This is a genomic window from Kosakonia sp. S57 (assembly GCF_016516575.1).
Lineage (GTDB): Bacteria > Pseudomonadota > Gammaproteobacteria > Enterobacterales > Enterobacteriaceae > Kosakonia > Kosakonia cowanii.
Genome location: NZ_JACVUL010000024.1, coordinates 1 through 57,671, shown reverse-complemented (window position 1 = coordinate 57,671; position 57,671 = coordinate 1). Strand labels below are relative to the sequence as shown.

Below are 57,671 nucleotides of genomic sequence, written 5' to 3'. Positions count from 1 at the left end.
GTCAGGCCAACGGAGACGCTGCCGGCCGCCTGCGCGGCGCGGATATCGTTGCGTGAATCGCCAACGAAGAGCAACTCATGGGGTTGAATCGCCAGCTTGTCGCACACCAGCAGCAGCGGCTCCGGGTGCGGTTTCTTATTCACTACATCATCGCCACCGACGACAAAAGTGAAGTAGTGGGCGATCTCCAGCGCGTCCAGCAGCGGCGCGACAAACGGCGTCGGCTTGTTGGTCACCAGCGCCAGCGGCAGCCCTTTTTCGTGCAGCGCCGCGAGAGTCTGCGCCACGTCCGGGAACAGGAAGCTGCCCTCCTCCACGGTCTCTTCGTAGTAGCGGTTGAAGAGCTTGCGCAGCATGGCGATCTGCTCGGCCTGCGGCACATCGCCGGTATCAATATCGGGCTTGCCCTGCGAGGCGCGCTGAATGGCACGCTCCTGGCGGGCCCAGTTGAAGGCGCGCTCCATCAATACATCGGCACCGTTACCAATCCAGGTAATCACGCGCGCTTCGCCAGCCTGCGGCAGCTCAAGGGCATACAGCGCGCTGTCTACGGCGGCGGTAAGCCCCGGCGCGCTATCCACTAATGTGCCGTCGAGATCGAACGCGACACCCCGAATCGACTGCAATTTATCCATGACTTACCTTCGCCAGTTCGCTACGCATTTCATCAATAACCTGTTTGTAATCAGGCTGATTGAAGATCGCCGAGCCCGCCACGAACATATCTGCGCCGGCTGCCGCGATCTCGCCGATATTGCTCGCTTTCACGCCGCCATCCACTTCGAGACGGATATCAAGGCCGGACGCGTCAATGCGACGACGCACTTCACGCAGCTTGTCGAGCGTATGGGGAATGAAGGATTGACCGCCAAAACCGGGGTTAACGGACATCAGCAGGATCACATCCAGCTTATCCATAACGTGATCCAGATAGCTGAGCGGCGTCGCCGGGTTAAACACCAGCCCCGCTTTGCAGCCGTGCTCTTTGATCAGCTGCAGCGTGCGGTCGATATGTTCAGAAGCTTCAGGATGAAAGGTGATAATGCTTGCCCCGGCTTCGGCGAAGTCCGGCACCAGGCGGTCGACCGGTTTCACCATCAGGTGCACATCGATAGGCGCGGTAATGCCGTAGTTGCGCAGCGCTTTCAGCACCATCGGGCCGATGGTCAGGTTCGGTACGTAGTGGTTGTCCATCACGTCGAAATGGACAACGTCGCCGCCCGCGGCCAGTACGCTGGCGGTGTCTTCGCCCAGGCGAGCAAAATCAGCCGACAGAATCGAAGGGGCAATTAAATACTGTTTCATCCGCATCTCCTTGAGAAAGTAGGTTTCGGCAGGCGGCGGCGCGGTGAACGCAGGGTTAGCGAGGCGCGGGAGCCGGGCGATAGAGCGCCAGCAGCTCATCCACTTTTTTACGCGTCCCGCCATTACTGCTGATACTGCGTCGCACTTTCACCACGTGCAATTTTGCCTGACTGTACCATTCACGCGTCAGCAGCGTGTCATGGTTGGAAATCAATACCGGGATTCGGTTCTGCACCAGGCTCTCCGCAATCGCGGCAAGATGAGCCTGCTGCTCAAGGGTAAAGCTATTGGTATGGTACGCCGTAAAGTTGGCTGTCGCAGAGAGCGGCGCATAGGGCGGATCGCAATAGACCACCGAGTTCGCATCCGCGCGCGCCATACTCTCGGCGTAAGATTCGCAGTAAAAGAAGGCATTCTGCGCTTTTTCTGCAAAGTGGTACAACTCCGCTTCCGGGAAGTAGGGCTTTTTATAGCGCCCGAACGGTACGTTAAACTCCCCGCGCAGGTTGTAACGACACAGACCATTGTAGCCATGCCGGTTAAGGTATAAAAACAGCAGCGCGCGCCGGAACGGCTCCTGGCACTGGTTAAACTCCTGACGCAGCTGGTAATAGACTTCGGACTGGTTCACCGCAGGCACAAACAGCGCGCGCGCGTGATGAACATACTCATCAGGGCGCTCTTTAACGATGTTATAGAGGCTGATTAAGTCGCTGTTGATATCTGCAAGGATATAGCGGGAGTAGGAGGTGTTGAGAAACACCGAGCCCGCGCCAACGAAAGGCTCGATGAGGCACTCTCCCTTGGGCAAGTGCCTACCGATATCGTCGAGCAGGGGGTATTTTCCCCCTGCCCATTTTAGAAAAGCGCGATTCTTTTTCATGCTGACTGATTACTTACACTCTCTCCGGCTGTGGAGAAAGCTCCGACAGCATCCTGCGCTTTACACATTACTTAAGATCGGCCTGAACCTGATGCAGCGGCTTCGCCCACGGGTTTTTCGCCTGCACATCTGCTGGCAGCGCGGAAACGGCGCGTTTAGCATCATCTTTCGAGGCATAGACGCCGCTCACCAGCACGTACCACGGCTGACCGTTACGCGTTGTCTGGTAGACCACGAAGTTTTTCAGGTTCTCTTTCTTCGCCCACGCATTGAGGTTGTTGTAGTTCGATGAACTGCTCAGCTGCAGGGTGTAGTGGTTGCCCGGCGCCGACTTCAGCGCACCGACATTGCCGGTAGAGGCCGTGCCGCTGGCAGCAGGCGCGCTGCTTGCGCTCGCCGCCGGTGCCGTGGTTTTCGGCTGAGCCGGTGTAGATGCCGCCTTTGACGTTGACGGTGCTGCTGTCGAGGTTGTCGCAGGCGCTTTCACTGGCGCAGAAGCGGTGCTTTCCGTGCGCTTCGGCGGTTGAGCAACCGGGCGGGATTCCGCTTTCGGCTCGCTTTTCGCTACCGGCGTTTTGGCGGCTGGCTTCGGCTCAATCACCATCTGCTTGCGTTCGTTACGCGGCGCCGTCGTGCGGCTTTCACCGGACGCTGGCTGCTGCTGATTACGCACGGCGTTGGCATTATTGCTGCCATTACCGTTATGAATCGGTGCAACCGTTGCCGGTTCGGTCGGCAGCGTCGAGCTGGCCGCGCTATCAAGCTGCGTCTGGCTCTGCGGCTGCGACAGTGCGTTGTTGAGATCGCCCTGCACTTCAACGCGGTTTTGTCCTTCCGGCGTAGCCGACGGCTGGCCTTGCGACGGCGTCGAGGAGATCGGCGGCAGCGTCACATCCTGCTGAGCCGGCGCGGTGCCTGCGTTCTGTGCCTGAGACGGCGACGCGCCCGGTGCGGGCTGTGCGCCATTTGCCTGATCGGCAGCGTTGCCGCTGTTACCAGCAGTGTTATCCGTCGCGCCGAGATCGATATTTTTCTCGCCCGACGTGTTTTGTTCGTTGTTAGCAGGCGCGGGGGATTTCAGCGCAGAGCCAATGCCGATAATCAGCAGCAGTAACACAAGGATACCGACGCCCATCATCAGATACTGGCGGGAGGCTGGTTTCGCAGCGGCAGCGGCTTTCTTACGCTTACGCGGGCGACGCTCCTGCGGCTCCTCGTCCAGAGCGGCTTCATCTTCTTGATAGCTCTCCTCTTCGCGCTCATCACGCACCCGGCGCGAACGCGCAGGACGGCGATCGTCGGCATCAACATCAACCTCATCAAAGTTGATCTGCGGCTCATCGACACGCTCGGAAGATTGACGAGAACGACCAGTACGACGATCGCTGGGATCGGGTTTCAGCTCGTCTTCTGGTTTGAATTCATCCATTTAACACCCCACACAAAGGCGTATGCCACTGATGCATATCGCCCGAAGTTAAACGCCACGCAGCGCGTGAACAGACCTTTCTTATCGTTACGCCTGCTGGCAATCAGCAATAGCGCTAAGTACTACGTCGTGCGACACTCCGCCGCGAACTTCACTCTTCCCTATGGCCAGCGGAAGCACTAAACGCATCTCTCCCGCTAACACTTTTTTATCGCGCATCATGTGCGGCAGGTAAGCCTGCGCCGCCATTTCACGCGGCCCCTCAACGGGTAAACCGGCGCGTTTTAACAACGCTTTGATGCGCTGCGTATCTGCTGCGCTAAACTGCCCGAGGCGTTCTGACGCGTGTGCCGCCATCACCATCCCGGCAGCAACGGCTTCGCCGTGTAGCCAGTTACCGTAGCCCATCTCCGCCTCAATCGCATGGCCGAAGGTATGACCAAGATTGAGTAAAGCACGTAAGCCGTATTCGCGCTCATCGGCGGCAACGACTTCCGCTTTCAGTTCGCAGCAGCGGCGAATACAGTAAGCCAGCGCCGCGCCATCAAGGCGCAGCAGAGCGTCCATATTCTCTTCCAGCCAGCTAAAGAACGCGCCGTCGAGAATAATGCCGTATTTGATCACTTCCGCAAGACCAGAGGAGAGTTCACGGGCAGGAAGGGTTGCCAGGCAGTCGAGATCGACCACAACCGACGCGGGTTGATAGAACGCGCCAATCATGTTTTTGCCAAGGGGGTGGTTTACCGCCGTTTTACCGCCAACGGAGGAGTCAACCTGAGAAAGGAGCGTGGTCGGCACCTGGATAAAGCGCACGCCGCGCTGATAGCTGGCCGCAGCAAAACCGGTCAAATCGCCGATTACGCCGCCGCCGAGCGCGACCAGTGTGGTATCGCGCCCATGTGGTTTTTGCAACAGTGCGGTGAACACCGTGTCCATCACCGCCAGGCTTTTGTACTGCTCGCCGTCAGGCAGGATCACGCTATCGACATTAACGCCGGCCTGTTCCAGCACGCTACGTACCTTATCAAGGTAGAGCGGTGCCAGGGTTTCGTTGGTGACCAGCATAACCTGATCACCAGACTTCAGGGGCGCGAAGGAAGCTGGGTCGTTAAACAAACCAGCCGCGATGGTGATAGGGTAACTACGTTCCCCGAGAGTAACGGTGATCCTCTCCATGACGCGACATCCACCTTAGTTGCTTAAACCTACAGGCCGTCTATTAAGCCTGATTTAGTTGCTTTCCAGCATATGAATAATCTGGTTCGCCACCACTTTCGCGCTCTGATCGTCAGTACGGATGGTCACGTCGGCAATCTCTTCGTAGAGCGGATTGCGTTCGTCGGCCAGCGCTTCCAACACTTCACGCGGCGGCGCGTCCACCTGCAGCAGGGGACGTTTTTTATCACGTTGAGTACGTGCCAGTTGCTTCTCGATAGTGGTTTCCAAGTACACCACTACACCGCGGGCGGAGAGACGATTACGGGTTTCGCGGGATTTCACAGAGCCGCCGCCGGTCGCCAGAACGATGCCCTGCTTCTCCGTCAGCTCATTGATGATCTTTTCCTCGCGATCGCGGAAACCTTCTTCACCTTCAACATCGAAGACCCAGCCCACATCAGCTCCGGTTCGTTTCTCAATCTCTTGATCAGAATCGTAAAATTCCATATTGAGTTGTTGAGCTAACTGACGCCCAATAGTGCTTTTGCCGGCACCCATAGGCCCAACCAGAAAGATATTGCGTTTCTCTGCCATTTTTTCGGTACTACTAAGACTATTCGTTGATGATAAACCCGCTTCGCAAACGTGCGGCGTAGCAGGACATGAACTGAAACCTCATATGCGATAGTGCGAGAGTCAGATCGAAAATTATCTCAGTACTCCGGCTTGTTTGGCAACTGAATAAACACGTTATCCCTCTTACCGCCCTTTATTATTCGGAGACCGCTGACACTCAAATCGGTACTCCTTGTAAGCTAAATCATCTCCCACGTCAAACACCTGGGCCAAGTTACGGCGAAAAAGGGGCGTTACGGCAGATTTAATGTACCGCTGCCAGCCTGGGGGTAATAAAGACCACCAGTTCGCGGCGATCCCCCTCTTTTGCTTCCTGGCGAAACAGACGACCGAAGCCGGGAATAGCACCAAGGCCCGGAACCTGGGTTCTGCCATTACGCCTCTTTTGCGAGAAGATGCCACCCAATGCCAGCGTTTCACCGCTTTTCACCTCCACCACGGTTTCAATCTCCTGCTTATCAATCGCCAGCGCTTCGCCTCCGGCCTGCTGCAGTACCTGGCCGGGCATATTCTGGCTGATGCGCAGCTTCAGGCGCACCCGCCCGTCCGCCAGCACCGTGGGGGTCACCTCCATGCCCAGCACCGCCTCTTTAAACTCAACCGCCGTGTTGCCGCTCTCCCCATTCGCCACCTGGTAAGGGATTTCACTCCCCTGCTTGATGCTTGCGGGCTGGAGATGGGAAGCCAGCAGGCGCGGGCTGGCGATAATCTCCAGTTGCTGCTTCTGTTCAAGCGCGGAAAGCTCAAGCTCAAGAAGACGCGCATTAATACTGCCGATGTTAAAGCCGATGCGCGTTGTGGCGCTGGCAACGCTGTGATCTGCCGCCAGAGTGCTCACCTGCCCGCGCGTGGCGGCAGGCTCCTGCCCGAGCCCCCACTTCACGCCAAGCTCACGCAGGCTTTTTTCATTAATAGTGACGATCCAGGCCGCCAGTTCGACCTGCTCAACCGGCAGATCCATCTGCGCGATCCACTTTTCCAGCGCGGCGAGGCTCTCTTTATTATCCCGCACCAGTAAGCGGTTAAGGCGCGTATCAACGGTGATGGTCCCCTGGGCACTGATCAGCTTCTCTGCGGCTTTTGCCAGCTCGGCGGCATTCGCATAGTGCAGCACAATGCCGCGCGTCAGCGTCGGCGCGTTCTTTTTACGCCGCGCCTGTGCCGCCTCCCGCTCAGCCAGCTTCTGCTGCTGCCACGAGGCGGTATGCACCTGCCAGATAGCGCCCTGCTGACTCAGAATTAACCCTGCGCTGGCCGCGACGGTCTGCATCGCCTGTAGCCAGGGCACTTCCGTCAGGTTAAGGGAGACGACACCGCTCACCTCTGGCGGGATAACGATATTCTGTTTTTCCAGCGTCGCCAGCGCCTGCAGCACCTGCGCGACAGGCACCTCGTCAACGCTCATCGTCACCAGAGGCATAGCTCTGACAAAGGCCAGCGGCAGACTAAAGAGCATGACGCTCGCTATCCATTTTCTCATCCTGAGTTCCTTTTCGTTTCCAGCGCCATGTTGAGGGGGCGCACGCCTTCCCTGTTGCTATCTCTGTTTCATCTGTGTTGATGGCGGTAACGCGCCAGCCGGGTGAAAGCGTGTCGCCCACGCCTACCCGGTGCCAGCGTCCTGCCGCATCGCGGATGATGGCCAGCCGCTGCCCGCTTTCAATAACGCCGTGCAGTTGCCAGGCGCGGAGCTGTGCAAGCTGGCAGCGATCCGGTGGAGGCTGAAAAGGATCGCGCATACCGCATAGCACTGTAACGATCCCGAAGGTGAAAAGCAGGCGTTTAACCCTCATCGTCATGCTCCAGTTGCAGCGTAAAACGTAGCCCGCTTTCGCTGGCGGAGAGAGAAAATGCCGGGATCTGCATACCGCGCTCCGCCAGCAGTGAAAAGGTCTCCACAGCCTGCGGCCAGCGGCTTTCCAGCACCAGTTCACCGCCGCCCTGCATCGGCTGCCAGCGCAAGAGCTGCCGCGCCTGGCCGTGAAAGTCGAGCGGGCTAAAGCGGCGCACCTCCGTAACAGCGCTTTGCGCTTCCGGCAGCACCAGCGCGCGAAGCTTTCGCCACTCTGCCTGTAACTCCGGCTGGAGGGCGCTCTGCTGGCGGAGCGTAAGGCGTTGCGCATGATTCAGCGGGCGGATGGCGAACCAGCCGATAAGCAGAACACTGCTAAACATCGCGGCCAGCCAGCAGATCGCCCGCATGCGGGGCGAAAGCGCGAGCCAGACTTCAGGGTTTAGCGACATCGACCTGCTCCCGGCTCAGCTGGTAGGTAAATTGCCACAGCCCCTGACCGTCACGCGAAGTGCTCCCCATCGGCTGAAAGTGAAACCCCGCCAGCTTTTGCAATCGCGGCTCGAACTCGCCCAGGGCGTTGACGGCGCGCGCCAGGCCGTGAATTTCAAGCTGGTTCTGCCGCCAGCGCAGCTGCGTCAGCCAGGCGTTTTCCGGCAGCGCAGCCGCGAGCGTGAGTAGCGTTTGCCGCCAGGCGGCTGTTATCTGCCGCCGATGCGCTTTCTCCTGCGCCAGCTGCCACTGCTGTCGCCGCAGGCGAAGCGGCTCTTCTTGTGCATGTAATGCAGCCAGCAATAACCGATCCGCCGCCAGCCAGAGTGAACCGCTACGCCCGGCCTGCACGCGCTGCGTATGCCACAGCGCGCCGCTCAACGACAGGCTCACTACGCTTGCCACCGCGATTGCCGCCCAGAAGCGCAAACAGCGCCGCCGCTGCAGCTGTCGCCACGGCATAAAATTGACCGCAGGGCGCATCAGTACCCCCTGGCGATCGCCAGCCCCAACGCAACGGCATAGCGCTGGCTTGCATCCGGGAGCGGCGGCTGGCGCGACGGTACCGCGCTCCAGCAGTCAAACTCCCCCACACCTTCGCCGCACTGGATAATTTCATCCGGGGGAAGCGCGAGCAGTGCGCCAAGCTGCGCGACATTTCCCGCCTCTTCGCGCGCTCGCCGCCCCCAGCTCTCTTTTGTCGCCCACAACCACTGGCGCTCATCGCACCAGGCGAGACAGCGCACCGGTGCCGCTAGCGAGGGCAGCAAAGGTTGAAGGGCGCAGGCATCGGGTGTGATAGAGGAGAGGTGGAGTGAAAGCTGCTGTGCGATCTCCAGCAGCGCGGCGATATCCCGGTTCTGTGCGGCGGTCACGCCGTAGCTTCTGGCGGGCTCATCCTCGGTGAAGTCGAAGCAGAGATCGCTTTGCGCCATCTCCAGCTCGCGCGCCATCGCTTGTGAAACCCAGCCGGTGAGTGCAGGTTCACGCAGCGTCACCGCCGGGCGCGGCAACCTTCGCTGTAGGGTTTGCCCGGCGGGAAAGGCGATACGCGCGCAGTGGCGCTGCGGCAAAGCATGGCGCCATGGGCGCAGCGCAGCGAGCAACTGATCCGGTGCCTTAATCCGCCCCTGAACCACCGCGCCACTGGGGAGAGGAAGGTGCCACCAGCGGCGCAGCGCCCGCCCATAACGCCCGGCGGAAAGCGCCACGATAAAGACACCATCCTGTTGAATATGCACACCAATTTGCCAATGCCTGAATGTCATAAATTACGATCTCCTTATCGTCTCGCTGGCGGACGCTATATCAATGCTCAAGGCTTGCCTTTATACTACCGCGCGGTTGTTTATAAACTGCCCAAGTGACTCTAAATGGGAAATCTCCAGTGAAGTTCGTAAAGTATTTATTCATCCTTGCAGTCTTTTGCATTCTGTTGGGAGCAGGCTCGATTTACGGTCTGTACAAATATATTGAGCCGCAGCTACCTGACGTCGCCACACTGAAGGATGTCCGGCTGCAGATTCCAATGCAGGTCTATAGCGCCGACGGCGAGCTGATCGCGCAGTACGGTGAAAAGCGCCGTATCCCGTTGACGCTGGATCACATTCCGCCGGTAATGGTGAAAGCCTTTATCGCTACGGAAGATAGCCGCTTTTATGAGCATCACGGCGTTGACCCGGTAGGGATCTTCCGTGCGGCGAGCGTGGCGCTCTTCTCCGGCCACGCCTCGCAGGGCGCAAGTACCATTACGCAGCAGCTGGCGCGTAACTTCTTCTTAAGCCCGGAACGCACAATGATGCGTAAAATCAAAGAGGTGTTCCTGGCGATCCGCATTGAGCAGTTGCTGAGCAAAGACGAAATTCTTGAGCTCTACCTCAATAAAATTTATCTCGGTTACCGCGCTTACGGCGTGGGTGCGGCGGCGCAGGTCTACTTTGGTAAAAGCGTCGACCAGCTCACCTTAAGCGAAATCGCGGTGATTGCCGGGCTGCCGAAAGCACCCTCTACCTTTAACCCGCTCTACTCTCTCGAACGTGCTACCGCGCGCCGTAACGTAGTGCTGGCGCGTATGCAGAGCGAAGGGTATATCAGCGAGCAGCAGGCTGATGAAGCCCGTAGCGAAGCTATCGACGCCAATTACCATGCGCCGGAAATCGCCTTCTCTGCCCCTTATCTCTCCGAGATGGTGCGCCAGGAGATGGTGAGCCGCTACGGTGATAAAGCCTACGAAGATGGCTACCGCGTTTACACCACCGTGACGCGCAAAGTGCAGCAGGCCGCGCAGGATGCGGTGCGCAATAACGTGATGGATTACGACATGCGTCACGGCTATCGCGGGCCGTCGAACGTGCTGTGGAAAGTGGGCGAAGCGGCGTGGGAGAGTAAAAAGATCACGGACTCTCTGAAAACGCTGCCAACTTACGGACCGCTCTCGCCTGCCGTTGTCACCAGCGCAAACCCGCAAGAAGCAACCGCAATGCTGGCGGACGGTTCAACGGTCTCGCTGAAGATGGAAGGTGTGCGCTGGGCGCGCCCTTATCGCTCGGATACGCAGCAGGGCCCAACGCCGCGCAAAGTGACCGATGCCGTGCAGGTAGGTCAGCAGATTTGGGTTCGCCAGGTTGGCGACAGCTGGTGGCTGGGACAAGTCCCGGACGTCAACTCGGCGCTGGTGTCGATTAACCCGCATAACGGCGCGGTAATGGCGCTGGTAGGGGGTTTCGACTTCAACCAGAGCAAGTTCAACCGCGCCACACAAGCGCTGCGCCAGGTGGGCTCGAATATCAAACCGTTCCTGTATACCGCCGCGATGGATAAAGGCCTGACGCTGGCGAGTATCCTTAACGATGCGCCGATTTCGCGCTGGGATGCGGGCGCGGGCTCAGACTGGCGACCGAAGAACTCGCCGGATGAGTATGCCGGGCCGATCCGTCTGCGCCAGGGTCTGGGGCAGTCGAAGAACGTAGTAATGGTGCGCGCGATGCGTGCGATGGGCGTCGATTACGCGGCAGAATATCTCCAGCGTTTCGGTTTCCCGGCGCAGAACATTGTGCATACCGAATCTTTAGCGCTCGGCTCTGCCTCCTTTACTCCGCTGCAGGTCGCACGCGGGTATGCGGTGATGGCCAACGGCGGCTTCCTGGTTGACCCTTATTTCATCAGCAAAATCGAGAATGTTCAGGGCGATAAGCTTTTTGAAGCGCGTCCGAAGGTCGCCTGCGCCAATTGCGATATTCCGGTGATTTACGGCGAAACGCCGAAGTCAAACGTGCTGGAAAACAAAGATATGGAGAACGTCGCGACCTCGCAGGAGCAGCAAAACCCTGCCGTCCCGATGCCGCAGCTGGAGCAGGCAAACCAGGCGCTGGTTGAACGCACCGGCGCGGAGGAGTATGCGCCGCACGTCATCAGTACGCCGCTCTCCTTCCTGATTAAGAGCGCGCTGAACAGTAACGTCTTCGGCGAGCCGGGCTGGCAAGGTACTGGCTGGCGCGCGGGTCGCGATCTCAAGCGCAATGATATCGGCGGCAAAACCGGTACCACCAACAGCTCGAAAGATGCCTGGTTCTCAGGCTACGGTCCGGGCGTGGTGACATCGGTGTGGATTGGCTTTGACGATCATCGCCGCAACCTTGGCCGCACCAGTGCTTCCGGCGCGATTAAGGATCAGATCTCCGGTTATGAAGGCGGCGCGAAGAGCGCGCAGCCGGCGTGGGATGCTTATATGAAAGCGGTGCTGGAAGGCGTGCCGGAAGATCCGCTTACGCCGCCGCCGGGCGTGGTGACGGTCAATATTGACCGCAGCACCGGGCAGTTAGCCAACGGTGGTAGCAGCCGTCAGGAGTACTTTATCGAAGGAACGCAGCCGACTCAGCAGGCGGTTCATGAAGCGGGCACTACGCTTATCGATAATGGCGAGACGCACGAGCTGTTTTAGCGCAGCCACTGCACAGAGATATAAAAAAGGGCGCTTTCGCGCCCTTTTCTTTTTTTATTGCTTGCTGCGGTTAAAGCCGCCCCTGCCCTTTGAGCCACTCACGCACTAAGAAGAGCGCGCTGACATTGCGGGCTTCGTGAAAATCGGGGTCTTCAAGCAGATCCATCAGATGCTTTAACGGCCAGCGCACCTGCGGCAGCGGCTCAGGCTCATCGCCCGGCAGGGATTCCGGATAGAGATTTTCTGCCACCAGGATATTCATCTTGCTGGAGAAGTAGGAGGGTGCCATGCTCAGTTTTTTCAGAAAAGTGAGCTCGTTCGCACCAAATCCAACCTCTTCCTTTAGCTCCCGGTTAGCCGCTTCATATATACTTTCACCCTCGTCGATCAGGCCTTTGGAGAAGCCCAGCTCGTAGGATTCGGTCCCAACCGCATATTCACGAATCAGAATCAGGTGATCGTCGATGATCGGCACAATCATTACCGCTTCACGATTAGAGGGGCGCATGCGTTCATAGACCCGACGTACACCGTTGCTAAATTCCAGATCCACGCTTTCGACGTTAAAAAGCCGTGATGAAGCCACGGTTTTGACGTTGAGGATGGTGGGTTTTTGCAATGATTTGCTCATTATTATCGGTCTTTGCAGAGAAACTTTCGTTATTGTGCGACACTACGCACGCCCTGGGCAATCTCCTTTGCCGCTTATTTACATTCTTGCAACCTATCTGAAATCAATTCGCATTTTCACTAAAAAGTCAATAGCTTGAAATAAAACTAAGAATTTGCTGATATTCCCGCCAGGGGGCTTTTGCTATTCTTCCCAACGATGGTATGCGCTTAAAAATACTCAAGTTAATTTCTTGCTTATCGCGGCCAACCACATTAGATATTTACGGGAAGGGTGCAACTGACTACACCTGTTTGAAAAAGTAAGATGGGGAAAGCATGAGCACCATTTTGATTTTTTTAGCTGCTATGCTGGCCTGCGCATTCCTCGCCGGATGGATTTACAGGTACAGGTCGCAACGTCGATACCGACTGCCTTATTTACCGGCATTCTCCGGCGCGACGGCTCGCAAATTGACTCCAGAAGAGCGCGACGCCGTCGAACGCTACCTGGAATCGCTTTCCCGTACCCAAAATACCCCTGGCCCGACCGGCGCGACTGCCGCTCCTGTCCCGATTAAACTTACCGCACACAGTAATACGGTGCTGTTTGTCGCCCATCCCATCACGCGCTACGGCATCACTACCGACGCGCCGAATAAATGGCGCTACTACCTGGACTCCGTCGAGGTCCATCTCCCGCCATCATGGGAGCAATATATTAATGATGAGAATAATGTTGAGCTGATTCGCACCGACTCCATGCCGCTGGTGATTGCGCTTAATGGGCACACGCTTAGCGAATATATGTATGAAGAGCGCGGCAGCGAACTGCAGCATATTGGTTCAACCCATTCGGCTATCCGCGGTGAAGAGAGTGAACAGATTGAACTGCTCAATATTCGCCGCGAAAGCCCCTATGAACATACGCTGAACCGTCCGGACGGCATGCGCGAAGCATTGCTGATCTGCGCCTCATTCCTGATGTTCTTCTTCTGCCTCGCGTCGCCGGAAGTCTTTGTTCCGTGGATGGCGGGCGGCGGCGTGCTGCTGCTGGCGGCCGGATTGTGGGGGCTTTATGCGCCGCCGGCGAAAAACACGCTGCGCGAAATTCATTGCCTGCGCGGGACGCCAAAGCGCTGGGGGCTGTTCGGTGAAAATAATCAGGAGCAGATGAACAACATCTCGCTTGGTATTATCGATCTCATCTATCCAAAACACTGGCAGCCCTTTATTACCCGTGATTTAGGCCAGCAAACCGATATTGATATCTATCTCGATCGTCACGTCGTGCGCCAGGGGCGCTTTTTGTCACTGCATGACGAGGTAAAAAATTTCCCGCTTCAGCACTGGGTACGCAGCGCGGTGATCGCTCTCGGCTCGCTGGTGGTGCTGGCGATGCTGCTGATCTGGGTACCGCTGGATATGCCAATCAAATTCACCGTGTCGTGGATTAAAGGCGCGCAAACTGTTGAAGCCAGCAGCGTCAATCAGCTTGAATCCGCCGGTCTGCGTATCGGCGATACGCTGCGCATCAGCGGCACCGGGATGTGTAATATTCACACGCAGAGCAACTGGGCCTCGCGCCAGACGTCGCCGTTCACGCCGTTCGACTGCTCGCAGATTATCTGGAACAACGCCCCTCCCCTGCCGCTGCCGGAATCGGATATTGTGACCAAAGCCACCGCGCTGGCGCAGGCAGTCAGCCAACAGCTGCATCCGACCACGGAAGAGGATTCCCGCGTCAGCCCGGTGTTGCGCTCCGCTATTCAAAAATCCGGCATGGTTCTGCTGGATGATTTCGCTGATATCGTGCTGAAAACTCAGGAACTTTGCTCGGCTGAAGATGAGTGTCTGCGCCTGAAGAATGCGCTGGTAAACCTCGGCAACAGCAAGGATTGGGAGACGCTGACCAAACGCGCCAGCGAAGGCAAGCTTACCGGGGTGAACGTTCTGCTGCGCCCGGTGAGCGCAGAGTCCCTCGACAACCTCGTCACCACTTCGACCGCGCCGTTTATTATGCGTGAAACCACGCGCGCGGCGCAGGCGCTGAACAGCCCGGCTCCGGGCGGCTTCTTAATTGTCAGCGAAGAGGGTAATGAACTGGTCGATCAGCCGTGGCCGCCGATGGCGCTCTATGATTATCCGGCACAGGAGCAGTGGGCCGAGTTCCAGCGCCTGGCGCAGATGCTGATGCAGACGCCGTTCCACGCTGAGGGGATCATCACCAGCCTTGTGACCGATGCCAACGGCACCAAACATATCAGCCTGCACCGCATGCCGGATGCCGCAGGTCTATGGCGCTATGCCGCCACCACCCTGCTGCTGGCAGCAATGCTTTTATCCAGCATCTACAATGGCGTGCTGGCGCTGCGCCGCTATCAGCGTAACCGCACCCGTATCGAAGAGATTCAGCAGTACTACGAAAGCTGCCTGAACCCCCGCCTGATCCCCAGCGAAGATAGCCTCGGCTGATAACGATCTGCTGCGCGAGCTGTGTTAACCTTTCGCGCAGATTTTTCTCAGGCTGGAGCCCTTCTCATGCACATTGATATTGCCTGGCAGGACGTCGATACCGTTCTGCTGGACATGGACGGCACGCTACTCGATCTCGCCTTCGATAACTATTTCTGGCAACAGCTGGTGCCGCAAACCTACGGTGAGAAAGCGGGTTTAACGCCGCAAGAGGCACAAAGCGCTATTAGCCAGGCCTATCACGACGTGCAGCATACGCTAAACTGGTACTGTCTGGACTACTGGAGCGAACGGCTTGGGCTGGATATTTGCGCCATGACTACCCAGCAAGGGGCGCGCGCCGTACTGCGTGAAGATACGGTTCCGTTTCTTGAAGCGTTGAAAGAAAGCGGCAAGCGCCGCATTTTGCTGACTAACGCGCACCCGCATAACCTGGCGGTTAAGCTTGAACACACGGGTCTGGCGGCGCACCTTGATTTATTACTTTCCACCCATACATTTGGTTATCCGAAAGAGGATCAGCGCTTGTGGCAGGCTGTCGCCAGTCATACCGGCCTTGATCCCGCGCGGACGCTGTTCATTGATGACAGCGAGCCGATTCTCGATGCCGCCGCGACATTTGGTATTCGCTACTGTCTCGGCGTCGCCAATCCAGACTCCGGGTTGGCGGATAAGCGCTATTTGCGCCATCCGGCCATGAACGACTACCGCCGCTTACTTCCCTCGCTTCTAAAGGAGATGTAATGAAACAGCAGCCTGCGCAAGAGGTCCGCCTGGATAAATGGCTCTGGGCAGCGCGTTTTTATAAAACCCGCGCCTTTGCCCGCGAGATGATCGACGGCGGAAAGGTGCACTACAACGGGCAACGCAGCAAGCCGAGTAAAATCGTTGAGCTGAACGCTACCCTGACCCTGCGTCAGGGCAATGATGAGCGAACCGTGATCGTAAAAAGGATTACCGATCAGCGCCGTCCGGCAAGCGAAGCCGTTGAACTGTATGAAGAGACGGCAGAGAGCATTGAGAAGCGCGAAAAAATGGCGCAGGCCCGCAAGCTCAATGCGCTGACCATGCCGCACCCCGATCGCCGCCCGGATAAGAAGGAGCGCCGCGATCTGATGAAATTTAAATCCGGTGGCAGCGAGTAACGCGCACCCGCAAGAGAGAAAAACATGGCCAATCAAGACCAATTACACCGCTACCTTTTTGAAAACTATGCCGTGCGTGGCGAGCTGGTAACCGTCTCCAATACCTGGAAAGAGGTGCTGGAAAACCACAACTATCCCCTGCCGGTGAAAAACCTGCTCGGCGAGTTGCTGGTCGCCACCAGCCTGCTGACCGCAACGCTGAAGTTTGCCGGTGATATTACCGTGCAGGTGCAGGGCGATGGCCCGATGAGCCTTGCGGTGATCAACGGCAACAACCGTCAGCAGATGCGCGGCGTCGCACGCGTACAGGGCGAGATTGCAGATGATGCAAGCCTGAAAACGCTGGTGGGTAACGGTTATCTGGTGATTACCATTACGCCGGAAGAGGGCGAGCGCTATCAGGGTGTGGTGGGCCTCGAAGGCGAAACGCTGGCCGAATGCCTGGAAGATTACTTCCAGCGCTCTGAACAGCTGCCGACGCGCTTGTTCATTCGCACCGGTGATGTCGAAGGCCAACCAGCGGCAGGCGGTATGCTGCTGCAGGTGCTGCCAGCGCAGGATACCCAGGCGGAAGACTTTGAGCACCTGGCCGTGCTGACGGAAACCCTCAAAGCGGAAGAGCTCTTTACCCTGCCGGCGAATGAAGTGCTGTGGCGTCTCTATCATGAAGAAGAGGTCACCCTGTACGATCCGCAGGACGTTGAGTTCAAATGCACCTGCTCGCGCGAGCGTTGCGCTGGCGCGCTGAAAACCCTGCCGGATGAAGAAGTGGACAGCATCCTCGCCGAAGAGGGCGAAATCGATATGCACTGCGATTATTGTGGTAACCACTACCTCTTCAATGCGATGGATATTGCAGAGATCCGCAATAACGCCTCCCCTGCTGACCCCCAGGTTCATTGATAGCAGTTATTAATCGCCGCCTCCGGGCGGCGTTTTTGTCTCCCGGATCACGATTCCGTTAAAATCCTGCCTGTAAGTGTTACGTAATTCTCTTTCATGAAAGCGATTACAGTCACAAAGCAAAGGTTAAAAATGCCGTCCCGCGCCGTTTTAAGAACATTTCCCCGATGAATGTAATAAATTTTGGCATAATCCGTGCCGTTAAGTGACCTCAATCACAGCGTTTTCGTCAGACTGGGCTTTGAGCCAGGTAAATCTATGAACCTCGTCCCGGTTGCGGCAAAGAATCACCCCTACACTTTCAGGCAGTACATTTTGGCTAAGGAGCAGTGACATGCGTGTTAAGAGTTTAACCCCGCAAGATCTCAAGGCTTATGGAATCAACGATGTTCAGGATGTCGTTTACAACCCCGATTACGAAACGCTGTATCAAGAGGAACTTCGTCCGGACCTGGAAGGGTATGAGCGCGGCGTATTGACCACCTCCGGCGCGGTTGCCGTCGATACCGGCATCTTTACCGGCCGCTCGCCGAAGGATAAGTACATTGTTCGCGATGACACCACGCGCGACACCGTCTGGTGGTCTGATAAAGGCAAAGGCAAGAACGACAACAAACCGCTCTCGCCACAAGTGTGGCAGCATCTGAAAGGCCTCGTCACCGAACAGCTCTCCGGCAAGCGTCTCTTTATTGTCGATGCCTTCTGCGGCGCCAACCCGGACACCCGCCTCGCGGTGCGCTTTATTACGGAAGTGGCCTGGCAGGCGCATTTCGTCAAAAACATGTTTATTCGCCCGAGCGATGAAGAGCTGGCAGAGTTCACGCCAGACTTTATCGTGATGAACGGCGCGAAGTGCACCAACCCGCAGTGGAAAGAGCAGGGCCTCAACTCAGAGAACTTTGTTGCCTTCAACCTGACCGAACGTATCCAGCTGATTGGCGGGACGTGGTACGGCGGTGAGATGAAGAAAGGGATGTTCTCAATCATGAACTACCTGCTGCCGCTGCAGGGCATTGCCTCGATGCACTGCTCGGCAAACGTTGGCGAGAAAGGCGATGTTGCCGTCTTCTTTGGCCTCTCTGGCACCGGTAAAACTACCCTCTCCACCGATCCGAAGCGCCGTCTGATTGGCGATGATGAGCACGGCTGGGACGACGACGGCGTCTTCAACTTTGAAGGCGGCTGCTACGCGAAAACCATCCGTCTCTCTGAAGAGGCGGAGCCCGATATTTTCCATGCTATTCGCCGCGATGCGCTGCTGGAAAACGTCAGCGTACGCGCCGATGGCAGCATCGACTTTGACGATGCGTCGAAAACCGAGAACACCCGCGTCTCCTACCCGATTTACCATATCCAGAATATTGTTAAACCGGTCTCGAAAGCGGGTCACGCCACCAAAGTGATCTTCCTGACGGCGGATGCCTTCGGTGTGCTGCCACCGGTATCGCGTCTGACCGCCAGCCAGACGCAGTATCATTTCCTCTCCGGCTTTACCGCGAAGCTGGCCGGCACCGAGCGCGGTGTCACCGAGCCGACGCCAACCTTCTCCGCCTGCTTTGGCGCAGCTTTCCTGTCGCTGCACCCGACGCAATATGCGGAAGTGCTGGTAAAACGCATGCAGGCCTCCGGGGCGCAGGCCTACCTGGTGAATACCGGCTGGAACGGCACCGGCAAACGCATCTCCATTAAGGATACGCGTGCGATCATCGACGCCATTCTTAATGGTTCGCTGGACGATGCCGAAACCTTTACCCTGCCGATGTTTGACCTGGCGATCCCGACCTCGCTGCCGGGCGTTGAGAGCCGTATTCTCGATCCGCGCGGAACCTACGCGTCGCCGGAGCAGTGGCAGGAGAAAGCCACACAGCTGGCGAAACTCTTTATTGAGAACTTCGAGAAGTATACTGATACCCCTGCGGGTGCCGCGCTGGTCAGCGCCGGGCCGAAACTGTAATCCGCTTACGCAAGAGAGACAAAACCCGCCGAAAGGCGGGTTTTTTTATGGCAATGAATCGGTTAGCGCAGCACCCACAACTCGCGCGAACAGGCGGCTTTGCCTTCCGGACACCCTTTGCAACTGCCGGTCAGGCAACCACTCGCCTCCTCTTCAACACGCACCGCGCGCCCCATGGCTTCCAGCCGTGCCAGCATGGCGTCGATCAACGCTTTGGGCGTGTGCAGGGCGAGGCTGAGCTGGCTTGCCTCCATCCGCCCCTGCAACGCCAGCAGATCGCGTACCTCAATAAGCGATGCCATTACGCTTCTCCTTAATGACAGTCGCTTGCCGGGCTGTCACAGCAGCTGGCCACCGTTCTGCGCGTAGCCAACAGATTCACATTCACGCGGCTGCGCGCCCGGCGCAATACGCTAATCACCAGCACGTTAAACACCACTACCGCCAGGATGCAGGTCAGGCTGTAGAGCGGATGCTGATGGAAGGTGACGGTTTGATAAAAGAGCGTGGAGAGCGAGTAGGCAATATTCAGCCCCCACAGCACCGAGAAACCCATCCAGCCGCGGCTGGCTTCGCGAGCAATCGCGCCCATCGCCGTAATACATGGCACGTAGAGCAGGACAAAAATCAGGTAGCTGTAGGCCGCAGCCGCGCTGCCGAATTTCTGGCTCATCACCCCCATGGTGCCGGTCGCCATTTCGCCGTCGCCCTTGCTGGCTTCGATCGGGTTAGCAAGCACGCTCAGGCTGAAGGTCTCTTTGACGGAATTGACGGTCTCTTCCAGCGCGGCAATCAGTTCATCACTCAGGTTGAATGTCGCCGGATTAAAAGCCTCCTGCTCAATATTTTCCGCGGTGTAGAGCGTGTTGAGCGTGCCGACCACCACCTCTTTTGCCATCGCGCCGGTAACCAGCCCGACCGTGGCCTGCCAGTGATCGCCCTGCACGCCAATCGGCTCTAACAGCGGGGTAAAGACGCGGCTGATGGAGGCCAGCGCCGAGTCGTTGATGTTGTGCACCGTACGGCCATTCAGCGAGAAGCTGTTCATTGCGCTAAGGAAAATGCTGACGATGATGATCACTTTCCCGGCGCGAATAACAAAACCTTTCAGCCGCTGCCAGGTTTGCAGCAGCAGGCTTTTCAGATGCGGAACATGGTAGACCGGCAGCTCCATCACAAACGGCGACGCTTCACCGCGCAGCAGCGTGTATTTCAGCATCAGCCCGGTGAGGATTGCCATCACCACGCCCAGCAGATAGAGCGAGAAGACCGCCACCGCACCCTGCTGGCCGAAAAAGGCAGCGGCAAAGACAGCAAAAATCGCCAGCCGCGCGCCGCAGGACATAAACGGCGCCATCATGATGGTAATCAGCCGTTCACGCGGCGCATCAAGCGTACGCGCGCCCATCACCGACGGCACGTTACAACCGAAGCCGACAATCAGCGGTACAAAGGATTTGCCCGGCAGACCGAGCGATTGCATCAGGCGGTCCATCACAAACGCGGCGCGCGCCATATAACCGGAGTCCTCAAGAAAGGACATAAACAGGTACATCATCCCCAGTTGCGGCACCAGTGGCAGCACAGTATTCACACCGCCGCCCAGCCCCTGCGCGAGAAAGACCGTCAGCCACTCCGGGAAGTGCAGCGTATAGCCGAGCCACTGAATGCCGTGGATAAAGATCGCCACCGAACCGGCATCAAAAATGGGTGAGAACGCCCCGCCAATATTGATGGCGAAGAGGAACATCAGGTACATGACAAACAGGAAGATCGGTAAGCCGAGAAAGCGGTTGAGAATGATGCGGTCAACGGCGGCGGTGAAACGGCTTGGCTCGGCAGTCAGCGTATTGCTGACGGTATCGCAAATCGCGGCGATGGCCTGGTAACGCGCATCGGCAATATACAGCGCCGGATCGTCCATCTCCGCCTGCAAACGCGAAAGCGCGGCGTTAAGCTGGCTGTCGGAAATATCGGCATTGGCGCGGCTATAGATATCCCCTTCCAGCATTTGCAGCCCCATCCAGCGGCGCTGCTGCCAGGGAAGCGCGTCGTGCATCTGCCCGGCCAGCGTATCCGCCTCGCGCGCCAGCGGCAGCGCGTAGTGCACCAGTTCGACATTATCATTGGCGCGGTGGCGATCGATGCCGAGTTTCAGCGCTTCAATCCCGCGCCCGCGCGTGGAGACCAGCGGGATCACCGGGCAGCCAAGGCGGCTGGCCAGCGCATCGATATCAATGCGCAGTTTCTGCTTTTCGGCGATATCCAGCATGTTGAGGGCGATAATGCACGGCACGCCAAGCTCCAGCAGCTGCAACGTCAGGTAGAGGTTACGCTCGAGGTTGGAGGCATCCACTACGTTTATCAGCAGATCGGCATCGCCGTTCAGAATGTAGTGGCAGGCAATCTGCTCATCGAGAGAGGTTTGCGCGGAGATGGTGGTTAGCGAGTAAGTGCCGGGCAGATCAACCAGCGTGACCTGGTGGTCGGTAGTGGTAAAGAGCCCCTCTTTGCGTTCAACGGTGACCCCGGCCCAGTTGCCGACGCGCTGGCGCGCACCGGTTAACTGATTGAATAACGTTGTCTTGCCTGAATTGGGGTTGCCAATTAAGCCAATGGTCATTTTTTTCATTTTATTTCGCACCCCGCGAAAACGTTGCGATTAACGTGAAACCACTTCTAATTTGAGAAAGGCGAGATCTTTTTTTCTTAACACTAAATTAACGCGGCGCGTTTCGATATGCACCGGATCGCCCAGAGGGGCAACGCGAACAACATTAAAAGAGGAGCCGGGCAACATGCCGAGGGATAAAAGTTTCTGCCGCCATGCCGGGCTTATTTCTGGCGAGAAACCGAGAATTTTCCACGCGCTATCAGGAGAGAATTGCATAGAGCCTACTTATCTTTTCTGCGAGTCAATATCACTCATGCGTCGTTGAGACGTACCGTTGGTCATCAAAGAGAGAAGGAGTGAACCTGTGGCTGCGATGATAATGAGAATGGTTTCTATCAGCAATCCAAAGCGTGCGCTTCCGGCGGGGATAATTAAAAAGTTACGCTCTTTTTGATGTAGAACAATATTTGCCACCTCGGAATTTTCGGGAACTAATAGTGGCAAGAGAGTCAGAATAATAAGAATAAATTTATATTTAGCAGCCCGGTTTAATAACACATCGAAATATAATAAATGACGTCAATATTAGCTCAACACCTAACGGCGCACGGAATAGCTTAAATTCCCTCACTATTTTTTTCAGAGAAAAATAAAACCCTAAGCGCAACGGAAAAAATAAGCAGCGGGCGAGAAAAAGCCCTCTTCAGGTGAAGAGGGCTTTTCTATTAGCGTTTCTTACCCATCGCTGCCGCCAGCGCATCCATCATCGCGCTGTTGCCAGCAGGCTGCGTCTCGCGACCGCGCGGTGCTTTCGCTGGACGGGCGGCGTTGCGGTTGCCGTTATCACGGTCATTACCGTTGCCACCGCGGCGCGGCGCGCTTTCGCCCGGCTGCTCATTGAGACGCATAGTCAGCGCGATACGTTTGCGTGGCAGATCGACTTCCAGCACTTTCACCTTCACGATATCGCCCGCTTTCACTACCGTATGTGGATCTTCAACGAACTTATCCGCCAGCGAAGAGATATGCACCAGCCCATCCTGGTGGACGCCGATATCGACGAACGCGCCGAAGTTGGTGACGTTTGTCACCGCCCCTTCCAGCACCATGCCCGGCTGGAGATCGTTGAGGGTCTCAACGCCTTCCGCAAAGGTCGCAGTTTTGAACTCCGGGCGCGGATCGCGGCCCGGCTTCTCCAGCTCTTTGATGATGTCGGTCACCGTCGGCACGCCGAACTGCTCATCGGTAAACTCGGACGCTTTCAGCTTGCGCAGCTCGGTGCTGTTGCCCATCAGATCGCGCAGAGATTGCTCAGTCGCTGCCAGAATGCGCTCCACCACCGGGTAGGTTTCCGGGTGAACGGTAGAGGCATCAAGCGGGTTATCGCCGTGGTTGATACGCAAAAAGCCCGCACACTGCTCAAAGGCTTTCGGCCCAAGGCGGCTCACTTTTAACAGCTGCTGGCGGTTCTGGAACTGACCGTTTTCATCGCGCCAGGCAACAATGTTCTGCGCCATCATGCGGGTTAACCCGGCCACGCGCGTTAGCAGCGGCACGGAGGCGGTATTGAGGTCAACGCCGACGGCGTTCACGCAATCTTCCACCACCGCATCGAGTTTACGCGCCAGCTGGCTCTGGCTGACGTCATGCTGATACTGGCCGACGCCGATAGATTTCGGGTCGATCTTCACCAGCTCAGCCAGCGGATCCTGTAAACGACGGGCAATCGACACCGCGCCGCGCAGGGAGACATCCAGATCCGGGAACTCCAGCGCCGCCAGCTCAGAGGCGGAGTAAACCGACGCCCCCGCTTCGCTGACAATCACCTTCTGCGCCGTCACTTTCGGGAACTGTTTCTGCACATCAAGGAAGAAGCGCTCGGTTTCGCGTGAGGCGGTGCCGTTACCAATCGCCACCAGCTCAACGTTATGCTTTTCGCATAGCGCTGCCACGGCCACCGCCGCTTTTGCCGCCTGCCCGGTGTGTGGGTAGATGGTGTCGGTAGCGACCAGTTTGCCGGTGCCATCGACCACCGCCACTTTGACGCCGGTACGTAAACCAGGATCGAGACCCATGGTAGCGCGCAGGCCAGCTGGCGCGGCCATCAGCAGATCGTGCAGGTTGCGGGCGAAGACGTTGATCGCCTCATCTTCTGCACGCTCACGCACGGTGCCCATCAGCTCCGTTTCCAGATGCATCAGCACTTTGATGCGCCAGGTCCAGCTCACCACGCCTTTACGCCAGCTGTCCGCCGGAGCGTTATTCAGGCGCAGGCCAAGGTGGTCGATAATAATCTGCTCGCCGTGGCTCTCTTTTGGCGGCTCATCGAACTGCGGATCGGCGTTCAGCGAAAGTTGCAGGATGCCTTCGTTACGCCCGCGGAACATCGCCAGCGCACGGTGAGAAGGGACGGTGGAGAGCGGTTCATGATGATCAAAATAGTCGCGGAACTTCGCGCCCTCCTCCTCTTTCCCGGCGACAACCGTCGAGACGAGATGGGCGTTCTTCCACAAGTAGTTACGCACTTTCGCCAGCAGCGCGGCATCTTCCGCGAAGCGCTCCATCAGGATGTAACGCGCGCCGTCGAGAGCCGCTTTGCTGTCGGCAACGCCTTTGTCGGCATCCACAAAGGTGGCAGCCAGCGCTTCAGGATCCTGCGACGGATCGTTCCACAGCGAGTCGGCCAGCGGTTCGAGACCCGCTTCAATAGCGATCTGCCCGCGCGTGCGGCGTTTCGGTTTGTAGGGAAGATAGAGATCTTCGAGTTCAGTTTTGCTCAGGGTGCCGTTAATCGCCTGCGCCAGTTCATCGCTCAGTTTGCCCTGCTCGCCGATCGATTTCAGGATCGCCTGGCGGCGCTCTTCCAGCTCGCGCAGGTAGCCGAGACGGGTTTCAAGTTGACGCAGCTGCGTGTCGTCCAGACCGCCGGTCACCTCTTTACGGTAACGCGCGATAAACGGGACAGTGTTGCCTTCATCAAGCAGGCGAACGGCGGATTCCACCTGTTCGGTTCGTGCCTTAAGTTCACCCGCAATAATGCGGCAGAGCGAATCATTCATCATGTCTTTCATCATCTTCTGAACAAAAAATCAGGGGACAGTTATACGGACTGACACAGCAAAATGCCAGCCATCGGCGGGCGCTCTCAGACTCATCCGGGCACTTATTTCACGTAGACAATCTCGTTGACGTACCAGGTCGCTTCACCACCCGGTGTCTGCACCACCGCCACATCGCCGACCTCTTTTTTCAGCAGCGCGCGGGCCATCGGCGAATCGATAGAGATGTAATCTTTGCGGCCGAAAATTTCGTCGTAGCCGACGATGCGAAAACGCAAGGTGTCGCCATCGTCGTTTTCAATCTCCACCCAGGCACCAAAAAAGACCTTTCCTTCCTGTTGCGGTGAATAATCGACGATTTTTAAATTTTCGAGGCATTTTGTCAGGTAGCGCACGCGACGATCGATTTCGCGCAGGCGTTTTTTGTTGTATTGATAATCAGCGTTTTCGCTGCGGTCGCCGAGGCTTGCCGCCCAGGTGACCTTTTTTGTCACTTCCGGGCGCTCCTGACGCCAGAGAAAATCGAGTTCCTGCTTCAGTTTGTCGTAACCTTCACGGGTAATCAGGGGCGTTTTCATTGATCGGCCTTATTAATGTCTTCGCTGCACTTTACAAACGGAACGCGGTAAGGTGCTGATTAATCATGCTTTATGTGATGCAATATGCATATAAGCTGCTGTTAAATATGCTTTGTAACAATTTCGACTAGAATGTATACCAGATTTCGCTGGTCGTTAACGCGCACTTTTTTAGAATACGGAAACATTATTGTCGGAACCTTTGGGAGTAAAAACAATGCAAGAGAATTATAAGATTCTGGTCGTGGATGACGATATGCGTCTGCGCGCATTGCTCGAGCGTTACCTTACTGAGCAGGGCTTCCAGGTTCGTAGCGTGGCTAACGCGGAACAAATGGATCGTTTGTTAACCCGCGAATCCTTCCATCTGATGGTGCTGGATCTGATGCTGCCGGGCGAAGATGGTCTCTCTATCTGCCGCCGTCTGCGCAGCCAGAGCAACCCGATGCCGATCATTATGGTGACGGCAAAAGGCGAAGAGGTTGACCGCATTGTCGGGCTGGAGATCGGTGCCGACGACTATATTCCCAAACCCTTCAACCCGCGTGAGCTGCTGGCACGTATCCGTGCGGTGCTGCGTCGCCAGGCTAATGAACTGCCGGGTGCCCCCTCGCAGGAAGAAGCAGTTATCGCCTTTGGTAAGTTCAAACTGAACCTCGGCACCCGCGAAATGTTCCGCGAAGATGAGCCGATGCCGTTAACCAGCGGTGAGTTTGCGGTGCTGAAAGCGCTGGTCAGCCACCCGCGCGAGCCGCTGTCGCGCGATAAGCTGATGAACCTGGCGCGCGGTCGTGAATACTCAGCGATGGAGCGCTCCATCGACGTGCAGATCTCCCGCCTGCGCCGTATGGTGGAAGAGGATCCGGCGCATCCGCGTTATATTCAGACCGTCTGGGGCCTGGGCTACGTATTTGTACCGGACGGCGCTAAAGCATGATGCGAGTGCGTTTCTCGCCGCGAAGTTCCTTTGCCCGCACGCTGCTGCTCATCGTCACTTTGCTGTTCGTCAGCCTGGTGACGACGTACCTGGTGGTACTGAATTTCGCCATTTTGCCAAGCCTTCAGCAGTTCAATAAGGTTCTCGCCTACGAAGTTCGTATGCTGATGACCGATAAACTGCAACTGGAGGATGGCACGCAGCTGGTGGTGCCCCCGGCATTTCGCCGCGAGATCTATCGCGAATTAGGCATTTCTCTCTACTCCAACGAGGCGGCGGAAGATGCCGGCCTGCGTTGGGCGCAGCACTATGAGTTTCTGAGCCAGCAGATGGCGCAGCAGCTCGGCGGCCCGACCGAGGTACGCGTTGAGGTGAACAAAAGCTCGCCGGTGGTGTGGCTGAAAACCTGGCTGTCGCCCAATATTTGGGTGCGCGTACCGCTCACGGAAATTCATCAGGGCGATTTCTCCCCGCTCTTTCGCTATACGCTGGCGATTATGCTGTTGGCTATCGGCGGCGCGTGGCTCTTTATCCGTATTCAGAACCGACCCCTTGTTGACCTTGAACATGCCGCCCTGAAAGTGGGGAAAGGGCAGATCCCGCCGCCGCTGCGGGAGTATGGCGCATCGGAGGTGCGCTCGGTGACCCGCGCCTTTAACCAGATGGCAGCGGGCGTCAAACAGCTGGCAGATGACCGCACGCTGCTGATGGCAGGGGTCAGCCACGATCTGCGCACGCCGTTAACGCGTATTCGTCTGGCAACGGAGATGATGGGTGAAGAGGATGGCTATCTGGCTGAATCCATCAACAAAGATATCGAAGAGTGCAACGCGATTATCGAGCAGTTTATCGACTACCTGCGCACCGGCCAGGAGATGCCGATGGAAGCGGCGGATCTTAACGCCGTGCTCGGGGAAGTGATTGCGGCGGAAAGTGGCTACGAACGTGAAATCGACACCGGTCTGCAAGAAGGTGAAATCATCGTGCGCATGCATCCGCTCTCGATTAAACGCGCGGTCGCCAATATGGTGGTCAACGCAGCGCGCTACGGCAATGGCTGGATCAAAGTCAGCAGCGGCACAGAGCTGAACCGCGCCTGGTTCCAGGTGGAAGATGATGGTCCGGGCATCAAACCGGAGCAGCGCGAGCACCTTTTCCAGCCGTTTGTACGCGGCGACAGCGCTCGCAGCACCAGCGGCACCGGTTTAGGCCTGGCGATTGTGCAGCGTATTGTTGATAACCATAACGGGCTACTGGAGCTGGGCACCAGCGAGCGCGGCGGGCTCTGCATTCGCGCCTGGCTGCCGATCCCGGTCGTTCGCCAGAACGGACAGCTCAAAGAGGTGTAAACCTGTAGCGCTTTGCCCGGCAGGCAAAGCGCTTTTCCCCTTCTATAACTTCGCTTTCAACGCCAGTAACGCGTCGCAAAAGGCTTGAGGGTGCGACACAAACGGTGCATGCGCCGCTTTCGGGAAGATAATCGACTCGCTTGCGGGCCACATCTCATCCAGCAGCGGCACAATCTTACGCGGCACCAGTCCATCAAGATGACCATACAGACGCAAAAACGGCAGCGACAGGTTTTGTAATTCCTCGCGCAGATCGACCGTCTTCAAAATCTCCAGCCCGCCGTTCAGCACCTCTGTCGACGGCATATCCAGCGATAAGACGGCGCTTTTCAGCAGGCGCGCATCCTGACGCGCGGTGTCGCTGCCCATGGTTTGCAGCGCCAGAAAACGCTCAACAGTGCGCTGAAAATCCTCGCTAAGCTGATGCTGAAAACCGGCCAGCACTTCAGGCTTAATCCCCGGCCACGCGTCACGCGCGCTGAAACAGGGCGAGGAGGCGACGGTAACCAGCGCGCTTACCCGTTCCGGTGCCTGTAGCGCAACCTGGCTTGCCACCAGCCCGCCGAGGCTCCAGCCGAGCCATATCGCCTTTTCCGGTGCCTGCGCTAAAACGCACTGCGCCATCTGCGCCAGGGTCTGCGCGCCAAAACCGCGGCTACGTCCATATCCCGGAAGATCGACCAGGTGCAGCGTAAAGTGCGAACTGAGTTCCGCCGTAATGCAATCCCATACTTGTGCATTCAGTCCCCAGCCGTGCAGCAGCACAAGATGCGCATCTCCTTCGCCTTTGGTTTGCCACCAGATGTCACTCATCAGTTATCGTTCTCTTCTTTCACACAAGGAGGTGCCACATGCTAACAGTGCCGGGATTGTGCTGGCTATGCCTGATGCCATTAATGCTCAGCCACTGGGGCATCTGCTCGCGTTGTACGCGAAGCCTGCAAAGGCGCGAAAAAGTTTGCCCTTTGTGCGCTTTACCCGCCGCCTGCGAACGGCTTCCCTGTGGGCGCTGTTTACGCCGCGCGCCGCCCTGGCAGCGGCTGATTGCCGTTAGCCGCTATGCGCCGCCGCTCAGCCTGCTGGTACATCAGTTTAAATTCCATCCGCGCCCGGAGATGGCCCCCGCGCTGGCGCGCCTGCTGCTGCTGAAGGTACACAGTGCGCGGCGCATTAACGCTCTGCCGCCGCCGGATATGCTGGTGAGCGTGCCGCTGCACGGGCGTCGCCAGTGGCGAAGAGGGTTTAATCAGAGCGATCTGCTGTGCAGAAGCCTTTCGCGCTGGCTGCGCTGCCCTTACCCGCGCGCGGCGCTCAGGCGGCGGCGAGCGACGCCGGTTCAGCATCAGTTAGCGGCACGGCTACGTAAAAGGAACGTGAAAAATGCCTTCCGTCTTGAATTGCCGGTGGCGGGTCTCCATATCGTTGTTGTGGATGATGTCGTCACCACCGGCAGCACGGTCGCAGAGATCAGCCAGCTGCTTTTACGCAGCGGCGCAGCCACTGTTCAGGTCTGGTGCCTGTGTCGAACCTTGTAGACCCTCGATGATGGGCGTATTATAACCGAGTAAAATAGTCAACTATTAGGCCATTGCTATGATCCGTATTTCCGACGCTGCCCAAGCGCACTTTGTCAAACTGCTGGCGAATCAGGAAGAAGGGACACAAATCCGCGTATTTGTGATCAACCCAGGCACGCCAAACGCAGAGTGTGGTGTCTCTTACTGTCCGCCGGATGCGGTCGAAGCCACCGATACCGCGCTGAAATTTGAACAACTGGTTGCCTATGTCGATGAGCTGAGCGCGCCGTATCTGGAAGATGCGGAAATCGATTTTGTCACCGACCAGTTAGGTTCTCAGCTGACGCTGAAAGCCCCGAACGCCAAAATGCGTAAAGTCTCCGACGACGCCCCGCTGATGGAGCGCGTGGAGTATTTACTGCAATCGCAGATCAACCCGCAGCTCGCAGGCCACGGCGGTCGCGTTACGCTGATGGAGATCACTGATGAAGGCTACGCCATTCTGCAATTCGGCGGCGGCTGTAACGGGTGCTCTATGGTTGACGTAACCCTGAAAGAAGGCATCGAGAAGCAGCTGCTGAACGAGTTCCCGGAACTCGCCGGCGTGCGCGACCTCACCGAGCACCAGCGCGGCGAGCACTCCTACTACTAAGCCCTTCTGCGCTTTGAGTATATTGCCCGGTGGCGCTTCGCTTACCGGGCCTACTCCTTTATGTAAGCCCTGACGGGTTAACCTCTATCCGGTAAGCTGCTCCACCTATTCCCGTAGGCCGGATAAGGCGCAGCCGCCATCCGGCAATCAAACTGCGCCATACCATGAGCCTTTTCCTCCGACCCCGTAGGCCGGATAAGGCACAGCCGCCATCCGGCAATCAAACCGCTTCAACCCACAAGACTGCTCCCCCGCCCCGTAGGCCGGATAAGGCGCAGCCGCCATCCGGCAAATACCCCCGCTTTTGCTCAGCTGTTAGTATGACGAAGCTCTCACTTCTTACATTTTGATCCGCCGGGTGATTCTCTTTATCGGGATGTTACCCGTATCATCCCGACCGGCACCGACAAGATAAAAAACATCCGACTACAATTTTCAGCAATGGATGTAAGCCGAAACGGTGCCGCAGCGCGATTTCACCTTTTGAAAGCGGCTGCCCGAAAACACTGACGTTACCCATAACAAATTAAAGGCCAGGTAAATCATGCCATTAGTCATCGTTGCTATCGGTGTTGCTCTCCTACTGTTACTCATGATCCGTTTCAAAATGAACGGATTTATCGCTCTGATCCTCGTCGCGCTTGCCGTGGGGATGATGCAGGGCATGCCGCTGGATGCGGTGATTAAATCGATCAAAGCTGGTGTTGGCGGAACGCTGGGCAGTCTTGCGCTGATCATGGGCTTCGGTGCCATGCTGGGTAAGCTGCTGGCGGACTGCGGCGGCGCACAGCGCATTGCCACCACGCTGATTGAAAAATTTGGTCGCAAACATATCCAGTGGGCGATCGTGTTAACCGGTTTTACCGTCGGTTTCGCCCTCTTCTATGAAGTGGGTTTCGTGTTGCTGCTGCCGCTGGTCTTTACCGTTGCGGCTTCCGCGCGCATTCCCCTGCTCTATGTCGGCGTGCCGATGGCAGCGGCGCTCTCCGTGACGCACGGCTTCCTGCCGCCGCACCCGGGCCCAACCGCTATCGCCACCATTTTCCATGCTGATATGGGTAAAACCCTGCTCTACGGTACGCTGCTCGGCATTCCGACAGTGATCCTCGCTGGCCCGGTTTACGCTCGTTTCCTGAAAAATATCGATAAACCGATCCCGGAAGGGCTCTACAACTCAAAGACCTTTAGTGAAGAAGAGATGCCGGGCTTTGGCGTCAGCGTCTGGACATCGCTGGTGCCGGTGATCCTGATGGCGCTGCGCGCCGTGGCGGAGATGGTGCTGCCGAAAGGCCACGCGCTGCTGCCCTACGCTGAGTTCTTCGGCGATCCGGTGATGGCGACAATGATTGCGGTGCTGATTGCGGTCTTCACCTTTGGCCTCAATCGCGGCCGTTCGATGGACGATATCAACGACACGCTGACCAGCTCGATCAAAATCATCGCCATGATGCTGCTGATCATCGGCGGCGGCGGCGCGTTTAAGCAGGTGCTGGTCGACAGCGGCGTGGATAAGTACATCGCCTCAATGATGCATGCCACCAACCTCTCTCCGCTGTTTATGGCCTGGTCGATTGCCGCTGTGCTGCGTATTGCGCTCGGCTCCGCGACCGTTGCAGCGATTACTGCAGGTGGTATTGCGGCACCGCTGATCGCCACAACCGGCGTCAGCCCGGAGCTGATGGTGATTGCCGTTGGCTCAGGGAGCGTGATCTTCTCTCACGTTAACGATCCGGGTTTCTGGCTGTTTAAGGAGTATTTCAACCTGACCATCGGCGAAACCATGCGTTCGTGGTCCGCGCTGGAAACCATCATTTCAGTATGTGGCCTGGTGGGCTGCCTGCTGTTAGGCATGGTGGTCTGAGGCAGGAACTGCCGGATGGCGCTTCGCTTATCCGGCCTACAGGTTCGCTGTTACTGAAACGGCGTAGGCCGGATAAGGCGTAGCCGCCATCCGGCAACATGCCCGGCGCATCACGCGACCGGGCATTTTTTATTACCGTTTTCCGGCGGCCTTACGGCGACGATCGAGATCCTTAATCAGCCTGTTTACCGTCTCATCGGCAAACATCTCCTCCAGCGAAACCGCAAGCTTACGCCGCCAGTTTTGATACTGATCGCTGGTGCCGGGCACGTTAACCGGCGATGACATATCAAGCCAATCCTCCGGTTGCAGCCCCAGCAGAGCGCTGTTGCTGTCCGCAATATAGCGCTGCAAACCGCGGTTAAGGATCGACGACATCGGCATGCGTAACGCCTTTTTCCCCGCGCGCTGCGGCAAGCAGCCATGCTGATGCAGCGCCGTCAGCAGCCCCTGTTTGGCCTGCTCACGATCGTCATATAAACCGCTCAGCAGCTCCTCATCCGGATAGAGGCCCAACGTTTTGCCGAGGGTTAAATCGCCGCTCTCCCAGTAGCCGCGCAGGGTCGGCAGATCGTGGGTGGTGGCAACCGCCATCGACTGCGCTGGCCACGCTTCGGGAGCATGGAACACCTTATCGTCATTTTCGAAATAGAGCACTTTGTAGGAGTAAACGCCGCTGCGCCGTAGCTTGCCGACAATCTCCTGCGGAACAGTACCGAGATCTTCGCCAATTACCATGCACTGGTGACGGTGACTCTCAAGGGCGAGGATCGCCAGCAGATCGTCAACCGGATAGTGAACATAGGCCCCCTGATCCGCCGTTTCGCCATAGGGGATCCACCACAGGCGCAGCATCGACATCACATGATCGATACGCAACGCGCCGCAATTTTTCATATTTGCGCGCAGCAGATCGACAAACGGCGCATAGCCACGCGACTGCATGACGTGCGGATCCATCGGCGGTAAGCCCCAGTTTTGCCCCAGCGGCCCGAGAATATCCGGCGGTGCGCCAACGGAAGCTTTCAGGCAGTAAAGCTCACGATCGCACCATGTCTCTGCGCCGCCTTCCGCCACGCCAACCGCGAGGTCGCGATAGAGGCCAATCGGCATCTGGTAACCCTGGCTGGTTTGCCAGCACTCAGCGAACTGGGTAAACGCCAGCCACTGCAGCCAGAGGTAGAAATTGACCTCATCGGCATGCTGCTGGCAAAAGGCTTTCACCTCCGGGCTGTCGATGGATTGATAACCCTGCGGCCAGGCCGGCCAGCCCCAGCGCAGCGGATCTTCCTGCACCTGGAAAGCATGTAGCGCATCGAACGCCGCCTGCCAGTAGAGGCTGTCCCCCTCCTGCTCAACGAATGCGCGGAAGGCGGCGAACTGCTCATCCCCCTCGCCACGCTGGCTGAAACCTTGCCACGCCATGCGCAATGCCGTTAGCTTGAGCGCAGTGACCGCCGAATAGTCGACCCACTCGCTTTCGCGGGCAGCGCGCAGCGCCTTCTGGGTGGCGGCTTTTTTCCACCACGCCTGCGCCGCTTTGCTCTGGGCAAAATCCTCTACCGCGTTAACGTCGATATAGATAATGTTCAGCCAGCGGCGAGAGGACGGGCTATAAGGGCTGGCGCTCTCCGGGTAAGCGGGATAGAGCGCATGAATCGGGTTAAGCCCGATAAACGCGCCGCCGCGCTCGCCGACGCCTGTGAGCATCTGTTTCAGATCGCCGAAATCGCCGATCCCCCAGTTGTTTTCGGAGCGCAGCGTGTAGAGCTGCACGCAGGCACCCCACAATTTTTTACCGTCACGCAGCGCCTGCGGCTCATAACAGCGGGCGGGCGCGATAATCACCCGGCACGCCCACTGCTGCTTTTTCTGCGTCAGTGTCAGAGCGTGGTAGCCCAGCGCCAGGCCGCCCGGCAGCGGCAGATCGTCACCGCCGCTTACCTCGCCCTGGTAGGTTTTGCCCGCTTCGGTCGTCAGTTGCCACTGGTATTGCCCCTTGCCGGAGACCACCAGCCGCTTCTTTTTACCGTGAATAAACACCTGTACCGCCGGCACAGGTGCAGCATTTACCGTCGCCGGGACAGGGTGCATCGCATCCAGTAACCGCTGTTTGGTCTGCGCACTGATGGACTGCGGTTTACCGTGCGCATTGATGTAATTTGGGCTGATTCCTGCCGTCAGCGCGGCCTGTTCCAGACGTTTACTCTGCATTGCGCTTCCTTAACGTTTTGCCTGCCAGATGCGGGTCTGGTAATCGCGGATCGAGCGGTCAGAGCTAAACATGCCGCAGCGCGCGGTATTGAGGATCGCCGCACGCGTCCAGGCCTCCTGGTCGCGATAGAGCACATCAACCTGCTTTTGCGCCTCGACATAGGCGGCGAAATCCGCCATCACCAGGTAGGGATCGCCGCCCTGTTTGCCGATGCTGTGCAGCATCTGGTCGAAGGCGTGCTTATCGCCGCCGCTATATTTCCCGCTCTCCAGCTCTTTCAGCACCGCATCCAGCAGCTTATCTTTTTTACGCCACTTGACCGGGTCGTAACCTTTCGCTTTTAACGCCTTCACCTGCTCAACGGTGTGACCGAAGATAAAGATATTCTCTTCGCCCACCTGCTCAGCAATTTCAACGTTAGCGCCATCCAGTGTGCCGACCGTTAATGCGCCGTTGAGCGCCAGCTTCATGTTGCCGGTACCGGAAGCCTCTTTGCCCGCGGTTGAGATCTGCTCGGAGACATCCGCCGCCGGGATCAGTTTTTCCGCCGCCGAGACGCAATAATCCGGCAGGAACACCACTTTCAGCTGGTCGCCAATCGACGCATCGTTGTTAATTACGTCTGCCACTTTGTTGATAGCGTAGATGATATTCTTCGCCAGGTAGTAACCCGGCGCCGCTTTTGCACCAAACAGGAAGACGCGCGGCACGCGGTTCGCCTGCGGGTTTTCGCGGATCTCCTTATAGAGCGCAATGATATGCAGCAGGCCAAGGTGCTGGCGTTTGTACTCATGCAAGCGCTTGATCTGGATATCGAAAATCGCTTCAGGGTTGATCACAATACCGGTGCGCGCTTTGACAAATTCCGCCAGCCGCACTTTGTTTTGCCGCTTGATATCGCGATAGTGCTGGCGAAACGTCGCATCGTCGGCGTACTTCTCAAGATTGATCAACTGATCGAGATCGTTGGCCCACTCTTTTTTCAGCGTCTTATCAAGCAGCGCGGCCAGCAGCGGGTTGCACTGCTTGATCCAGCGGCGCGGCGTAATGCCGTTGGTGACGTTATGGAATTTGCCCGGCCACAGCTGGTGGTATTCCGGGAAGAGATCTTTCACCACCAGATCCGAGTGCAGCGCCGCCACGCCGTTAACGGCAAAGCCGCCGACCACGCAGAGGTTGGCCATGCGCACCTGTTTGTCATGCACCACCGCCAGTTTTGCCCACACCGCTTTATTACCCGGCCAGGTCTGCTCAACCTGCGCTTTAAAGCGCTCATTGATGCGTTTGATGATCTGCATATGGCGTGGCAGCAGCGCTTTCACCAGCGACTCATCCCAGCGCTCCAGCGCTTCCGGCATCAGCGTATGGTTGGTGTAAGCAAAAGTACGGCTGGTGATCGCCCAGGCGTCATCCCAGCTCAGCTGATGCTCATCAAGCAGCACGCGCAGCAGTTCAGGAATGGCGATGGTTGGGTGGGTATCATTCAGTTGGATCACTTCGTAATCCGGCAGTTGCGCCAGCTTGCGTCCGGCCAGGTGATGGCGGCGCAGAATATCTGCTACCGAGCAGGCGCACTGGAAATATTGCTGCATCAGACGCAGCTTCTTACCGGCCTGATGGTTGTCGTTCGGGTAGAGCACTTTAGTGAGCTTTTCAGCGTCGATACCCGTTTGCTCCGCGCGCAGGAAGTCGCCGTCGTTGAATTTGGTGAGGTTAAACGGATGCGCGTGAGTTGCCTGCCACAGACGCAGCGGCTGGGTAATGCCGTTGCGGTAGCCAATCACCGGCAGATCCCAGGCTTCGCCCACGAGGGTAAAGGCCGGTTGCCACTGCCCCTCTTTACTCACTTTGCCGCCAATGTTGACCTGCACATCCAGCTGTTCGTTGTGGCGGAACCATGGGTAGCTGCGGCGGTGCCAGTCGTCCGGCGCTTCATGTTGCTGACCGTCGACAAAGGACTGGCGAAATAGCCCGTACTGGTAGTTCAGGCCATACCCGGTGGCGGGCTGACCAACGGTCGCCATTGAGTCGAGGAAACAGGCCGCCAGACGCCCCAGGCCGCCGTTACCGAGCGCCGGATCGATCTCCTCTTCCAGCAGATCGGTCAGCTGGATATCGTGCGCCTGTAATACGTCGCCGACCGCCTCATACCAGCCGAGGTTAAGCAGGTTGTTGCCCGTCAGGCGACCGATCAAAAACTCCATCGAGATGTAGTTAACGTGGCGCTGCTCCTTCGCCGCTTTTGGCGCAGGTTGCGCCGCCAACAGTTCCGCCAGCGCGCCGCTCACCGCATGCCACCACTGGCGAGTTGTCATTTCCGTTGCAGAGTGAACCCCAAAACGCTGCCACTGGCGCGTCAGGGCCGCTTCAAATTGCGCTTTATCAAACGTTGGCTTTGTCATAAAAATCCGGGTCCTGTGTGAAGATAATCGACATTAGCGCTAGTGTGCAGATCTACGGGAATCACGTCCTCATCCTGGCGGGGATTAGACAGGGAGGAGTAGCGGGGATGAGCAAAAAAGTGTGATCGCCGCCACCTAAAATTTTTATCGCACGGTGAGCCGATAATGAAATGCCGTTTCGGTAATAAATTGTTTTACGCGCGCAGAGAACGCGGCGAAATAATATTTTATGCGCGGCGAGGTTACCGTTTCGCTAATTGCGCGTTGCTTTTACGCGACCTATTAATATGGCCTATTTTTCTGCGGAAATTTGCCCGTTTTTACGCTGCTGCCCGCCCTGCCTGAGCTGAATTTATTCGGCACCTAAATGGAACTGTGACATAGTGCAAATTCACAATCGTCAGATCCGGACATAACTTGCAATATTTCCTCATCTGTCCGAACGTATTGAGATTAATTACGAAGCACAAAAAAAATCGCATCTCAGTTCTCCCTCACAGTGAAGTGATAACTATGTTGATTCCGTCCAAATTAAGTCGCCCGGTTCGTCTCGACCATACGGTGGTGCGCGAACGTCTGCTGGCGAAACTTTCCGGCGCCAACAATTATCGGCTTGCGCTGGTAACCAGCCCTGCGGGCTACGGCAAGACTACCCTCGTATCGCAATGGGCGGCGGGGAAAAGCGATGTCGGCTGGTTCTCGCTCGATGAGGGAGATAATCAGCAGGAGCGCTTCGCCAGCTACTTTATCGCCGCAGTGCAGCAAGCGACCGGCGGGCATTGCGCCAGCAGCGAAGTGATGGCGCAAAAACGCCAGTACGCCAGCCTGCCTTCACTCTTCTCACAGCTGTTTGTTGAACTGACCGAATGGCAGCGCCCGCTCTACCTGGTGATTGATGATTACCATCTGATTACCAACCCGGTGATCCACGATGCGATGCGTTTCTTCCTGCGTCATCAGCCGGAAAACCTGACCCTGATTGTGCTCTCGCGTAACCTGCCGCAGTTGGGGATTGCCAACCTGCGCGTGCGCGAACAGCTGCTCGAAGTGGGTAGCCAACAGCTGGCCTTCACCCACCAGGAGGCAAAGCAGTTTTTTGACTGCCGCCTGAATGCGCCGATCGAAGCGGCTGAGAGCAGCCGGCTGTGTGATGATGTCGCCGGCTGGGCCACGGCGCTCCAGCTGATCGCCCTCTCCGCCCGGCAAAACCACAGCGCACCGCACCACTCCGCGCGCCGCCTCGCAGGCATTAACGCCAGTCATCTCTCCGATTATCTGGTCGATGAGGTGCTCGATAATGTCGATCCCGCCACCCGCCAGTTTCTGCTTAAAAGCGCTCTGCTACGCTCAATGAACGATGCGCTGATTGTGCGCGTCACCGGCGAAGAGAACGGGCAGATGCGGCTGGAGGAGATTGAGCGTCAGGGGCTTTTTTTACAGCGCATGGATGACTCCGGCGAATGGTTTAGCTACCACCCGCTGTTCGGCAATTTCCTGCGCCAGCGCTGCCAGTGGGAGCTGGCGACGGAGCTACCCAATATTCACCGCGCGGCAGCCGAGAGCTGGATGGCGCAAGGCTTCCCGAGCGAAGCGATCCACCACGCGCTGGCGGCGGGCGACGGCGTGATGCTGCGCGATATCCTGCTCAATCACGCGTGGGGGTTGTTTAACCACAGTGAGCTGAGCCTGCTGGAGGAGTCGCTGAAAGCCCTGCCGTGGGAGAGCCTGCTGGAGAACCCGCGGCTGGTGCTGCTGCAGGCGTGGCTGATGCAAAGTCAGCATCGCTACAGCGAAGTGAACACCCTGCTGGCACGCGCCGAGCAGGAGATGACGACCCAGATGGATGCCTCGCTGCATGGCGATTTCAACGCCCTGCGCGCCCAGGTGGCGATTAACGATGGCGATCCGGTAGAAGCGGAACGGCTGGCAATGGTGGCGCTCGATGAACTGCCGCTGGCTAACTACTACAGCCGGATTGTCGCCACGTCGGTGCATGGCGAAGTGCTGCACTGCAAAGGCGAGCTGGCCAATTCGCTGGCGGTGATGCAGCAAACCGAGCAGATGGCGCGCCGTCACGATGTCTGGCATTACGCGCTGTGGAGCCTGATCCAGCAGAGCGAAATCCTCTTTGCGCAGGGCTTTTTGCAGGCCGCGTGGGAGATGCAGGAGAAAGCTTTCACGCTTATCCGCGAGCAGCATCTTGAACAGCTGCCGATGCATGAATTTTTACTCCGCATTCGCGCCCAGCTTCTGTGGGCGTGGGCGCGGCTCGACGAAGCGGAAGCCGCCGCGCGTCAGGGCATGGAGGTGCTCTCTGCGCTGCAACCGCAGCAGCAGTTGCAGTGCCTGGCGCTGATTGTGCAGGTCTCGCTGGCACGTGGCGATCTGGATAACGCCCGCAGCCATCTGCACCGGCTGGAGAACCTGCTCGGCAACGGTCAGTATCACAGCGACTGGGTATCGAACGCCGATAAAGTGCGAATGATCTACTGGCAAATGACCGGGGACAAAAACGCCGCCGCGCAGTGGCTGCGCCAGACGCCGAAACCGGCCTTTGCCAATAACCACTTCCTGCAAAGCCAGTGGCGCAACATTGCCCGCGCGCAGATCCTGCTGGGGGATTTTGACCCGGCGGAGATGGTGCTTGAGGAGTTAAACGAAAACGCGCGCAGACTGCGCCTGATGAGCGATATCAACCGCAACCTGCTGCTGCTCAACCAGCTTTACTGGCACGCCGGGCGCAAAAACGATGCCCAGCGCGTGCTGCTTGAAGCGTTGCAACTCGCCAACCGCACCGGGTTTATCAGCCACTTTGTGATTGAGGGTGAACCGATGGCGCAACAGCTGCGCCAGCTCATTCAGCTCAACACGCTGCCGGAGCTGGATCAGCACCGCGCCCAGCGCATTCTGCGCGAAATCAATCAGCATCACCGGCATAAGTTCGCCCACTTTGATGAGAGCTTTGTCGAGCGCTTACTGACGCACCCGGAAGTACCGGAGCTGATCCGCACCAGCCCGCTGACCCAGCGTGAATGGCAGGTGCTGGGGCTTATCTATTCGGGGTACAGCAACGAGCAGATCGCCAGCGAACTGGCTGTCGCCGCGACGACCATCAAAACCCATATCCGCAACCTCTATCAGAAGCTGGGCGTCGCCCACCGTCAGGATGCGGTGCAGCACGCCCAGCGGCTGCTGAAAATCATGGGTTATGGGGTATAACGGCTAGCAGAGTTCCAGTTGCACATTGTTGTGGCTGATCACCTGCATCACGCCTGAGGGCGGCATCACATCGGTGTAGACCGCATCGACAAGGCTGATGCTGCCCATATTGACCATCGCATTACGGCCAAACTTCGAGTGATCCACCACCAGCATCACATGGCGCGAGTTCTCAATGATCGCGCGCTTGGTGCGCACTTCATGGTAGTCAAACTCCAGCAGCGAGCCGTCTGCATCGATGCCGCTGATGCCCAGGATGCCGAAATCGAGGCGGAACTGGGAGATAAAATCGAGGGTCGCTTCGCCGACGATACCGCCGTCGCGGCTGCGCAGTTCGCCGCCCGCCAGAATGACGCGGAAATCTGACTTCTTCATTAAGGTATTAGCGACGTTAAGGTTGTTGGTGACCACCCGCAGTTCGCTGTGGTCGAGCAGCGCATGGGCGACCGCTTCCGGCGTGGTGCCGATATCGATAAACAGCGTCGCGCCATTGGGGATCTGCTCGGCCACGCGGCGGGCAATACGCTCTTTTTCCGCCGCCAGCGTCGTTTTCCGGTCGTGCCACGAGGTGTTTTCAGAGCTGGAAGGCAGCGCCGCACCGCCGTGGTGACGCAAGATTTTGTTCTGATCGGCCAGATCGTTCAGATCGCGGCGAATGGTCTGCGGGCTGACGGAGAACTGTTCGACCAGCTCTTCGGTGCTGACATATCCCTGTTGTTTAACCAGCTCGATAATCGCGTCGTGACGCTGTGTCTGTTTCATCATGTGTCCCTGGATAATTATGTTCGTTTTCGCACATTCTGCGAGTCCACCAGCGCCATCGCCAGGCCAATAACAATCCCTGCCGTATGCGCGCCGCTGGCAATGGCGAAGCCGGTTAAGCCGAACCATTCCGCCACCATCAGTAACACCGTAAAGATAAACAGGCCGTTCGGCAGCGCTACCTTCGGTTGCGGGTCGCGTATGCCGCGCAGCCAGACATAACCGATCAGCGCGTAGACCACGCCGGAGAGACCGCCGAACCAGGGGCCGGTAAGCTGGTGCTGCACAAAACCGCTCAACAGCGCGCTAATCAGCGTGATCACTACCAGCTTGCCGCTGCCGAGCCGCTTCTCCACCGCGCCGCCAAGATACCACCACCAGAAGAGGTTAAAGAGGATGTGCAGCAGCGAAAAGTGCATGATCGCGTGGGTGAAATAGCGCCATGCTTCAAAGCGCAGGCTCTCATCCCACGGCCAGGCGAGCCACGCCATCACCACTTCATCGCCCATCACGTTCATCAGCAGGAAGACGATAATGCAGAGCACGGAGATAGCGATGGTTAGCGGTCCGCCGCGCTCGCGCAGGGCGGCGGAAAGAGGGAAACGGCGGTAGTGCAAACCGCTGTCGGTCTGGCCGGATTGCCAGCTTGCCGCCAGATAGCGCGGATCGGCGGGGTTTTCCAGAAAGCGCGCCAGCTCTGTGCGCACGCGTTCGGCCTGGCTTTCGTCCGCCAGCCAGATGTCGGTCTGCTCATGGTGCTGGATCGTCAGGATAACGCCCTGAGTCTGCATATAGTCGACAAACGCCTGGGCGACGCGGGGGTTAGCAAAAGAGGTAATCATCAACATGACGGGCGTCGCTTAGTCCATACAAAGAGAGACAGTATAGCGGAGAGTCGCGCTTCGCCTAAAGCGTGCCGTGCTCGACTTCTGCCGGGAAGTGGCGATGCCATGCATCGAAACCACCATCGACGCTGTAGACCTCTTCAAAGCCCTGCTGCAACAGATACTGCGCGGCACCTTTACTGCTGTTGCCGTGATAGCACATCACCATCACCGGCGTATCGAAATCGTTGTCGCGCATAAACGCGCCCAGCGTGTCGTTGGTGAGGTGAAACGCGCCCGGCGTATGGCCCATCGCGAAACTCTGCGGATCGCGGATATCGACCAGCACGGCCTGCTGCTGCTGCAATTTCTGGTGGGTCTCTTCGACATTAATACATTCAAACTGATCCATGGCGTTCTCTTTATTGACACGAATTATGGCTAGGCTGCGACAAGTGTACGTCGTGACCCCGGTGATGCGCCATTATGTTATGCATATCACTCTAAATTGTTTTTTTGATGTTACCAAAAGCGCGTTCCTTTGCTATTATGAGCGATATCGAACATTTTTGAGCTTTTACGAAAGTGCGTGAGGATAGCATGGAAACCAAAGATCTGATTGTGATAGGCGGGGGCATTAACGGTGCCGGTATCGCGGTTGACGCCGCAGGGCGTGGTTTATCCGTGCTCATGCTTGAGGCTCAGGATCTCGCCTGCGCGACCTCCAGCAACAGCTCTAAATTGATTCACGGTGGCCTGCGCTACCTTGAACACTACGAATTCCGCCTGGTGAGCGAAGCGCTTGCCGAACGTGAAGTGCTGCTGAAAATGGCACCGCATATCGCCTTCCCGATGCGTTTCCGCCTGCCGCACCGCCCTCACCTGCGCCCGGCTTGGATGATTCGCATTGGTCTGTTTATGTACGATCACCTGGGTAAACGCACCAGCCTGCCGGCGTCGAAAGGGTTGCGATTTGGCTCAGAATCGGTGCTGAAACCGGAAATCGTGCGCGGATTCGAATATTCCGACTGCTGGGTTGATGATGCGCGCATGGTGCTGGCGAATGCGCAGATGGTTGAGCGTAAAGGCGGGAAAGTAATGACCCGCACCCGTGCCACCAGCGCGCGTCGTGAAAACGGCCTGTGGGTGGTGGAAGCGGAAGATATCGATACCGGCGAAAAATTTAGCTGGAAAGCACGCGGTCTGGTGAATGCCACCGGCCCGTGGGTGAAAGAGTTCTTCGATGACGGCATGAAACTGCCTTCGCCATACGGCATTCGCCTGATCAAGGGCAGCCACATTGTGGTGCCGCGCGCCCATGCGCAGAAGCAGGCCTACATCCTGCAAAACGAAGATAAACGTATTGTCTTTGTGATCCCGTGGATGGATGAGTTCTCCATTATCGGTACCACCGACGTTGAGTACCACGGCGACCCGAAAAACGTGAAGATCGACGAAGACGAGATCAATTACCTGCTCAATGTCTACAACGATCACTTTAAGAAACAGCTGACGCGTGAGGATATTGCCTGGACCTACTCCGGCGTGCGCCCGCTCTGCGATGACGAATCCGATTCACCGCAGGCGATCACCCGTGATTACACGCTCGATATTCATGACGAGAACGGCAAAGCGCCTCTGCTCTCTGTCTTCGGCGGGAAACTCACCACCTATCGTAAGCTGGCGGAGCATGCGCTGGAAAAACTGACGCCGTACTACAAAGGCATCGGCCCGGCGTGGACCAAAGAGTGCGTTCTGCCCGGCGGCGATATCAACGGCGATCGCGAGGATTACGCAGCGAAACTGCGCCGTAAATACCCGTTCATTAGCGAATCGCTGGCGCGCCATTATGCCCGTACCTACGGTAGCAACAGTGAACTGATTCTGTCGGGTATCACCAGCCTGGATGGCATGGGCGAGCACTTCGGTCATGAACTGTATGAAGCCGAACTGCGTTACCTGGTGGAGCATGAGTGGGTGCGTCGCCTCGACGATGCCATCTGGCGTCGTACGAAACTTGGCATGTGGCTGAGTGAAGAGGAGCAGGCGCGTGTGGCTCAGTGGCTAACGCGCAATAACAAAGCGGAACTCTCTTTAGCTTCTTAAGCGTTAAGATAAAAACCCGGTGGCCTGAAACCACCGGGTTTTCTTTTGCCTTTAGCTCAGCAGCGTAAAGGCGATCATCCCGATAATCGCACCGGTGGTGCCGAGGATGGTTTCCATCATCGTCCAGGTCTTCAGGGTTTGCGCTTCTGTCGCGCCGGTAAAGCGACCATAGAGCCAGAAACCGGCATCATTCACATGGCTCACCACAATCGAACCACCCGCGATACAGATGGAGAGTGCCGCCATCTGCGCGCCGTTGAAGTGCAGCTGTTCAATAACCGGCATTACCAGACCAACCGCGGTCAGACAGGCGACTGTCGCGGAACCCTGGATAATGCGCACCGCCGCCGCCAGCACAAAGCAGGTCAAGGCGATAGGTAAGCCCATGCCGGTTAACGCTTCACCGAGCGCCGGGCCAACGCCGGAGTCCACCAGCACCTGTTTGAAGACGCCGCCAGCACCAATTACCAGCAGAATAATCCCCGCTGGCTGTAGCGCCTGGCCGCAAATCTCCATCACCCGATCTTTTTCCATCCCCTGACGTACTGCCAGACCGTAAATCGCTACCAGGCAGGCAACCAGAATGGCGGTAAAGGGGTGACCGATAAACTCCATCCACTGATAGAGCGTGCTGCCTTCAGCCACGAAGCGCGCAGCGATGGTTTTCATTCCCACCAGCACCAGCGGCAGCAGGATCAGCGCGAGGCTGAAGCCAAACGACGGCATTTTGCCTTCGCCGAGATGCGGCTCGCTAACATCGTCCGGAATATGCAATTCAACGTGGCGGCTAATAAAGTTGCCCCACAGCGGCCCGGCGACCAGCATGCCCGGGATCGCAGCGCAGAGGCCAATCAGGATCATCCAGCCAAAATCTGCATGCATCTGCGAGGCGAGCAGCATCGGCGCAGGCCCCGGCAGCAGAAATGCCGCCGCTGCCGCAACGCCTGCGAACAACGGGATAACCAGTTTGACCAGGTTGGTGCCGGTGTGGCGCGCCATCGAGAAGGCAACGCTTATCAGCAGGACAATCGCCACTTCGAAGAAGAGCGGCAGGGCGCAAATCAGCCCGGCGAGGCCAATCGCATAGTGCGCGCGGCTGTGCCCGAAGGAGTTAAGCATTTTGACGGCGATTTGGTCCACCGCACCGGTCTCATGCAGGATTTTGCCGAACATCGCGCCTAGTGCTACCACAATGGCGAGGAACCCGAGCGTACCGCCCATCCCCTTTTCCATGGTCTGCGCGATTTTCGTTAGCGGCATACCGGAGAAGAGCCCGGCACCAATCGACACCACCATCAGCGCAACGAAAGCGTGCATTCGCGCTTTCATCACTAAAAACAGCAGCAGTAAAACAGAACCGACTGCGGTTAATACCAGCGTTAATGTACTCACTGCTCACGGCCTTTGGTTATCACTTCAATGGTGCTGGCGACCACGCCATCAAGCGGTTGGTCAATGTTCACCACCAGCACATCGCGTTCATCTTCGCCCGGCTCCTGCAGCGTTTCGAACTGGGTGACCAGCATCTGCGTTTTGAAGAAGTGGCCTTTACGCGCTTTCAGGCGGCTTTCGATAACATCGAATTCGCCCTTCAGGTAGATAAAGGAGAGGTTAGGATTACCGGCGCGCAGCTGGTCGCGGTAGTGCTTTTTCAGCGCCGAGCAGACGATCAGCGACACTTTGTTGGTGCGCTGCATAGCGAAGGCAGCGTCGTTCAGCGCCTGCAACCACGGTTTGCGGTCGTCATCATTCAGCGGCTCGCCGGAGGCCATCTTGTTGATGTTGCTCCGCGGATGGAGAAAGTCGCCGTCGAGAAACGCGGCTTTAAGCTGATACGCGACTTCGCTGGCAACCGCTGATTTGCCGCTGCCTGAAACGCCCATCAGAACGAAAACATGGTGATCAAGGTTTGTTGTGCTCAAAGGGTAGCCCCCACGGGTGCAAGAGTGATTGTTACGGGTAACTGTTATCGGTAACATTGTCCTGCCGCGATCCCAGAGAAGCAATATCCACAGCGGTCAGAGATAAATAAGTGTGAGCTACTTCAAATTTGTCAGACTAAATAGATCCACCCGGTGACAAAGTGAAACCTAAATCTAACATCTTTGGCGTAACTGCTTCACCACGGATACGCGCCAGCAGCCGTTCCGCACCAATGCGCCCCATGCGCTCACGCGGCGTCAGCACGCTTGCCAGACGCGGCTCCATCACCTGACCAATGTCATGCCCGTGGAACCCGGCAATCGCCATATCTTGTGGGATCTTCAGCCCCAGACGCTGGCACTCAAACGCGGCGCCGACGGCAAGGTCATCGTTAGTACAGAAAATCCCATCAAGCTGCGGATACTCGCGGCGCGCCTGGCGCATTAACTCAATGCCGGCGGTATAAGAGGAGGATTGTTCCACCATCACACTGTACGGCGTCAGCCCCGCATCCAGCATCGCCTGCTCGTACCCCTTCTGTTTGATGATAGTACGTTCATCCAGACGTGCACCGAGATAGGCAACGCGACGATGGCCGCGCGCAAGAATGGCGGCGGTAATTTGCCGGGCAGCCTCGAAATTATCAAAGCCAACGGCGATATCGAGGCAGGGAGATTTGCTGTCCATCAATTCCACAACCGGAATGCCCGCCACTTCGATCATTTTCAACGTGCGCGGCGTGTGGGTGCGTTCGGTGAGGATCAGTCCATCGATGTTCCAGGAGAGCATCGACTCCAGCCGCTCCTCCTCCATTTCCGCTTTGTAGCCATAGTGCGCCAGCATGGTTTGATAACCGTGCGCATCGGTGACGCTTTCAATGCCGCGAAGCACTTCAGCGAATACCTGGTTCGTCAAAGAGGGGAGAAGCACGCCAATGGCGCGGCTGGTGGCGTTGGAGAGAATATCGGGTGCGCGGTTGGGGATATAACCCAGTTCATCAAGGACAGCGGCGATTTTGCCCCGTAAAGCGACGGAAACCTGTTCCGGGTTACGCAAAAAACGGCTGACCGTCATTTTGGTCACGCCTACGCGATCGGCCACATCCTGTAGTACGGGTCTTTTCTTTTTCATCGCCCTGATAATTTACGCAAAAGAGAGGGGTGCGCAGTTTATCACGGACAATGCGCAATCCTGCGGTCAAAAACCCCAGGATTGCGCGATTTATTTACGCCACATCACACCGGCGGCAGATCGAAGAGCAGGATTTCGCTATCGCTGTCGGCATGTACTGAGATCGCCTGCTCATCCCAGATAGCGAGGCCATCACTGGTGGTCGCTTTGGTGCCATTAATGGTGACTTCACCTTTCACGACCTGGATCCAGACGCGGCGTTCGGCGGCGATCTGATGTACAGACTGCTCATCTTTCAGCAGCGCCCAGCGGTAAAGCTCCATATCCTGATGCACTTTCAGCGAACCGTCGCGCGCATCCGGCGAAAGCACCAGCTGTTTGCCCTGCGTAGCGTCAAAGCGGCGCTGCTCGTAGCGCGGCTCGATACCGTTAGTTTCCGGAATGATCCAGATTTGATACAGGCGCAGACGATCGGTTTTGCTCGGGTTGTATTCAGAGTGGCGTACCCCGGTACCGGCGCTCATGATCTGGAATTCGCCCGCCGGAACCTGCTCTTTGTTACCCATGCTGTCCTGATGCTCTACCGCACCTTCCAGTACATAAGTCAGGATTTCCATATCTTTATGCGGATGGGTCCCGAAGCCCTGCCCCGCATCGATAACATCATCGTTAATCACGCGCAGCGCTGAAAAACCCATGAAGTTCGGATCGTAATAGTTAGCAAACGAGAAGGTGTGCCAGGAGTCCAGCCAGCCATGGTTAGCGTGTCCGCGGTCATTTGCTTTGCGTAAGAAAATCATCTTGTTTACCCCGTCTGTTTTCGATGAGGTAAGTGTGGACGCAATCATTGCCCAATCATAGAGGGTGAAAATTGACTCCTCTGTTCAAAAAAAGTGAACAAGCGCAGAGGAGCCATTCAGCCTTATTTGGCGAGGGTTATCGTGGCAGGTGATGCCTGCTCAAACGCGCGTTCCAGCAGCTCAAGGTTGGTAAGAACGTCAGTTTCCTTGACGTAATTTTCCGCGCCGTTCGTCAGCGTTTCATAGAGCGTATCGTAGACGCGCCCGTAGTCGCCAGGCTCGGGCGTAATCTCTTCACGCACCGTTTCGCCCGCCTCGTTGACATACTCCAGAATGCCCACGCTGTCATCTGCGGCAAAGCCCGTATCGCCCGGCATGATATTCGCCTTCAGGCTGGTCTCCTGCTGATCGACGCCATATTTAACGAATGAGCCTTTACGACCATGGACGATAAATTTCGGGTAATCGATTTTGACCAGATGGCTGGTTTTCACAATCGCTTTCAGATCGCCATAGAAGAGTTGTGTTTCAAACGTATCGTCAGGATTGGCTTTATTGCGCAGGCTGCGAATGTCGTACGCGGCATGATCCGGGCGGCCAAACAGCGAGATAATCTGATCCATGGTGTGCACGCCGAGGCCATAAAACGAGCCATCCTGCGGCAGACCCGGCTTGCTTTCCGCTTGTGGGCGGTAGTAGTCAAAATGACTTTCGATCTCGACGATTTCACCCAGTTTGCCGCTCTCAATCACCTTTTTGGTGGTGAGGAAGCAGGAGTCGAAACGGCGATTCTGATACGGCGTCACCGTCAGGCCTTTGCTTTTCGCCAGCTCAAATAGCGTGATCGCTTCAGCCATGGTCGGCGTGAAAGGCTTCTCGACCAGCACGTTTTTACCCGCTTCCAGCGCGCGTTTTGCATAGTCGAAATGGCTATCAGCATGGGTACAGACGATCACCAGTTTGACCTGCGGATCGTTAAGCACTTCGTCCAGATCGCTGGTGAAGTGGATGTGCTGATAGTCGGGATGTTGCTCCTCTGGCTTCGGATGGCGGCGGAAGATGTGCGCCACGTGCCAGCTGGCTTTACGGTTGAGAACATAAGGCAGGTGATAACGGGTGGTGCTTTTACCAAATCCAATAAATGCGCAATGTAGAGTCATCGTGTCGTCCTTTGCAGAATATCTCTCTTTACCTTAGACCAGGCGCGGCGAGAGCTAAAACCAGAAGCTTCTATTTATCGATTATTGTTATGTTTTTAAGCCATTTATAAATTCCGATTTTTCTTCCGCGCTCTTGATCGCCACCCCTAATTCCCGCATAAAACACGCGGCAATATCCTTTTGCCCCTTTCATAAGTCAGAAGCACCCACCACGCAGGGAGTTGCGCGCAATACAGCATGGATAAGCACTACTGGTATTTAAATCTCGCTCTTGCTTTTTGGGCCTTCGCGCTGGGGAGCTGGTGCATTGACGCACGGCTCTGGGCACTGGTTGCGGCATCGCTAACGCTTCTCGGCTTCTTCTTACACTTTGTACAACATCAGGTTAACGCTATGTTTGGTAAAGAGAAAACCCCAAAAACGCCCCCACTACAACCGATTGCAGCCTCACTGATTAACGAAAAAGAGGCGCTGCGCGATGAGAAGCAGAACACGGTTGTTGCCAGCGGCACCAACTTTGTCGGCAACATTACCTCGAACGGGCAAGTGCATATTTACGGCACGCTTACCGGCAATATCGAAGCAAAAGACAACATTATCCGCATCATGCGCAACGGCGTGGTTGAAGGTAACCTCTCCTGTCGCGAGCTGTTTATTGATGGCACGGTGAACGGCGAGTGCAGCAGCGAAACGCTGAATATCGAAGAGAATGGCAACATCAACGGCACGCTGACCTACAGCGCGTTGACCATCAAGAAAGGCGGCACCTTCTCAGGCCAGGCAAAACTCACTGCGCCGATCGCAAAATTAAGCGTTGAGAAAGAGAAGAAGCGAGCCGCTGAATAGCAGGTAAAAAAAAAGCCAGCACCCGGCTGGCTAAGAAATACTGGAAGCAATGTGAGCAATGTCGTGCTTTCAGGATTACCGTACGGTTTCCCTGAACGCATGGCAATAATAATCATTATCATTCGCACTTGTCTACCCCCTGTGACAAAAAATGGCAGTTGACGCTTCGCCTGAAAGACCGGAATGTGAAAGCGAACCCAACCAACAGGAGAAGCAGGATGAGCGAGATAGTGATACGCCACGCTGAAATGCACGATGTCGAACCGTTACGACAGATTTACGCGCAGCCCGAGGTGTATCAAAACCTACTCCAGCTACCTCATCCCTCTTCCGACCACTGGCATAAACGCCTGACGCCGCAGCCGGGCCGCCGGGATCTGATTGCCACGCTTGATGAGCGGATAGCGGGCCATCTCGGTTTAATGGTCGAGCAGAACCCGCGTCGCAGCCACGTCGCCAGCTTTGGCATTATGGTTGCGCCGCAGTTTCAAAACCGCGGCGTCGCCAGCACGTTAATCAACGAGATGGTGCAATTGTGCGATAACTGGCTGCGCATCGACCGCATTGAGTTGTCGGTTTTCGCCGATAACGCACCCGCGCTGGCGGTCTACCGTAAGTTTGGTTTTGAAGTGGAAGGCACGGCGAAGCGTCATGCGCTGCGTAACGGCGAGTATGTCGATTCGTACTATATGGCGCGAATGAAGGGCTAAAAGATCCCTCTCCCGGTCGGGAGAGGGAAATTTCTTTAATATCCTGCGGTTAAATCATCTACTGAACGCGGATCGGACGCACCATACAGCGTGCCATCCGGCCCAACCATAATGCTCTGCGTACTGCCCATTGAGGCTTTCACCGCAACTTTCTGCCCCTTCTGCTCCAGCAGTTTCAGGGTGTCAGGGCTGAAGCCCTTCTCTACGCGCAGTTCGTCCGGCAACCACTGATGATGGAACCGTGGCGCATTGGTCGCTTCGGCAACGTTCATTCCATAATCGATGGTGTTCACTACCATTTGCAGCACGGTAGTGATAATGCGGCTGCCGCCAGGGCTACCGGTGACCAGCCAGGTTTTACCATCTTTCAACACAATAGTTGGCGACATGGATGAGAGCGGACGCTTGCCGGGCCCGATAGCATTCGCATCGCCGCCCACCAGGCCATAAACATTTGGCACGCCCGGTTTGGCGGAGAAGTCATCCATCTCGTTGTTCATCAGAATACCGGTATTACCGGCCACAATGCCGCTGCCAAACACGGTATTCAGCGTATAGGTCACCGCAACGGCATTCCCCTCTTTATCCACCACCGAGAAGTGTGTGGTCTGGTTACTCTCATAAGGTTCCAGCTTGCCAGGGCGGATCTGGCTGGAGGGGCGCGCTTTATTGACATCAATCTGTTCAGCAATCGATTTGGCGTACGCTTTGCTGGTTAGCGCCTGCCACGGCACTTTGACAAAATCGGGGTCGCCGAGGTATTCAGAGCGGTCGGCGTAGGCATATTTTTCCGCTTCCGCCATTACCTGCATCGCATCGGCGCTGCCGAAGCCATATTTCGCCAGGTCGAAATTCTCCAGGATGTTGAGGATCTGAATGATATGGATCCCGCCAGAGGATGGCGGCGGCATGGAGTAGACCTGATAACCGCGGTAGTCGCCGCTCACCGGCGTACGCTCAACGGCTTTATAATTTGCCAGATCCTCTTTGGTAATCAGCCCGCCGTTTTTGCTCATCTCCTGGGCGATCTGCTCTGCCGTTGTGCCTTTATAGAAACCATCCGGCCCCTTTTCAGCAATCAGCTCAAGGCTCTTCGCGAGGTTGGCTTGCACCAGCTTGTCGCCCTTCTTCAGCGGCTGGCCCTCTTTCCAGAAGATCGCCTTGCTGGTGTCGTGGTTCGGCAGCACTTCACTGCCGTAGGTTTTGAGATCGTCCGCCAGCGCATCGTTAACCGTGAAGCCCTGCTTCGCCAGTTTGATGGCAGGCTGCACCACCTTTTTCAGCGGCAGCGAGCCGTACTTCTCCAGCGCCAGCGAGAAGCCGGCGACCGTGCCGGGCGTACCGGAAGCGAGATGGGAGGTCAGGGATTTTTTGCTGTCCGGGTTGCCCTGTTCATCAAGGAACATATCGCGCGTAGCGGCTGCGGGCGCCATTTCGCGGAAATCGATCGCCGTGACCTTGCCCTCTTTGGTGCGGATCATCATAAACCCGCCACCGCCGAGGTTGCCCGCCTGCGGATGGGTCACCGCCAGCGCATAACCTACCGCGACCGCCGCATCGACCGCATTACCGCCCTCTTTGAGGATCTCCACACCCACGCGGGTCGCGGCCTCATCCACCGAAGCCACCATCCCCTGATGGGCTACTACCGGATGAAAGACATCGGCTTCTACCCCATACGAAACGGGGGCTGGCGCGGGTGCCTGAGCAGGCGGCGGCGCAGCGCCGACACTGAAACATGCTCCCGCCGTCAGCGCGGCGATTGCCGCCCAACGCGCAAACTGCTGTTTGATCATCGTCGTTCTCCACAAAGAAGGGCTACAGTTCCCGCTTAAGTCTGGTTCACAATACGCAAAAAATCATGGTCATGCAGGAATGCGACTAAACTTAGGGGCAGGCCTCAACGGGAGGAGATGAGAATGAAACGCCTTGTGATTGTGGCAGCACTGCTGCCGTTTACCGCTTTCGCACAGCCGCTTAACCCGACAAATAACCCGAATCAACCGGGATATGTCGTGCCAAGCCAGCAGCGTATGCAGACGCAAATGCTCAATCAGCAACAGCAGCAGCAAGGATTACTGAAACAGCAGCAGCAGACGCAGAGCCGCCAGCAGCAACAGAACCTGCAAATGCAGATGAACGATAACTCACAGCGAATAAGGCAGGCTCAGCCGGGGGAGCTCGACCCCGCCCACCAGCAAGTGCTCCCCAACAGCAACGGCGGGATGTTAAGCCAGGGCAGCAGTAGCGGTGGCGGGATGCTCAGCCAGCCGGGTAGTAACGACGCAGGAGCGTTAAGCCAGAGCGGCAGTAACGGTGGCGAAATGCTAAACCAGGGAAGCAGTAACGGCGGCGGGATGCTTCATCCGCAAAACAGCGCCAGTGGTTCGACCCTGCAGCAGCCGCATATGCTGCCGCAGACCCAAACGCAAAGTGGCGGCATGCTGCACAGCACACCGCAAACCACTACGCCTTAAGCGCCAAAGTGGGGCCCGATAGCGTCAATATTATCCGTACAGATGCAATCGACGCCCCACGCCAGCAACTCGGCCGCACGCGCCGGTTGATTCACCGTATAAACCAAAATGCGCAGACCGGCGTCGCGCAGCATGCGAACGCGCGCTTCATCAAGCAATTTGTGGTTGAGATGAATAGAGGTGCAGGCCAGGCGATCGGTCACTTCCTGCCAGTCATCGCGCCAGGCATCCAGCAGCAGACCGCGCGGCAGTTCCGGTGCAGCCTGTTGCGCCGCCTCCAGCGCGTCGTTCTCAAACGACGAGAGCAGCGGCGGGGTCATCTCTGACCATAACTCGCGGGCAGCAAACGCAACGGCTTTGCCCGTCAGCGGGCCGGTTCCGGTCGTCGGTTTGATTTCAATATTCGCCATCATGCCATGCTGCTGGCAGCGCTGCGCCACCTCCGACAGCAATGGCAACGTCTCGCCTTTAAACTCGCCGCTGTACCAGCTCCCGGCATCAACTTTCAGCAGATCGCTCCACGCCAGCTCGCCCGCCACGCCCCAGCCATTGCTGGTGCGCTCCAGGTTGTCATCATGCAGCAGGAAGATCTGCCCATCTTTTGATAATTTGGCGTCAAATTCGATCATTGTGTGGCCATATCTGGCGCCGACATCGATCGCTGCCAGGGTGTTTTCCGGAGCCAGTTTTCCACCGCCGCGATGGGCGACGATGCGGGGATAGGGCCAGTTATTCATACGCGTTGTCCTGTTTCACCATCGAATAAGTGCAGGTGATGTTCCGCCAGATGCAGCCACAGCGTGCTGCCGGGTGCGGGGCGCTCCTGATGCGACAGACGCGCCACCAGTTTCTGCTCACCCCAGCGGCCATGGGCCAGATTATCCGCGCCGAGCATCTCCAGCGTATCCATCACCAGCGGTACGCCGCCTGCGGCTTGTGAGCTTAACGCAATATGTTCCGGGCGGATACCCAGCGTCATTTTCCGCCCGGCATAGCCGCGATAGTGCCAGTTAATCGGCAATGCCATGCCGCTTGCCAGCTCAAAGTGAGTGCCGGTCTGGCTGATGTGCCCATCGAGTAAATTCATCGCCGGGCTGCCGATAAAGCTCGCGACAAAGCGGCTGGCGGGCTTTTCATACACCTCAACCGGCGTACCGATCTGCTCGGCGACGCCTTTGTTCATCACCATCACGCGCTGCGCCAGCGTCATCGCTTCCACCTGATCGTGGGTGACATAGAGCGAGGTAGTGTTAAGGCGTCGGTGCAGATGCTGCAACTCAAGGCGCATCTGCACGCGCAGCTTGGCATCAAGGTTGGAGAGCGGCTCATCAAACAGGAAAACCGCCGGATCGCGCACAATCGCGCGGCCCATCGCCACGCGCTGGCGCTGACCGCCCGAAAGCTCACGTGGTCGACGCTTCAGCAGGCCTTCAAGCTCCAGAATACGCGCCGCTTCCGCCACGCGTCCGGCAATATGCGCTTTGCCCATACCGCGGATTTTCAGTCCCCAGGCCATGTTCTCCTCCACGCTCATGTGCGGATAGAGGGCATAGTTCTGGAACACCATCGCGATACCGCGATCTTTCGGCTCCTTCTCCGTCACGCGCTGGCGGTCAATCCAGATATCGCCGCCGGAGACGCGCTCCAGCCCGGCAACCATGCGCAGCAGCGTCGACTTTCCGCAGCCCGACGGGCCAACCATGACAATAAATTCGCCGTCGGCCACATCCAGCGTCAGCGGTTCAATCACCTGGGTTTTACCGCCGTCCCAACTTTTTGTCACTGCCTGTAATTTTAGAGATGACATCTTATTTCTCACTGTCGACCAGACCGCGCACAAAGGCGCGCTGCATGGTTAAAACGATAACAACCGGGGGGATCAGCGTCAGCAGCATCGCGGCCATCACCTGGTTCCACTGCGTCGTGCCTTCGCCGCTCGACATCATCCCTTTAACGCCCGCCACGGCGGTGCCAAGGTTGACGTCGCTGATGATCAACAACGGCCATAGATACTGGTTCCAGCCGTAGATAAAGGTGATGACGAACAGCGCCGCAAGATTGGTGCGCGACAGCGGCAGCACAATGTCGCGGAAAAAGCGCATCGGCGAGGCACCATCAATGCGCGCGGCTTCGATTAGTTCATCCGGCAGCGTCATAAAGAACTGACGGAAGAGAAAAGTCGCGGTAGCAGAGGCCATCAGTGGCAAGGTGAGGCCGGTATAGCTGTCGAGCATCTTAAGATTGGCGATCACTTCCACCGTCGGGAAGATGCGCACCTCTACTGGCAGCATCAAGGTACTGAAGATCATCCAGAAGAAGAGGTTTCGCAGCGGAAAACGAAACCAGACGATGGCGAAGGCCGAGAGGATCGAAACTGAGATTTTCCCTACGGTTATCACCAGCGCCATGATGAAACTGTTAGTCAGCATCAGCCAGAAGGGCGCGCTGTGGGGACCGACGCCGTTAATCCAAATCGCGCGCAGGTTCTCCCACAGATGGCCGCCGGGGATCAGCGTCATCGGCGTGTCGTACACCGCGTTGTTATCAAGCGTGGCAGTGACAAACGCGACGTAGAGCGGAAACAGCACCACCGCAACGCCTAAGATAAGCATGATATGGCTGAACAGCGTCAGCCCTGGGCGATTCTCAATCATTGGTAGCGCACCTTACTTTCGACATAACGGAACTGCACCACCGTCAGCACAATCACCAGCACCATCAGGATCACCGACTGCGCCGCAGAGGTGGAGAGATCCAGCCCGGCAAACCCTTCGCGGTAAATCTTATAGATAAGCGTAGTGGTCGCCTGCACCGGGCCACCGGCGGTCGCCGCATCGATAACCGGGAACGTATCGAAAAAGGCGTAGACGAGGTTGACCACCAGCAGAAAGAAGCTCACGGGTGCGATCAGCGGCAGTGAAAGCTTGAAGAAACGGCGAATGGGTCCTGCGCCATCAATGGCAGCGGCTTCCACCAGCGAGCGGGGAATGGACTGCAACGCGGCGAAGAAGAAGAGGAAGTTGTAGCTGATCTGCTTCCAGACCGAGGCAAACACCACCAGAAACATCGCCTGACCACTGTTCTGTGCATGGTTCCAGTCATAGCCGAACTGCTCAAGGAAGTGTGTAATCAACCCGCGTCCGGGATTGAACAAAAAGATCCACAATACGGCGGCAACGGCAGGTGCCACGGCATAGGGCAGCAGCATCAACGTCTGGTAGATGCGGCTGCCGCGCACCACGTTATCCACCAGCGCGGCAAAGAACAGCGAGACAAACAGGCCGCTGAAGGTGACCATCGCGCTAAAACGGATCGTCGTCCAGAAGGCGTCGAGGTAGTAGCTGTCGTGGAACAGCGCGGTAAAGTTATCCAGCCCGACAAACTGACTGGAGAGACCAAAGGGATCGACGCTCTGCACGGAGTACCACAGCGCTTCGCCCGCAGGCCAGAGAAAGAAAATCACTGTAATCGCCAGCTGCGGCGCGACGAGCAGATAGGGTAGCCAGCGTGAACGAAACACCGGACGGGATGCGGACATAGCAAGACTCTTTTTGAAAATGCCGGGGGGCGGCGACGCGATAGATTGACCGATTTACAGGCCGGACAAGCGCTGCGCTTATCCGGCCCTTAACTGATTAAGACTTGGTCGACTGCTGGAAGCGGCGCAGCAACTGGTTACCGCGCTCAACCGCAGAGTCCAGCGCCTGTTGCGGGGTCTTCTTACCGGTCCACACGCTCTCCAGCTCTTCATCAAGCACGGTGCGGATCTGCGGCATATTGCCCAGACGCAGCCCTTTGGTGAAGGCCAACGGCGGCTTGTTCAGCATCTGGCGCGTGGCGATATCCGCCCCCGGGTTTTTATCATAGAAACCCTGCTGGCGCGTCAGCTCGTACGCGGCCTTGGTGACAGGCAGATAACCGGTTTTCTGATGCCACTCGGCAGCGATTTCCGGCTTGGTCAGGAAGTCGAGGAACTGCGCCACGCCTTTGTAAGTCGCGTCATCTTTGCCCTTCATTACCCACAGGCTGGCACCGCCGATAATGGCGTTTTGTGGCGCGCCCTTCACGTCGGCGTCGTACGGCATCATGCCGACACCGTAGTTAAATTTCGCATAGTGGCGAATATCCGCCAGCGAACCGGATGAGGCGGTGGTGATGCCGCAGTCGCCGTTATAGAACTTCTCGGTGGATTCATCTTTACGGCCGAAGTAGCTGAATTCGCCCTTCTTATTCAGCTCTTCCAGCATGGCGATATGTTTCACCTGCTCCGGCTTGTTGAACTCCAGTACCGCATCGGTACCGTCGAAACCGTTGTTTTTAGTGGCGACCGGCAGACCGTGCCAGGCGCTAAAGTTCTCGATCTGGATCCAGCCCTGCCAGCCGCTGGCGTAACCGCACTTCATGCCCGCCGCTTTTAGCTTCGCGGTGTAGGCTGCCAGATCCTGCCAGGTCTTTGGCGGTTGATCCGGGTTCAGACCTGCTTTTTTGAAAGCATCTTTATTGTAATAAAGCACTGGTGTGGAGCTGTTAAACGGTTGAGAGAGCAGATGGTCGGTTTTTGAATCGGTGTAGTAACCCGCAACGGTCGGCACAAACTGGCTTTCGTCAAAGGTGATATCCGCATCTTTAAAGACCTCGTAAACCGGCTTGATCGCTTTAGAGGCCATCATCGTTGCGGTGCCAACCTCGTAAACCTGCAGCAGCGCTGGCGCATTGCCGGTGCGGAAGGCGGCAATGCCCGCGCTCAGGTTCTGCTCGTAGTTGCCTTTATAGACCGGAACGATTTTGTAGTCGGGGTGGGTATCATTAAAACGTTGCGCCAGGGAGTCGACCTCTTTGCCTAACTCGCCCTCCATGGAGTGCCAGAACGGGATAGTGGTTACGGCCATGGCATTGCCAGCAAAAACAAATCCCAGCGCCAGACCCAAAGCTGTATGTCGTAACGTCGTCATTGTGCTCTCTCTTGTTATACGGGATGCGCGATATCACGCGTTTTGTGCTCGCGAGGTAACATGACACGCTCGAATGACAGAAAAATAACTTTTTAATTACAAAAGCATGACAGCCAGGCGTCAGGCAGATGTCGGGCAAGTGATGGAAAGATGAAGGAAAAATGGCGGTTCAGACAAAGGGCTTCCCGGCGAACCAGGAAGCCCTTTAAGCGGCGCTCGAAGGCAACGCTGCAACAACATCATCGCACCAGAAAGGCAGGGATTGCTCCCTGCCCCAGGTCGCTACTTACCGGATTCGTAAGCCATCAAAGCCGCCACCTCTCTCTCCTTATCCCGGTAGCGAAGCTCGCACAGGGATTTGCGGGTCAGATAGGTGAATATCAACAGCGTGAAGCAGAGAATAAACACGCAGCAGATAAAAGTTTGCGGGATTTTCATCGCCTATAACTCCTTGCCTTTCAGCAGGTAAGAGGCTACGCTGACGTTGTCTGAGCGTTAGTGTAGCCTCGGGTTAATTGAAAAATTGACTCGGGGCTTTCATCTTTCTGCCTCACAACATTTCTGCATAACTTCCTAAAGCACAGCCATGAGGCAAAAAGCCTCAAGCGCCGCCCGCATCATATCCCGGCCATACGCCATACTTCATGGCTGAAATATATTTTTCAGATTTAAACCCGATCGCTGATGTTGCTGTTTTCGCTAATAAAAAAGGGCTTCCCGGCGAACCAGAAAGCCCTTATTTGCGCAGCTTCACTTCCTTGCCTTTCAGCAGGTAAGAGGCTACGCTGACGTTGTCTGAGCGTCGGTGTAGCCTCGGGTTAATTGAAAAATTGACTCGGGGCTTTCATCTTTCTGC

Annotated in this window: 51 protein-coding genes and 1 pseudogene (1 of these 52 running past the window's edge); 16 read left to right on the top strand and 36 right to left on the bottom strand. The window is 57.0% G+C overall.

Annotated elements, in window-relative coordinates:
- The 11 genes from gph to IAE48_RS19980 all read right to left on the bottom strand — a co-directional run.
- Positions 1-635, bottom strand: partial view of a phosphoglycolate phosphatase gene (gene gph, locus IAE48_RS20030; protein ID WP_076769397.1) — the 5' portion only. 127 nt of this gene lie to the left of the window's left edge; 635 of the gene's 762 nt are visible here — the first part of the coding sequence; its start codon is at positions 633-635; its stop codon lies beyond the left edge, outside the window.
- Complete coding sequence (gene rpe / locus IAE48_RS20025) at positions 628-1,305, bottom strand: ribulose-phosphate 3-epimerase (RefSeq protein WP_023482084.1); 678 nt, start codon at positions 1,303-1,305, stop codon at positions 628-630. The genes gph and rpe overlap by 8 nt, the downstream gene beginning before the upstream one ends.
- 55 nt (positions 1,306-1,360) lie before the next feature.
- Positions 1,361-2,188, bottom strand: a complete 828-nt coding sequence (gene dam, locus IAE48_RS20020) for an adenine-specific DNA-methyltransferase (RefSeq protein ID WP_023482009.1) — start codon at positions 2,186-2,188, stop codon at positions 1,361-1,363.
- Positions 2,189-2,255: 67 nt separating this feature from the next.
- The gene (gene damX / locus IAE48_RS20015) at positions 2,256-3,617 is read right to left on the bottom strand and encodes a cell division protein DamX (protein ID WP_200135380.1); all 1,362 of its coding nucleotides are present in this window, start codon (positions 3,615-3,617) and stop codon (positions 2,256-2,258) included.
- Positions 3,618-3,704: 87 nt separating this feature from the next.
- Positions 3,705-4,793 carry a 3-dehydroquinate synthase gene (aroB, locus tag IAE48_RS20010; RefSeq protein ID WP_200135379.1) on the bottom strand — a complete coding sequence of 363 codons (1,089 nt, stop codon included), beginning with the start codon at positions 4,791-4,793 and terminating at the stop codon, positions 3,705-3,707.
- A gap of 54 nt (positions 4,794-4,847) precedes the next feature.
- Complete coding sequence (gene aroK / locus IAE48_RS20005; RefSeq protein ID WP_002920267.1) at positions 4,848-5,369, bottom strand: shikimate kinase AroK; 522 nt, start codon at positions 5,367-5,369, stop codon at positions 4,848-4,850.
- 286 nt (positions 5,370-5,655) lie between these two features.
- Positions 5,656-6,891: a DNA uptake porin HofQ gene (gene hofQ, locus IAE48_RS20000; RefSeq protein ID WP_200135378.1), complete on the bottom strand. Its 1,236-nt coding sequence runs from the start codon at positions 6,889-6,891 to the stop codon at positions 5,656-5,658.
- Positions 6,857-7,204, bottom strand: a complete 348-nt coding sequence (locus IAE48_RS19995; protein WP_200135377.1) for a HofP DNA utilization family protein — start codon at positions 7,202-7,204, stop codon at positions 6,857-6,859. The genes hofQ and IAE48_RS19995 overlap by 35 nt, the downstream gene beginning before the upstream one ends.
- Positions 7,194-7,655: a hypothetical protein gene (locus IAE48_RS19990; RefSeq protein ID WP_232045150.1), complete on the bottom strand. Its 462-nt coding sequence runs from the start codon at positions 7,653-7,655 to the stop codon at positions 7,194-7,196. The genes IAE48_RS19995 and IAE48_RS19990 overlap by 11 nt, the downstream gene beginning before the upstream one ends.
- Positions 7,639-8,178: a PilN domain-containing protein gene (locus IAE48_RS19985; RefSeq protein ID WP_200135376.1), complete on the bottom strand. Its 540-nt coding sequence runs from the start codon at positions 8,176-8,178 to the stop codon at positions 7,639-7,641. Before IAE48_RS19985 ends, IAE48_RS19990 begins: the two co-directional genes overlap by 17 nt.
- Positions 8,178-8,963, bottom strand: a complete 786-nt coding sequence (locus tag IAE48_RS19980; RefSeq protein ID WP_200135375.1) for a DNA utilization protein HofM — start codon at positions 8,961-8,963, stop codon at positions 8,178-8,180. Before IAE48_RS19980 ends, IAE48_RS19985 begins: the two co-directional genes overlap by 1 nt.
- Positions 8,964-9,082: 119 nt before the next feature.
- Here IAE48_RS19980 and mrcA point away from each other — a divergent pair, with 119 nt between their 5' ends.
- Positions 9,083-11,635, top strand: a complete 2,553-nt coding sequence (gene mrcA, locus IAE48_RS19975; RefSeq protein ID WP_200135374.1) for a peptidoglycan glycosyltransferase/peptidoglycan DD-transpeptidase MrcA — start codon at positions 9,083-9,085, stop codon at positions 11,633-11,635.
- A gap of 70 nt (positions 11,636-11,705) precedes the next feature.
- Here mrcA and nudE read toward each other — a convergent pair whose 3' ends face one another.
- Positions 11,706-12,266 carry an ADP compounds hydrolase NudE gene (nudE, locus tag IAE48_RS19970; protein ID WP_042717419.1) on the bottom strand — a complete coding sequence of 187 codons (561 nt, stop codon included), beginning with the start codon at positions 12,264-12,266 and terminating at the stop codon, positions 11,706-11,708.
- A gap of 317 nt (positions 12,267-12,583) precedes the next feature.
- Here nudE and IAE48_RS19965 point away from each other — a divergent pair, with 317 nt between their 5' ends.
- From IAE48_RS19965 to pckA, 5 genes are all read left to right on the top strand, one after another.
- A complete protein-coding gene (locus tag IAE48_RS19965) occupies positions 12,584-14,719 on the top strand; it encodes an intracellular growth attenuator family protein (protein WP_042717418.1) in 2,136 nt (711 codons plus the stop codon).
- 66 nt (positions 14,720-14,785) lie between these two features.
- Positions 14,786-15,463, top strand: a complete 678-nt coding sequence (gene yrfG / locus IAE48_RS19960) for a GMP/IMP nucleotidase (protein WP_200135373.1) — start codon at positions 14,786-14,788, stop codon at positions 15,461-15,463.
- Positions 15,463-15,864 (top strand): ribosome-associated heat shock protein Hsp15, encoded by a 402-nt coding sequence (gene hslR / locus IAE48_RS19955; RefSeq protein ID WP_023481974.1) that lies wholly within the window; start codon positions 15,463-15,465, stop codon positions 15,862-15,864. The genes yrfG and hslR overlap by 1 nt, the downstream gene beginning before the upstream one ends.
- A gap of 24 nt (positions 15,865-15,888) precedes the next feature.
- Positions 15,889-16,767 (top strand): Hsp33 family molecular chaperone HslO, encoded by an 879-nt coding sequence (gene hslO, locus IAE48_RS19950; RefSeq protein ID WP_200135372.1) that lies wholly within the window; start codon positions 15,889-15,891, stop codon positions 16,765-16,767.
- A gap of 334 nt (positions 16,768-17,101) precedes the next feature.
- Positions 17,102-18,721, top strand: a complete 1,620-nt coding sequence (pckA, locus tag IAE48_RS19945; protein WP_094422381.1) for a phosphoenolpyruvate carboxykinase (ATP) — start codon at positions 17,102-17,104, stop codon at positions 18,719-18,721.
- Between the two features lie 62 nt (positions 18,722-18,783).
- Here pckA and feoC read toward each other — a convergent pair whose 3' ends face one another.
- The 6 genes from feoC to greB form a co-directional block, all read right to left on the bottom strand.
- Positions 18,784-19,023: a [Fe-S]-dependent transcriptional repressor FeoC gene (feoC, locus tag IAE48_RS19940; protein WP_200135371.1), complete on the bottom strand. Its 240-nt coding sequence runs from the start codon at positions 19,021-19,023 to the stop codon at positions 18,784-18,786.
- A gap of 11 nt (positions 19,024-19,034) precedes the next feature.
- The gene (feoB, locus tag IAE48_RS19935; protein WP_200135370.1) at positions 19,035-21,353 is read right to left on the bottom strand and encodes a Fe(2+) transporter permease subunit FeoB; all 2,319 of its coding nucleotides are present in this window, start codon (positions 21,351-21,353) and stop codon (positions 19,035-19,037) included.
- 30 nt (positions 21,354-21,383) lie between these two features.
- Positions 21,384-21,611 carry a ferrous iron transporter A gene (feoA, locus tag IAE48_RS19930; RefSeq protein WP_023482091.1) on the bottom strand — a complete coding sequence of 76 codons (228 nt, stop codon included), beginning with the start codon at positions 21,609-21,611 and terminating at the stop codon, positions 21,384-21,386.
- Positions 21,612-21,620: 9 nt separating this feature from the next.
- Positions 21,621-21,809 (bottom strand): hypothetical protein, encoded by a 189-nt coding sequence (locus IAE48_RS19925; RefSeq protein ID WP_180344308.1) that lies wholly within the window; start codon positions 21,807-21,809, stop codon positions 21,621-21,623.
- Between the two features lie 251 nt (positions 21,810-22,060).
- Positions 22,061-24,397, bottom strand: a complete 2,337-nt coding sequence (locus IAE48_RS19920) for a Tex family protein (protein ID WP_200135392.1) — start codon at positions 24,395-24,397, stop codon at positions 22,061-22,063.
- A 101-nt stretch (positions 24,398-24,498) separates the two neighbouring features.
- Positions 24,499-24,972: a transcription elongation factor GreB gene (greB, locus tag IAE48_RS19915; protein WP_023482054.1), complete on the bottom strand. Its 474-nt coding sequence runs from the start codon at positions 24,970-24,972 to the stop codon at positions 24,499-24,501.
- Positions 24,973-25,189: 217 nt separating this feature from the next.
- On the opposite strand from greB, the gene ompR reads away from it, so the two are divergent.
- The gene (gene ompR / locus IAE48_RS19910) at positions 25,190-25,909 is read left to right on the top strand and encodes a two-component system response regulator OmpR (protein WP_006177890.1); all 720 of its coding nucleotides are present in this window, start codon (positions 25,190-25,192) and stop codon (positions 25,907-25,909) included.
- Entirely contained in the window at positions 25,906-27,258 is a 1,353-nt protein-coding gene (envZ, locus tag IAE48_RS19905; protein ID WP_094422385.1) for a two-component system sensor histidine kinase EnvZ, read from the top strand. Before ompR ends, envZ begins: the two co-directional genes overlap by 4 nt.
- A 42-nt stretch (positions 27,259-27,300) precedes the next feature.
- On the opposite strand, the gene bioH is transcribed toward envZ, so the two are convergent.
- Positions 27,301-28,071, bottom strand: coding sequence for a pimeloyl-ACP methyl ester esterase BioH (bioH, locus tag IAE48_RS19900; RefSeq protein ID WP_200135369.1), 771 nt, complete (start codon positions 28,069-28,071; stop codon positions 27,301-27,303).
- A 38-nt stretch (positions 28,072-28,109) separates the two neighbouring features.
- On the opposite strand from bioH, the gene gntX reads away from it, so the two are divergent.
- The 3 genes from gntX to gntT all read left to right on the top strand — a co-directional run bounded on the left by gntX (position 28,110) and on the right by gntT (position 31,288).
- Positions 28,110-28,793: a DNA utilization protein GntX gene (gene gntX, locus IAE48_RS19895; RefSeq protein ID WP_200135368.1), complete on the top strand. Its 684-nt coding sequence runs from the start codon at positions 28,110-28,112 to the stop codon at positions 28,791-28,793.
- A 58-nt stretch (positions 28,794-28,851) separates the two neighbouring features.
- On the top strand, positions 28,852-29,427 hold the full coding sequence (gene nfuA / locus IAE48_RS19890; protein ID WP_023481993.1) for a Fe-S biogenesis protein NfuA: 576 nt from the start codon (positions 28,852-28,854) through the stop codon (positions 29,425-29,427).
- Between the two features lie 544 nt (positions 29,428-29,971).
- Entirely contained in the window at positions 29,972-31,288 is a 1,317-nt protein-coding gene (gene gntT, locus IAE48_RS19885; RefSeq protein ID WP_042712874.1) for a gluconate transporter, read from the top strand.
- Positions 31,289-31,420: 132 nt separating this feature from the next.
- On the opposite strand, the gene malQ is transcribed toward gntT, so the two are convergent.
- Both malQ and malP read right to left on the bottom strand, forming a co-directional pair.
- Entirely contained in the window at positions 31,421-33,502 is a 2,082-nt protein-coding gene (gene malQ / locus IAE48_RS19880) for a 4-alpha-glucanotransferase (protein ID WP_200135367.1), read from the bottom strand.
- A 9-nt stretch (positions 33,503-33,511) separates the two neighbouring features.
- Positions 33,512-35,905: a maltodextrin phosphorylase gene (gene malP, locus IAE48_RS19875; RefSeq protein WP_200135366.1), complete on the bottom strand. Its 2,394-nt coding sequence runs from the start codon at positions 35,903-35,905 to the stop codon at positions 33,512-33,514.
- Positions 35,906-36,418: 513 nt separating this feature from the next.
- Here malP and malT point away from each other — a divergent pair.
- Positions 36,419-39,124, top strand: coding sequence for an HTH-type transcriptional regulator MalT (malT, locus tag IAE48_RS19870; RefSeq protein WP_200135365.1), 2,706 nt, complete (start codon positions 36,419-36,421; stop codon positions 39,122-39,124).
- A 3-nt stretch (positions 39,125-39,127) separates the two neighbouring features.
- Here malT and IAE48_RS19865 read toward each other — a convergent pair whose 3' ends face one another.
- From IAE48_RS19865 to glpE, 3 genes are read right to left on the bottom strand one after another with little or no spacing between them, the layout of a single operon-like run.
- Positions 39,128-39,886 carry a DeoR/GlpR family transcriptional regulator gene (locus IAE48_RS19865; RefSeq protein ID WP_200135391.1) on the bottom strand — a complete coding sequence of 253 codons (759 nt, stop codon included), beginning with the start codon at positions 39,884-39,886 and terminating at the stop codon, positions 39,128-39,130.
- Between the two features lie 17 nt (positions 39,887-39,903).
- The gene (gene glpG, locus IAE48_RS19860; RefSeq protein WP_200135364.1) at positions 39,904-40,734 is read right to left on the bottom strand and encodes a rhomboid family intramembrane serine protease GlpG; all 831 of its coding nucleotides are present in this window, start codon (positions 40,732-40,734) and stop codon (positions 39,904-39,906) included.
- Between the two features lie 58 nt (positions 40,735-40,792).
- On the bottom strand, positions 40,793-41,122 hold the full coding sequence (glpE, locus tag IAE48_RS19855; protein WP_023482002.1) for a thiosulfate sulfurtransferase GlpE: 330 nt from the start codon (positions 41,120-41,122) through the stop codon (positions 40,793-40,795).
- Between the two features lie 188 nt (positions 41,123-41,310).
- Between glpE and glpD the strand changes: the two genes are divergently transcribed.
- Positions 41,311-42,816: a glycerol-3-phosphate dehydrogenase gene (glpD, locus tag IAE48_RS19850; protein WP_128481976.1), complete on the top strand. Its 1,506-nt coding sequence runs from the start codon at positions 41,311-41,313 to the stop codon at positions 42,814-42,816.
- A 51-nt stretch (positions 42,817-42,867) separates the two neighbouring features.
- Here the strand turns inward: glpD and gntU are convergent, their stop codons facing one another.
- The 5 genes from gntU to IAE48_RS19825 form a co-directional block, all read right to left on the bottom strand.
- Positions 42,868-44,208, bottom strand: coding sequence for a gluconate transporter (gntU, locus tag IAE48_RS19845; protein WP_094422401.1), 1,341 nt, complete (start codon positions 44,206-44,208; stop codon positions 42,868-42,870).
- Positions 44,205-44,738: a gluconokinase gene (gene gntK, locus IAE48_RS19840; RefSeq protein ID WP_054802636.1), complete on the bottom strand. Its 534-nt coding sequence runs from the start codon at positions 44,736-44,738 to the stop codon at positions 44,205-44,207. The genes gntU and gntK overlap by 4 nt, the downstream gene beginning before the upstream one ends.
- A gap of 136 nt (positions 44,739-44,874) precedes the next feature.
- Positions 44,875-45,870, bottom strand: coding sequence for a gluconate operon transcriptional repressor GntR (gene gntR / locus IAE48_RS19835; protein WP_042712859.1), 996 nt, complete (start codon positions 45,868-45,870; stop codon positions 44,875-44,877).
- A gap of 104 nt (positions 45,871-45,974) precedes the next feature.
- Positions 45,975-46,670, bottom strand: coding sequence for a pirin family protein (locus tag IAE48_RS19830; protein WP_023482050.1), 696 nt, complete (start codon positions 46,668-46,670; stop codon positions 45,975-45,977).
- Between the two features lie 122 nt (positions 46,671-46,792).
- The gene (locus IAE48_RS19825) at positions 46,793-47,830 is read right to left on the bottom strand and encodes an oxidoreductase (protein WP_200135363.1); all 1,038 of its coding nucleotides are present in this window, start codon (positions 47,828-47,830) and stop codon (positions 46,793-46,795) included.
- A gap of 237 nt (positions 47,831-48,067) precedes the next feature.
- On the opposite strand from IAE48_RS19825, the gene IAE48_RS19820 reads away from it, so the two are divergent.
- Together IAE48_RS19820 and yhhY are read left to right on the top strand one after the other, a co-directional pair.
- Positions 48,068-48,676 carry a polymer-forming cytoskeletal protein gene (locus IAE48_RS19820; protein WP_200135362.1) on the top strand — a complete coding sequence of 203 codons (609 nt, stop codon included), beginning with the start codon at positions 48,068-48,070 and terminating at the stop codon, positions 48,674-48,676.
- Positions 48,677-48,894: 218 nt separating this feature from the next.
- Positions 48,895-49,386, top strand: coding sequence for an N-acetyltransferase (gene yhhY / locus IAE48_RS19815; protein ID WP_200135361.1), 492 nt, complete (start codon positions 48,895-48,897; stop codon positions 49,384-49,386).
- A 35-nt stretch (positions 49,387-49,421) separates the two neighbouring features.
- On the opposite strand, the gene ggt is transcribed toward yhhY, so the two are convergent.
- Positions 49,422-51,182: a gamma-glutamyltransferase gene (gene ggt / locus IAE48_RS19810; RefSeq protein WP_200135360.1), complete on the bottom strand. Its 1,761-nt coding sequence runs from the start codon at positions 51,180-51,182 to the stop codon at positions 49,422-49,424.
- Positions 51,183-51,305: 123 nt separating this feature from the next.
- Between ggt and IAE48_RS24165 the strand changes: the two are divergent.
- Positions 51,306-51,728: pseudogene (locus tag IAE48_RS24165) on the top strand (DUF2756 family protein); the annotation flags it as partial.
- Between the two features lie 131 nt (positions 51,729-51,859).
- Here IAE48_RS24165 and ugpQ read toward each other — a convergent pair.
- The 6 genes from ugpQ to IAE48_RS19775 all read right to left on the bottom strand — a co-directional run bounded on the left by ugpQ (position 51,860) and on the right by IAE48_RS19775 (position 57,253).
- Complete coding sequence (gene ugpQ, locus IAE48_RS19800; RefSeq protein WP_200135359.1) at positions 51,860-52,600, bottom strand: glycerophosphodiester phosphodiesterase; 741 nt, start codon at positions 52,598-52,600, stop codon at positions 51,860-51,862.
- Positions 52,597-53,670 carry a sn-glycerol-3-phosphate import ATP-binding protein UgpC gene (locus IAE48_RS19795; protein WP_200135358.1) on the bottom strand — a complete coding sequence of 358 codons (1,074 nt, stop codon included), beginning with the start codon at positions 53,668-53,670 and terminating at the stop codon, positions 52,597-52,599. Before IAE48_RS19795 ends, ugpQ begins: the two co-directional genes overlap by 4 nt.
- Before the next feature lies 1 nt (position 53,671).
- Positions 53,672-54,517, bottom strand: a complete 846-nt coding sequence (ugpE, locus tag IAE48_RS19790; protein WP_200135357.1) for a sn-glycerol-3-phosphate ABC transporter permease UgpE — start codon at positions 54,515-54,517, stop codon at positions 53,672-53,674.
- Positions 54,514-55,401 (bottom strand): sn-glycerol-3-phosphate ABC transporter permease UgpA, encoded by an 888-nt coding sequence (gene ugpA / locus IAE48_RS19785; RefSeq protein WP_094422415.1) that lies wholly within the window; start codon positions 55,399-55,401, stop codon positions 54,514-54,516. Before ugpA ends, ugpE begins: the two co-directional genes overlap by 4 nt.
- Positions 55,402-55,498: 97 nt before the next feature.
- Positions 55,499-56,815 carry a sn-glycerol-3-phosphate ABC transporter substrate-binding protein UgpB gene (gene ugpB, locus IAE48_RS19780; RefSeq protein ID WP_200135356.1) on the bottom strand — a complete coding sequence of 439 codons (1,317 nt, stop codon included), beginning with the start codon at positions 56,813-56,815 and terminating at the stop codon, positions 55,499-55,501.
- Between the two features lie 282 nt (positions 56,816-57,097).
- Positions 57,098-57,253, bottom strand: a complete 156-nt coding sequence (locus IAE48_RS19775) for a type I toxin-antitoxin system Hok family toxin (protein ID WP_023482078.1) — start codon at positions 57,251-57,253, stop codon at positions 57,098-57,100.
- Positions 57,254-57,671 lie beyond the last annotated feature (418 nt).

Bases quoted from the DNA above. Each gene is read 5' to 3' on its own strand.
- glpD (WP_128481976.1), top strand. From the start codon at position 41,311: ATGGAAACCAAAGATCTGATTGTGATAGGCGGGGGCATTAACGGTGCC.
- glpE (WP_023482002.1), bottom strand. From the start codon at position 41,122: ATGGATCAGTTTGAATGTATTAATGTCGAAGAGACCCACCAGAAATTG.
- yhhY (WP_200135361.1), top strand. From the start codon at position 48,895: ATGAGCGAGATAGTGATACGCCACGCTGAAATGCACGATGTCGAACCG.
- gntT (WP_042712874.1), top strand. From the start codon at position 29,972: ATGCCATTAGTCATCGTTGCTATCGGTGTTGCTCTCCTACTGTTACTC.
- pckA (WP_094422381.1), top strand. From the start codon at position 17,102: ATGCGTGTTAAGAGTTTAACCCCGCAAGATCTCAAGGCTTATGGAATC.
- envZ (WP_094422385.1), top strand. From the start codon at position 25,906: ATGATGCGAGTGCGTTTCTCGCCGCGAAGTTCCTTTGCCCGCACGCTG.
- ompR (WP_006177890.1), top strand. From the start codon at position 25,190: ATGCAAGAGAATTATAAGATTCTGGTCGTGGATGACGATATGCGTCTG.
- IAE48_RS19990 (WP_232045150.1), bottom strand. From the start codon at position 7,655: ATGTCGCTAAACCCTGAAGTCTGGCTCGCGCTTTCGCCCCGCATGCGG.
- IAE48_RS19920 (WP_200135392.1), bottom strand. From the start codon at position 24,397: ATGATGAATGATTCGCTCTGCCGCATTATTGCGGGTGAACTTAAGGCA.
- gntX (WP_200135368.1), top strand. From the start codon at position 28,110: ATGCTAACAGTGCCGGGATTGTGCTGGCTATGCCTGATGCCATTAATG.
- greB (WP_023482054.1), bottom strand. From the start codon at position 24,972: ATGAAAACGCCCCTGATTACCCGTGAAGGTTACGACAAACTGAAGCAG.
- yrfG (WP_200135373.1), top strand. From the start codon at position 14,786: ATGCACATTGATATTGCCTGGCAGGACGTCGATACCGTTCTGCTGGAC.
- aroK (WP_002920267.1), bottom strand. From the start codon at position 5,369: ATGGCAGAGAAACGCAATATCTTTCTGGTTGGGCCTATGGGTGCCGGC.
- IAE48_RS19775 (WP_023482078.1), bottom strand. From the start codon at position 57,253: ATGAAAATCCCGCAAACTTTTATCTGCTGCGTGTTTATTCTCTGCTTC.
- feoC (WP_200135371.1), bottom strand. From the start codon at position 19,023: ATGGCATCGCTTATTGAGGTACGCGATCTGCTGGCGTTGCAGGGGCGG.
- feoA (WP_023482091.1), bottom strand. From the start codon at position 21,611: ATGCAATTCTCTCCTGATAGCGCGTGGAAAATTCTCGGTTTCTCGCCA.
- ggt (WP_200135360.1), bottom strand. From the start codon at position 51,182: ATGATCAAACAGCAGTTTGCGCGTTGGGCGGCAATCGCCGCGCTGACG.
- malT (WP_200135365.1), top strand. From the start codon at position 36,419: ATGTTGATTCCGTCCAAATTAAGTCGCCCGGTTCGTCTCGACCATACG.
- ugpE (WP_200135357.1), bottom strand. From the start codon at position 54,517: ATGATTGAGAATCGCCCAGGGCTGACGCTGTTCAGCCATATCATGCTT.
- IAE48_RS19820 (WP_200135362.1), top strand. From the start codon at position 48,068: ATGGATAAGCACTACTGGTATTTAAATCTCGCTCTTGCTTTTTGGGCC.
- IAE48_RS19795 (WP_200135358.1), bottom strand. From the start codon at position 53,670: ATGTCATCTCTAAAATTACAGGCAGTGACAAAAAGTTGGGACGGCGGT.
- glpG (WP_200135364.1), bottom strand. From the start codon at position 40,734: ATGTTGATGATTACCTCTTTTGCTAACCCCCGCGTCGCCCAGGCGTTT.
- IAE48_RS19825 (WP_200135363.1), bottom strand. From the start codon at position 47,830: ATGACTCTACATTGCGCATTTATTGGATTTGGTAAAAGCACCACCCGT.
- hofQ (WP_200135378.1), bottom strand. From the start codon at position 6,891: ATGAGAAAATGGATAGCGAGCGTCATGCTCTTTAGTCTGCCGCTGGCC.
- hslR (WP_023481974.1), top strand. From the start codon at position 15,463: ATGAAACAGCAGCCTGCGCAAGAGGTCCGCCTGGATAAATGGCTCTGG.
- gntR (WP_042712859.1), bottom strand. From the start codon at position 45,870: ATGAAAAAGAAAAGACCCGTACTACAGGATGTGGCCGATCGCGTAGGC.
- feoB (WP_200135370.1), bottom strand. From the start codon at position 21,353: ATGAAAAAAATGACCATTGGCTTAATTGGCAACCCCAATTCAGGCAAG.
- hslO (WP_200135372.1), top strand. From the start codon at position 15,889: ATGGCCAATCAAGACCAATTACACCGCTACCTTTTTGAAAACTATGCC.
- malP (WP_200135366.1), bottom strand. From the start codon at position 35,905: ATGACAAAGCCAACGTTTGATAAAGCGCAATTTGAAGCGGCCCTGACG.
- bioH (WP_200135369.1), bottom strand. From the start codon at position 28,071: ATGAGTGACATCTGGTGGCAAACCAAAGGCGAAGGAGATGCGCATCTT.
- IAE48_RS19985 (WP_200135376.1), bottom strand. From the start codon at position 8,178: ATGCGCCCTGCGGTCAATTTTATGCCGTGGCGACAGCTGCAGCGGCGG.
- IAE48_RS19995 (WP_200135377.1), bottom strand. From the start codon at position 7,204: ATGAGGGTTAAACGCCTGCTTTTCACCTTCGGGATCGTTACAGTGCTA.
- IAE48_RS19865 (WP_200135391.1), bottom strand. From the start codon at position 39,886: ATGAAACAGACACAGCGTCACGACGCGATTATCGAGCTGGTTAAACAA.
- IAE48_RS19830 (WP_023482050.1), bottom strand. From the start codon at position 46,670: ATGATTTTCTTACGCAAAGCAAATGACCGCGGACACGCTAACCATGGC.
- ugpB (WP_200135356.1), bottom strand. From the start codon at position 56,815: ATGACGACGTTACGACATACAGCTTTGGGTCTGGCGCTGGGATTTGTT.
- ugpQ (WP_200135359.1), bottom strand. From the start codon at position 52,600: ATGAATAACTGGCCCTATCCCCGCATCGTCGCCCATCGCGGCGGTGGA.
- aroB (WP_200135379.1), bottom strand. From the start codon at position 4,793: ATGGAGAGGATCACCGTTACTCTCGGGGAACGTAGTTACCCTATCACC.
- nfuA (WP_023481993.1), top strand. From the start codon at position 28,852: ATGATCCGTATTTCCGACGCTGCCCAAGCGCACTTTGTCAAACTGCTG.
- IAE48_RS19980 (WP_200135375.1), bottom strand. From the start codon at position 8,963: ATGACATTCAGGCATTGGCAAATTGGTGTGCATATTCAACAGGATGGT.
- rpe (WP_023482084.1), bottom strand. From the start codon at position 1,305: ATGAAACAGTATTTAATTGCCCCTTCGATTCTGTCGGCTGATTTTGCT.
- ugpA (WP_094422415.1), bottom strand. From the start codon at position 55,401: ATGTCCGCATCCCGTCCGGTGTTTCGTTCACGCTGGCTACCCTATCTG.
- damX (WP_200135380.1), bottom strand. From the start codon at position 3,617: ATGGATGAATTCAAACCAGAAGACGAGCTGAAACCCGATCCCAGCGAT.
- malQ (WP_200135367.1), bottom strand. From the start codon at position 33,502: ATGCAGAGTAAACGTCTGGAACAGGCCGCGCTGACGGCAGGAATCAGC.
- dam (WP_023482009.1), bottom strand. From the start codon at position 2,188: ATGAAAAAGAATCGCGCTTTTCTAAAATGGGCAGGGGGAAAATACCCC.
- IAE48_RS19965 (WP_042717418.1), top strand. From the start codon at position 12,584: ATGAGCACCATTTTGATTTTTTTAGCTGCTATGCTGGCCTGCGCATTC.
- nudE (WP_042717419.1), bottom strand. From the start codon at position 12,266: ATGAGCAAATCATTGCAAAAACCCACCATCCTCAACGTCAAAACCGTG.